Raw genomic sequence first — 55,888 nt, 5'->3', positions numbered from 1 at the left:
GGGCCAGATCCTTGTCGATCAGTTGCTGATCCACGGCGCAGACACCGCCTATTGCGTGCCCGGCGAAAGCTATCTCGAGGTGCTGGATGCGCTGCATGATGTGCAGGATCGCTTTACCCTGATCAATGCCCGCCACGAGGCAGGCGCCGCCACCATGGCCGAGGCCTATGGCAAGCTGACCGGGCGTCCCGGCATCTGCATGGTGACGCGCGGTCCGGGGGCGTGCCACGCGGCCATCGGCGTCCATATCGCGCAGCAGGACAGCACGCCGATGATCCTGCTGGTCGGCCAGATCGCCCGCGACACGACCGACCGCGAGGCGTTCCAGGAACTGGACTATCGCGCCATGTTCGGCCCCGTCGCGAAATGGGCGACCCAGATCGACGATGCGCGGCGGATCCCGGAATACATGGCGCGGGCCTTCCGCGTGGCGACCTCGGGGCGTCCCGGTCCGGTGGTGATCGCCTTGCCCGAGGACATGCTGACCGATGCCGTGGCCGTCGCCGATGCGCGGCCCTTCTGCCCGACCGGAGCGGAGATCGCCCCGGATCGGCTGGACGCCCTTGCGGACGAGTTGTCGCGTGCCGAACGCCCGCTGCTGCTGCTGGGCGGATCGGGGTGGTCGGATGCCTCGGCCGCCGCGATCCAGCGCTTTGCCGAAGGCAATCACCTGCCGGTGGCCTGCTCGTTCCGGCGGCAGGACATCGTGGACAACCTCTCGCCCGTCTATGCGGGCGATTTCGGAACCTCGACCGCGCCCAGCCTGTATCGGCGCCTGCAGGATGCCGACCTGCTGGTCGTGATCGGTGCCCGCCTGGGCGAGATGACGACGAAGACCTATACCACGCTGACCCCGCCGAACCCGGCGATCCGGCTGGTCCATATCCATCCCGACCCCGACGAGATCGGGCGCGTCTATTCCCCCGACCTTGGCATCGCCGCGACGCCGGACTCGGTCGCCCATGCGCTGGACGGGCGCGATCTGGGGCAGGGGGCGCGCTGGTCGGAATGGTGCGCGGGGCTGCATGCCGAATATCTGGCCGACAGCGAACCGCCCGCGCCTGATGGGGACTGGCCCTTGGACATGGGCGCGGCACTGGCGCAGATCCGCGACGGGCTGCCCGCCGACATGGTGGTGACGCTGGACGCCGGCAACCATACCGGCTGGGCGCAGCGTTTCCTGCGCTTCGGTCGTCCGGGCCGCGTGGTCGGATCGACCTGCGGGGCGATGGGCTATTCCGTGCCTGCCGCGGTCGCCGCATCGCTGGCCGACCCCGACCGTCTGGCCCTGTCCTTCGTCGGCGATGGCGGCTTCATGATGAGCGGGAACGAACTGGCCACCGCCGCGCAATATGGCGGGCGACCTGTCGTGCTGCTGTTCAACAACGGCACCTATGGCACGATCCGGATGCACCAGGAACGCGAACATCCGGGGCGCGTGTCGGGCACGACGCTGGTGAACCAGGACTTCGTCCGCATGGCCGAGGGCCTGGGCTGTCACGCCGAACGCGTCACCCGGACCGAGGATTTCGGCCCCGCCTTCGCCCGCGCCCGCGACAGTGGCAGGCCCGCCGTCATCGAACTGTTGACCGACCCCGAACAGATCTCGACCCGGACCACGATCGGCAGGCTGCGCGATGCGGCGCAGGGCCGTGGGTGATCCGATGCTGACCGCCCGACCCGATCTGCTGACCGCGCGACTGGAACAGGCGATCGGCGCGCAACATGTCACCACCGACCCCGCCCAGATGGGCGGGCGCCTGGCCGAGGATCGCGGCCTGTATCGTGGCGAGGCGCTGGCCCTGATCCGCCCCGGCAGCACCGCCGAGGTCGCCGAATGCGTCCGCATCTGTCGCGCGGCGGGCGCAGCCATCACCCCGCAGGGCGGCAATAGCGGGCTGGTCGGCGGTGGCGTTCCGCAGGGCGGCGTGATCCTTGCGACCGACCGGCTGAACCGCATCCGATCCGTCGATGCGCTGAACAGCACCATGACGGTCGAGGCGGGCTGCATCCTGCAGGTGGTGCAGGAAGCGGCGGCGCAGGCGGACCGGCTGTTCCCGATGTCGCTGGCCTCCGAGGGGTCGTGCCAGATCGGCGGCAACCTTGCCACGAATGCGGGCGGCACGGCGGTCCTGCGCTATGGCAACATGCGCGAGATGGTCCTGGGGTTGGAGGTGGTGCTGCCCGACGGGCAGGTACTGTCGGACCTGAACGGGCTGCGCAAGAACAACACCGGCTATGACCTGAAGCACCTGTTCGTGGGGTCCGAAGGCACGCTGGGGATCATCACCGCCGCCGTGCTGAAGCTGTTCCCGCGCCCCGTCACCCGCGCGACCGCGATGGTCGGGGTGAAGGGGCCGGAACAGGCGTTGACGCTGTATGACCGGCTGCGCGGGCAATGCGCGGATGCGCTGTCGACCTTCGAATATGTCGACCGCCTCGCCCTGCAGATGGCGCTGGATCACGGGCCGGGCTGCACCGATCCGATGACCGAACCCCATCCGGCCTATGCCCTGATCGAGCTGACCTCGGCCGATGCGCAGTCCGATCCGGACCAGCGGCTGGAGGGGCTGCTGGCCGCCGCATTCGAGGCCGACGAGATCCGCGACGCCGTCATCGGCGCCTCGGAAGCGCAGCGCGACGGGCTGTGGCGCCTGCGCGAATCCCTGTCCGAGGCGCAGAAGCCCGAAGGGGCCTCGATCAAGCATGACGTGTCGGTCCCGGTGTCGCGCGTGGCCGATTTCCTGACCCGCGCCACGGCGGCCTGCCACGCGCATATGCCCGATCTGCGCGTCTGCCCCTTCGGGCATTTCGGCGACGGGAACCTGCATTTCAACCTGTCGCGGCCAAAGGCGATGAAGGATGCGGATTTCCTTGCCGAGTACCCCGCCTTCAACCGCATCGTGCATGACATCGTGGCGGATATGGGCGGCAGCATCTCGGCCGAACACGGCATCGGGCTGGTCAAGCGGGCCGAGCTGCGCCGCTACAAGGACCCCGTCGCGCTGGCCGTGATGGAACGCATCAAATCCGCGCTGGACCCCGACGGGCTGATGAATCCCGGCAAGGTGCTGTGATCCGGCGCGCGACCACGACAGGAAGGAAAGACGATTTGACCGATCCCGTGAAGACCCCCTCCCAGCTGCGCTCGGCCCGCTGGTTCGCGCCGGACGACCTGCGCAGCTTCGGCCACCGGTCGCGCCTGATGCAGCTGGGCTATGGCGAGGAGGATTTCCGCGACAAGCCCGTCATCGGCATCCTGAACACCTGGTCCGAGCTGAACAGCTGTCACGCCCATTTCCGCGAACGCGCGCAGGACGTGCGGCGCGGCGTGCTGCAGGCGGGCGGCTTTCCTGTGGAACTGCCCGCGTTGTCGGTGGACGAAAGCTTCACCAAGCCGACCTCGATGCTGTATCGCAACATGCTGGCGATGGAGACCGAGGAGATGATCCGCAGCCACCCGCTGGACGGCGTGGTGCTGATGGGGGGCTGCGACAAGACCACGCCGGGGCTGGTCATGGGCGCGATCAGCGCGGGCGTTCCGATGATCTATCTGCCCGCCGGGCCGATGCTGCGGGGGCATTTCGCGGGGCGGACCCTGGGGTCGGGGTCAGATGCGTGGAAATACTGGGACGAGCGCCGCGCGGGGAACATCACCGACGACGAATGGCTGGGCGTGCAGGGCGGCATCGCGCGGTCGGCGGGCACCTGCATGACGATGGGCACGGCCAGCACGATGACCGCGATCACGGATGCGATGGGACTGACCCTGCCGGGCGCGTCCTCGATCCCGGCGGTGGATTCGGGGCATCAGCGCATGGGCGCGGAATGCGGCCGCCGCATCGTCGGCATGGTCTGGGAGGATCTGACCCCGGACCGCATCATCACCCCGGCTTCGGTCCGCAACGCGGCGATCGTGGCGATGGCGACGGGCTGTTCGACGAACGCGGTCGTCCACCTGATCGCGATGGCGCGTCGCGCGGGCGTCGCCCTGTCGCTGGACGATCTGGACGCGCTTGGCCGCGACACGCCGCTGATCGCGAATGTCCGCCCCTCGGGCAAGGACTACCTGATGGAGGATTTCTTTCAGGCGGGCGGCCTGCGCGCGCTGATGAAACAGATCGAGGACCGGCTGGACGGCAGCGCCCTGACCGTCACGGGCCGCAGCCTTGCGCAGAACCTGCAAGGGGCCGAGGTCTTCGACGACGACGTGATCCGCCCGCTGTCGAACCCGGTCTATCGCGAGGGATCTCTGGCGGTGCTGCGTGGCAACCTGTGCCCCGACGGCGCGATCATTAAGCCCGCCGCCTGCGATCCGAAATACCACCTGCACGAAGGACCGGCGCTGGTCTTCGACAGCTATCCCGACATGAAGAAGGCCGTCGACGACGAGGATCTGCAGATCACGCCCGACACGGTGATGGTGCTGCGCAACGCGGGGCCGCAGGGGGGGCCGGGCTTTCCCGAATGGGGGATGCTGCCCATCCCCAAGGCGCTGATCCGGCAGGGGCATCGCGACATGCTGCGCATCTCGGACGCGCGGATGTCGGGCACGTCCTACGGGGCCTGCGTGCTGCATGTCGCGCCCGAAAGCTTTGTCGGCGGTCCGCTGGCGCTGCTGCGCACGGGCGACATCATCCGCATGGACCTGAACGCGCGGCGGCTGGACATGCTGGTCCCCGACGACGAACTGGCCGCCCGCAAGGCCGCCTGGACCCCGCCGCAGCCGCGGTTCGAGCGTGGCTGGGGCTGGATGTTCGAACGTCACGTGACGCAGGCCGACCAGGGCTGCGACTTCGATTTCCTGCAAACCGATTTCGGCCGCGTCGCGGGCGAACCCGACATCTTCTGAATGGATAGACACATGGACCAGTCCGCCAAGGGACGACACGATCTGGACGCCGCATTGACCGGCATCTCGGGCATTCTCGTCACGCCCTATGACGACGCGGGCGAGATCGCGCCCGACCGCCTGCAGCCCATCATCGACCGCGCGCTTGGTGCGGGGATGCACATCCCGGTGGTGAACGGCAATACCGGCGAATTCTATGCCCTGACCACGGACGAGGCCTGCACCATGGCGCGCGAGGTCGCGGCCATGGTCGGTCCCCGCGCGCCGCTGCTGGCGGGCGTCGGGCGGGGCCCGCGCGATGCCTGCCGCCTTGCGCGGGCATCCGCGGATGCGGGGGCGGCGGCGCTGATGATCCACCAGCCGCCCGATCCCTTCGTCAGCCCGCGCGGCACGGTCGATTACATCCGCGCCATCAGCGATGCCAGCGGCGGGCTGCCGATGATGCTGTATCTGCGCAACGACGCCATCGGAACGGCGGCCATCGCGGATCTGTGCGCGCTGCCGGGCGTGCGCGGCGTCAAATGGGCGACCCCCAACCCGCTGAAGCTGGCCGAGGCCAAGGCCGCCTGCGACCCCGCCATCGTCTGGGTCGGCGGCCTGGCCGAGGTCTGGGCGCCCGCGCTCTATGCCGTGGGGGCGCGGGGCTTCACCTCGGGGCTGATCAACATCTGGCCGGAACGCTCGATGGCGATCCATGCCGCGCTGGAGGCGGGCGACTATCCCCGCGCCAACGCCCTGATCGCCGAGATGCGCGCCTTCGAGGATATCCGTGCCGAAGAGCTGAACGGCACCAACGTGACCGGCGTCAAGGCGGCGCTGCAGGCGACGGGCATGGATTGCGGCCCGACGCGCCCGCCCTCGGCCTGGCCGCTGACCGACGATCAGTCGGCGCGGATGATGGCCTTCCTGCGCAAGGCGGGCCTGGCATGAGCGGGACGATCATCGTCACCGGCGCATCCGCCGGCATCGGGCGCGCGACCGCGCGGGCGTTCCTCGATGACGGCTGGCGCGTGGGCCTGATCGGTCGGCGCGAGGATGCGCTGACCGAAGCCGCCGCCGGCCATGCGGGCGCGCTGATCCTGCCCTGCGACGTCACGGACGAGGGGCAGGTCGACGCCGCCTTCGACCGCGCCGCCCGCGAATGGGGCCGGATCGACGGTCTGTTCAACAATGCGGGCGTGGGGCTGAAATCCGTCGGCATCGACGAAATCGCGCTGGAGGATTGGCGCCGCGTCATCGACACGAACGTCACCGGGATGTTCCTGTGCGCGCGCGCCGCGTTCCGCCACATGCGGGCGCAGGACCCGCAGGGCGGGCGGATCGTCAACAACGGCTCGATCTCGGCGCATGTGCCGCGTCCGGGGTCGATCGCCTATACCGCGTCCAAGCACGCCGTCACGGGCATGACCCGCAGCCTGTCGCTGGACGGGCGGGCCTTCGGCATCGCCTGCGGCCAGATCGACATCGGCAATGCCCTGACCGAGATGTCGCAGCACCAGACCGAGGGCGTCCCCCAGGCCGACGGAGCGATCCGCCCCGAACCGATGATGGACGTGGCGCAGGTCGCGTCTTCGGTCCTGCACATGATGCGCATGCCCCCGCAGGCCAATGTCCAGTTCATGACCGTCATGGCCACGACCATGCCCTTCATCGGGCGCGGCTGAGCCGGCGAAAGGATCACAGCGATGAAAGACCAGACCTTCACCCCCCATGGCAAGCACCTGATCGCGGGCGAACGGATCGACGGCGACCAGCAGTTCCAGTCCTCGCCCGCGCATGGGCCGGCACATTCCTTCGCGGTCGGCACGCCCGATCTGGTGGATCGCGCCTGCCGCGCCGCCGAGGATGCCTTCGACGCGTTCGCCGCGACCTCTCGTGAGGATCGGGCGCGGCTGCTGAACGCCATCGCCGACCGGATCGAGGCGCGGGCCGATGCGATCACGCTGATCGGCACGCAGGAAACCGGCCTGCCCGAGGCGCGGCTTCAGGGCGAACGCGGCCGCACCACGGGGCAGCTGCGCCTGTTCGCGGATCACATCCTGAAGGGCGACTATCTCGACCGGCGCCATGACGCGGCGCTGCCGGAACGTCAGCCCCTGCCGCGCCCCGATCTGCGGATGATCCAGCGTCCCATCGGGCCGGTCGCGGTCTTCGGGGCCTCGAACTTTCCGCTGGCCTTCTCGACGGCGGGCGGGGACACGGCGGCGGCGCTGGCCGCGGGCTGTCCGGTCGTGGTCAAGGGCCACGGCGCCCATCCCGGCACCGCCGAGATCGTGGCCGACGCCGTCGCCGAGGCCATCCGCGACACCGGCATGCCCGCGGGCATCTTCAGCCTTGTCCAGGGGGGCAAGCGCGACGTGGGGCAGGCACTGGTCCAGCATCCGCTGATCAAGGCGGTGGGCTTTACCGGATCGCTGGCCGGGGGGCGCGCGCTGTTCGACCTGTGCGCGCAGCGCCCCGAGCCGATCCCGTTCTTCGGCGAGCTGGGCAGCGTGAACCCGATGTTCCTGCTGCCCACAGCACTGGCCGCACGCGGGGCCGATCTGGGCGCGGGCTGGGCCGCCAGCCTGACGATGGGCGCGGGGCAGTTCTGCACCAATCCCGGCATCGCCGTGGTGATCGAGGGCGCGGATGCCGATGCCTTCGCGCATTCGGCCGCGCAGGCGCTGTCGCAATCGGGCGCGCAGGTGATGCTGACCGACGGCATCGCCGATGCCTATCGCGATGGCGCGGGCCGCGTGGCGGGGCAGGCGGGCATCCGCGATCTTGTCACCTCGACCTGCGAGGGGCGCCAGGCGCGTCCCAACCTGTTCCGCGTCACCGCCGAGGATTGGATGGGCAACCACGCCCTGTCCGAAGAGGTGTTCGGCCCGCTAGGCGTGATCGTGACGGTCCGCGATGCCGACCAGATGCTGCAGGTGGCCCGCAGCTTCGACGGGCAGCTGACCGCGACGCTGCACCTGGACGACGCCGATGCCGATCTGGGCCGCCGCCTGCTGCCGGTCCTGGAACGCAAGGCCGGGCGCGTGCTGGCCAACGGCTTTCCGACCGGGGTCGAGGTGTCGGACACGATGGTCCATGGCGGCCCTTACCCCGCCAGCACGAATTTCGGCGCGACCAGCGTCGGCACCCTGTCGATCCGCCGCTTCCTGCGGCCGGTCTGTTTCCAGAATATCCCGGCGGCGATCCTGCCTGCCGACCTGAGCTGAGGGACTGCCCATGGATGAAACGATCCGCCAGAAGCTGATGGATGTCTCGGTCGCGACGCTGGCCACCGCGCTGTACAAGCGCGGCCTGCGCCAGCAGGTGATCCAGGGGGTCCACCCCATCGGCCACAAGGGCCGCAACATGGTCGGCCCGGCCTTCACCCTGCGCTACATGCCCGCCCGAGAGGACCGCAACCAGCTGTCCGAGTTCCGCAACCCCGAACACCCGCAGCGCGTCGCGATCGAGACATGCCCGCCGGGGCATGTGCTGGTCATGGACAGCCGCAAGGACGCGCGCGCGGCCACGGCGGGCGACATCCTGCTGACGCGGCTGATGATGCGCGGCGCGGCGGGCGCGGTCACCGATGGCGGGTTCCGCGATGCGGCGACCATCGCGGGGATCGACATGCCCGTCTATCACCAGCGGCCCTCCAGCCCGACGAACCTGACCCTGCACGAGGCGATCGAGATCGACGTGCCCATCGGCTGCGGCGACGCGCCGGTCTTTCCGGGCGACATCATCGTGGGCGACGGCGATTGCGTGATCGTCATCCCCGCCGATCTGGCCGCCGAGATCGCGGACGAGGCCGTCGAGATGACCGCCTACGAGGATTTCGTCATCGACCGGGTCAAGGACGGCGAGGCGATCATCGGGCTGTATCCTTGCACGCAGGACCGCCATCAGGCAGCCTTTGCCGAATGGCGCAAGGCCAATGGCAGGTAAGGGGGCAGAGGTGACCGGCAAACCCAGGGTGATGGTGATGACGACCCTGCGCCCCGCCGCGATGGAGCGGCTGGCGCGCGATCACGACCTGCAGCGATGGGACCTGACCGAGGATCGCGACGGGTTCCTGCGCGATCACGGGCCGGGCTGCCGCGTCCTCGTGACGAACGGGCATGTGCCGCTGACGCGTGCCATGCTTCAGGCGATGCCGGATCTGGAACTGGTGACCTGCTCGTCCGCCGGATACGACGCGTTCGACACGCGGGCGCTGGCGGAACGCGGGATCGCGCTGACCAACACCTCGCAGGCGCTGCGCGACGACGTGGCCGATACGGCGATCATGCTGATCCTTGCCGCGCGTCGCGGGCTGGTCCCCGCCGAGGCGCATGTCCGCAGCGGCGCATGGGGCCGCGACGGGGCCTTTCCGCTGCAGCGCAAGGTGTCGGGCACGCGGCTGGGCATCGTCGGCATGGGCACGATCGGCCATGCCATCGCGGAACGGGCCGAGGCCTTCGGCATGTCCGTCGCCTTCTGGAACCGCAGCCGCAAGGACCTGCGCTGGCCGCAGCAGGACGATCTGGTGCAATTGGCCCGCGACAGCGACCACCTTGTCGCCATCGTCGCGGGCGGCGAGGGCACGCGCGGCCTGATTTCAGAACAGGTGCTTCAGGCGCTTGGGCCGCAGGGGCTGTTCGTGAATGTCGCGCGCGGCACCGTCGTCGATCAGCACGCGCTGATCGCCACGCTTGGCGACGGGCGGCTGGGGGCCGCCGCGCTGGATGTCTACGAGGATGAGCCGAACCCCGATCCGCGCCTGACCCGGATGCCGAATGTCACCAACTATCCGCATCATGCTTCGGGGACGGTCGAGACGCGGGACGCGATGGCGCATCTGGCGGTCGACAACCTGCTGGCGTTCCTAGGTGGGCAGCCGCTGATCTCGCCCGTGGATCTGGGCGGGGCGCGCAAGGGGGCCGCATGACCAATCCGTTCAAGCAGGCGCTGGCCGCGCGCCGCCGCCTGCCGGGCTTCTGGCTGTCGCTGTGTTCGCCCACCGTGGTCGAGATCGCGGCCCATTCCGGCGCGGACTGGCTGCTGGTCGACATGGAGCACGCCCCCGCCGACCTGTCGCAGATCGCCGATCAGCTGCGCGCCGCGCGGGGCGGCCTGGCCGAGGTGGTCGTGCGTCCGCCCCAGTCCGAGCCTGTGATCACCAAGCGCCTGCTGGATATCGGGGCGCGGAACCTGATGTTCCCGATGATCCAAGATGCGCAGGATGCCGCGGATGCGGTGGCCTGGACCCGCTATCCCCCCCACGGCATGCGGGGGATCTCGGCCACGGTCAGGGCGAACGGTTACGGGCGACAGGGCGATTATCTGCAACGCTATGCCGACGAGCTGACGGTGATCGTGCAGGTCGAAACGCCCGAGGCCGTCGCGAATATCGCGCAGATCGCCGCCGTGCCGGGGGTCGATGCGATCTTCATCGGGCCGGGCGATCTTGCGGCCTCGATGGGGTTTGCCGGGCAAGGCACCGCGCCCGAGGTCCGCGCCAAGATCGCCGAGGCCGTCGCCGCGATCCATGCGGCGGGCCTGCCTGCGGGCATCCTGGGATACGGGCATGACCTTGCGCAGGGCTATTTCGATCAGGGTGTCGAATTCGTGGCCGTCGCGGGCGATGCCTGGCTGCTGGCGCGGCAGATGGACGGGATGATCGCCGCGCTGCGCTAGCGCGGCGATCGCTCAGGCGCGGCCCGCGATCAGGTCGCGCATCATCGCGGTCTCGACCTCGTCCAGATCGGTCAGGGGCGCGCGGACATGGCCCGCATTGAAGCCGCGCAGCCGCACGCCCGCCTTGATCGCTGACACGGCATAGCCCGTCTGCCGATCCCGGATGGCGGCGAAGGGATAGTAGAAATCCTTCAGCAGCCGTTCGCATCCGGCATCGTCACCCGCAAGGAACGCCTTGTGGAAGGCAAGCGCCGTTTCCGGCACGAAATTGAACACCGCCGAGGAATAGGTCGGCATCCCCGCCCCGCGATAGGCCTGTGCGAACAGCTCGTGCGTGGGCATGCCCCCGATATAGGACAGCCGGTCCCCCATCGTCGCCGTCACCCGGCGCACCGTGTCGATATCGCCGGTGCCGTCCTTGAAGCCGATCAGGTTCGGGCATTCCTCGCAGAGTTGCGCCAGCGTCTGGGCCGAGATCCGCGACTGCCCGCGATTGTAGAAGATCACCGCCATCTTCGTCGCGCGGCAGACGGCGCGGACGCGGTCGGCGACCCCTTCCTGCGGGGCCTCGGTCAGGTAATGGGGTAGCAGCAGGATGCCGTCGCCGCCCGCGGCCTCGATTTCCTGCGCCAGGTCGCAGGCCATGCGCACGCCATAGCCGCAGCCCGCTAGCACCGGCTGATCGCCCGCCACCTCGCGCGTGGCGCGCACGACCTCGACGATTTCCGACGGGGCAAGCGAGAACATCTCTCCGGTGCCGCCCGCGACGATCAGGCCCGCGACCGGATATTGCGACAGCCATTCCAGATGCGCCTGAAACGGCGCCTTGGCGAAACGGTCATCGGCGTCGAAGGGGGTGACGGGAAAGGACAGCAGGCCGTGGCGAATGATCTTTTGCAGGTCCTGTGGGTGCAGCATCATGTTCTCCCCAAAACGATACATGCACTAATATATCAGTTTGGCAGCTCGTTCAACGCCGGATGTGAAACGGGCGGCCAAAGCCGCCCGCAACCGCGATCTATGCCGCCAGTTGGTGGTCCCGCGCCCGCCGGTTCACCTTGACCGAGGACCACAGCGACAGGCCGATCAGCCCGGCACCGCCAAGCCCGGTGATCACCTCGGGGATATGAACCAGCGATTGCGCGAACATGATGATCGACAGCGCGATGATCGCCCAGAAGGCGCCATGTTCCAGATAGCGGTATTCGGCCAGCGTGCCCTTTTCGACCAGCATGATCGTCATCGAGCGCACATACATCGCGCCGATGCCCAGACCGATGGCGATGATGAACAGGTTCTGCGACAGCGCAAAGGCACCGATCACGCCATCAAAGCTGAAAGACGCGTCCAACACCTCCAGATACAGGAACGCGCCCAGCCCGCCTTGCGCGCCCGCCTTCAGGGCCTGTTGCGAACGATCCAGAAAGCCGCCCAGAACCTCGACCAGAAGGAAAGTCAGCAGGCCCCAGATCGCGGCGTTCATGAACACCTCGCGGTCGGCCTCGCCCAGAAGGCGCGAAAAGCCGATGACGGTCAGCAGGACAACGGCCACCTCGACGCCACGGATGCTGGAATATTCCTGCATCCGCTGTTCCAGCCAGCGCACCCAATGAATGTCCTTTTCCTGATCGAAGAAGAAGTTCAGCCCGACCATCATCAGGAAGGTGCCCCCGAATGCCGCGATCGGCAGATGGGCCTCGTGCATGATATGGGCGTATTCCGCTGGCTTTGTCGCGGCCAGCACCAGCGCCTGCCACGGCCCGATGCCGGCGGCGATGACCACGATCAGCAGCGGAAAGACGATCCGCATCCCGAAGACCGCGATCAGGATCCCCCAGGTCAGAAAGCGGCGCTGCCAGACCGGGGTCATGGTCTTCAGCTTGTTGGCGTTGACGATCGCATTGTCGAAGGACAGCGAGATTTCCAGCACCGCCAGAACCGCGCAGATGAAAAAGATGCTGGCCATGCCGCCGATGGTGCCGGTGGTCTGCCAGCCAAGGACCGCACCCAGTGCCAGACCCAGAAAGGTGACGATGAAGGCCCATTTGAAATATCCCAGAACGGGACGCGCGGGCGCGGAATTGTGGATCGTCATGACATGAAATGTCCTGCGGCGAGTCTCGAATTGGTGCCGACATCACGAATGTGCCGCCGCATTCGCCAGAGGGGCCCGGTCACCGGAGATATACGGCGGAATATGCGCCCAGGCTGGCCGGAAAACAAGCAGTCCACGGCGAAATCGCATCTGCCGTGGCCGCGCGGCATCATCGGCGGACAGGCATGGCTGGCACGGCGGGCAGGATTGGATTAGGCAGGGTCCCAGTGGCCGTGCGCGACCACGGGCCGCACCATGTCGCACGAAGGGAAACTGCCCGGAATGCCCACAGCATCCGACTATCCGCTGCGCGGGATCTTGTTGAAATGCGGCAGCGTGGCCGTGTTCACGGCGATGGCCGCGCTGGTCAAGGCCACATCGGGCCCCGAAATCGGCGTTCCGGCGGGCGAGCAGGTCTTCTTCCGGTCCTTCTTTGCGATCCCGGTGATCCTTGTCTGGCTGATCATGCGGGGTGAGTTGTCGATCGGGCTGCGCACCTTCCGTCCGATGGGGCATTTCTATCGCGGGCTGGTCGGCACGGCGGCGATGGCGCTGAATTTCTGGGGCCTGTCGCTGTTGAGCTTTCCCGAGGTCACCGCGATCGGCTATGCGGCGCCGCTGTTGGTGGTGATCTTCGCCGCGATGTTTCTGGGTGAAGAGGTGCGCCTGTTCCGGCTCAGCATGGTCGGGCTTGGGCTGCTGGGTGTGCTGGTCGTCCTGTCGCCGCAGCTGGGGCTGGGCCATGCGGTCGTGCCGGACCTGACCCGCAGCCTTGGCGCGGTGGTGACGCTTGGCGGTGCGACCTGCGCGGCGCTGGCGCAGATCTTCGTGCGCAAGCTGGTGCAGGACGAACGCACATCGGCGATCGTGTTCTGGTTTTCGGTGACGGCGACGGTGCTGAGCCTGATCAGCCTGCCCTTTGGCTGGGTCATGCCTGATGCGACCACCGCCGCCCTGCTGGTCACGATGGGGCTTCTGGGCGGTGTCGGGCAGATCCTGCTGACCTCGGCCTATCGCTTTGCCGATGCCTCGCTTGTGGCGCCGTTCGACTATACGTCGATGATCCTTGCGGTCGGTATCGGCTGGTTCATCTTTGGCGAGGCGCCCAGCCTTGTCGTGCTGATCGGGTCCGCGCTGGTGATCGTGGCGGGGCTGCTGATCATCTGGCGCGAGCGGCAACTGGGCCTGGAACGCAGCCGCCAGCGTCGGGCCATGACCCCGCAGGGCTGATCCGTAGTTCGCCCATTCGACCAAGATACGACAGATTTTCTGGCCCTGCCGTGTCATAGTTTCCCCAAGGGGAGGAATGGCACATGCAGGTTGGGGCACATGCACAGGAAATAGATCAGGTCCTGAACGGGGGGCTGACCGGGCGCGACGATGTGGTTCGCGACAGCTGGCGACGCTGTGTCGAGACCTGGGGGCTGGACCCGGCGCGACCCTCGCCCGTGCAGGTGCTGACCGAAACCGAGCTGCGCGTCCATCGCGAACAGTCCGAGCGTCTGATCGCCATTGCCCGGTCCGGTCTGGATCATCTGTTCCGGCAGGTGGCAGGCCAGAATTACGTCCTGCTGCTGGCCGATGCGGCGGGCGTGACGGTCGATTTCTTCGGCGACCGCCGGTTCGAGGATGAGTTGCGCGGCGCGGGCCTTTATATGGGCGCGAACTGGTCCGAAAAGCTGGCCGGAACCTGCGGCGTCGGGTCCTGCATCATTACGGGCGAGGCGGTGACGATCCATCAGACCGATCATTTCGACCTGCATCACACGCCATTGTCCTGCACCGCCGCGCCGATCTTTGACACGTCGGGGCATCTGTCGGCGGTGCTGGATCTGTCACTGCTGCGGTCGCCTCAGCCCAAGGCCAGCCAGAATCTGGCGATGTCGCTGGTCACGGCCGCCGCAAGGCGGGTCGAGATGGCGAATCTGATGGCGATGACCCGTCGCGAATGGGTGCTGCGTTTTTCCGCAAGCCCCGAATTTCTGGAGGTCGATCCCGAAGCCGCCGTGGCCGTCGATGATGGGGGCCAGATCATCGGCATGACCCATGCCGCACAACGCCTGCTGGGGCAGGGGGGCGATATTCTGGGGCAACGCATCGACCGGCTGACCGAAATCGGCATCGACGATCTGCCTGAACTGATGCGAGGTCGCCCGACCGAGGAACGGGTGATCCGGCTGTCGGATGGGCGCGCGCTGTTCGGTCATGCGATTGCCCCGCAGAACCCGCGACAGCCGCGCGTTTCGGGACAGTCTTTGCCCGGCGGGCTGTCCAGCCTTGCGGGGGGCGATCCCGGAATGCAACGGCTGCTGGGTCAGGCCGCGCGGCTTGCGCAGACGTCCGTGCCCCTGCTGATCGCGGGCGAGACCGGCACCGGCAAACAGAAACTGGCCCGCGCGATCCATATGTGCGGGACTGCCGAACGCGGTTTCGCGACGCTGGATTGCGCCGCGCTGGACCCGGCCTCGATCCTCGCATTGCAGGATCGCAAGGATCAGGCGGGCACGCTGTTTCTGCGTGGCATCGACGATCTGTCACCGGCCGGTCAGGCCGCGTTGCTGCGGCTGCTGCATGACAGCAAGCTGCGGGTGATCGCCTCTGCCCGTGCCGATCTGGCGGCCGGGGTTCAGGCAGGCGCGTTCCGCAGCGATCTGTATTTCCGGGTCGCGGGCGCGGTTCTGACACTGCCGCCGCTGCGCCTGCGCCGCGATTTCGACGGGCTTCTGGACCGGCTGTTGCGCCAAAGCAGCGCCGATGGCCTGCGCCTGTCGCCCGCTGCCCGCGCCGAATTACGGTCGCGCGAATGGCCCGGCAATCTGCGCGAACTGGGCAGCGCGTTGCAGGTCGCCGCCAGCCTTGCCGAAGGCCCGGTCATTGATGTCACCGACCTGCCCGCCCCCGTGCTGCGTCGGGACGAGGGCGGTGAAGATCTGGAAACGGTTCTGGAGGCCTGTGGCTGGAACATGGCGCAGGCGGCGCGGCGGATGGGGGTGAATCGCTCGACCGTTCTGCGCCGGGCACAGCGTCTGGGCCTGTCGCCGCGACAGTGATCCTGCTGCCCCGCAGCATATCCGGGCCAGACCGTTGCGCGCGATGTTGCACCCCGTTGCGCCTGCAACCGCGATGCACCGAAAGCGCCGCCGCAGCGCAGCATTCGCGCAAAATTCCTAGCCCGGTCTCGGCCCGCGCGGCACGCTGACCCCATCAAGACGCATGATGGGAGGAGATCAGATGCTTGATTCCACGCTTGCCGCGCAGGTGCAGAACCTGCTGGACCGTTTCGGTGCCGCGCTGGAGGCCGGCGATGCGCAGGCCGCCGCCGGGATGTTCGTGACCGATTGCTATTGGCGCGATCTGGTCAGCTTTACCTGGAACCTGCGCACGATGGAGGGCCGGGAGCAGATCGCCGACATGCTGACCGCGCAACTGCCCGCCGCGCGGCCCTCGGGCTGGCGGCTGGATCCCGATGAGATCCCGACCGAGGACGGCGGTGTCGTCACCGCCTGGATCACCTTTGAAACCGCGGTTGCGCGGGGCTACGGGCTGATCCGTATCCGCGACGGGCTGATCTGGACCCTTCTGACCACGATGCAGGAACTGAAGGGCCATGAAGAACCCAAGGGCCGCCGCCGCCCGCTTGGTGCCCAGCACGGCGCAGACAAGCGCCGCGTGACATGGAAGGAATCGCGCGAGGCCGAGGCCGCGCAACTGGGCTATGACCACCAACCCTATACGGTGATCGTCGGGGGCGGTCAGGGCGGTATCGCACTGGCGGCGCGGTTGCGGCAACTGGGCGTGCCGACCATCGTTCTGGACAGCCATGACCGTCCGGGCGATCAGTGGCGCAAGCGGTACAAGTCGCTTTGTCTGCATGATCCCGTCTGGTACGATCATCTGCCCTATATCAAGTTTCCGGACAACTGGCCTGTCTTTGCCCCCAAGGACAAGGTCGGCGACTGGCTGGAAATGTATACCAAGGTGATGGAGCTGAACTACTGGACGCGCAGCACCTGCAAGCGCGCCAGCTTCGATGAGGCGACGGGCGAATGGACGGTCGTGGTCGATCGCGACGGCCAGGAGGTCGTGCTGAAACCGCGGCAACTGGTTCTGGCGACCGGCATGTCGGGCAAGCCGAACGTGCCGAAATTCCCCGGCGCCGAGCGGTTCAAGGGCGAACAGCAGCATTCCTCGCATCATCCCGGTCCCGATGCCTATGCCGGAAAGAAGGTCGTCATCATCGGGTCCAACAACTCGGCCCATGATATCGCGGCGGCGCTGTGGGAACATGATGCCGATGTCACGATGGTTCAGCGGTCCTCGACCCATATCGTGAAATCCGACACGCTGATGGAGATCGGGCTTGGCGCGCTGTATTCCGAAGAGGCGGTCAGCAACGGCGTCACCACCGAAAAGGCCGACCTGATCTTTGCCTCGCTGCCCTACCGGATCATGCACGAGTTTCAGATCCCGCTTTATGACCAGATGCGGCAACGCGACAAGGAGTTCTATGACGGGCTGGAACGGGCCGGGTTCAAGCTGGACTGGGGCGATGATGGGTCGGGCCTGTTCATGAAATACCTGCGGCGCGGGTCGGGCTATTACATCGATGTCGGTGCCAGCCAACTGATCATCGACGGCGAGGTGAAACTGGCCAAGGGTCAGGTGACCGAGATCGTCGAGGATGGCGTGAAACTGGACAATGGCGAGGTGCTGCCCGCCGATCTGATCGTCTATGCGACCGGCTTCGGGTCGATGAACGGCTGGGCTGCGGACCTGATCGGGCAGGAAGTGGCCGACAAGGTCGGCAAGGTCTGGGGTCTTGGGTCGGATACCACCAAGGATCCCGGCCCCTGGGAAGGTGAACAGCGCAACATGTGGAAACCCACCCAACAGCAGGCGCTGTGGTTCCATGGCGGCAACCTGCATCAGTCGCGGCACTATTCGCTGTATCTGGCGTTGCAGCTGAAGGCCCGGATGGAGGGGATCGACACCCCCATCTATCGCGTCCAGGACGTTCATCACCTGTCCTGACATTTCTGCGGTGCTGAGGCCCGCCCGCGGCACCGCCCTTTCAGATACCGAATGACATAGGAGGAACCCATGAAGGCAGCACGCTGGCATGGTGCAAAGGATATTCGCGTCGAAGAGGTGGCCGAGCCGTCGGTCGGCCCCGGTCAGGTCAAGATCAAGGTGGCATGGACCGGAATTTGCGGCAGCGATCTGCACGAATATCTGGCCGGTCCGATCTTCGTGCCGGTGGAACAAGACCACCCGCTTAGCCATGACAAGGCCCCGATCACAATGGGCCACGAATATTGCGGCACGATCACCGAACTGGGCGACGGGGTGGCGGATCTGGCCGTTGGTGACCGGGTGGCGATCGAACCGATCTTTGCCTGCGGCACCTGCGCCGCCTGTCGCGCCGGGAAATACAATCTTTGCGACAGCCTTGGCTTTGTGGGGCTTTCGGGCGGGCATGGCGGTTTTGCGGCCTATTCAGTCGTGCCTGCGGGGATGGCACACAAGATGCCCGACAGCCTGTCGATGGAACAGGGGGCATTGGTCGAACCCGCCGCCGTGGCGCTGCATGCCGTCCGGCTGAGCCAGATCAAGGCCGGCGACAAGGCGGCCGTGTTCGGCGCCGGTCCCATCGGGCTTCTGGTGGTCGAGGCGCTGCGCGTCGCCGGTGCCTCGGAAATCCATGTCGTCGAACCCTCGCCCCAGCGGCGTGAACGGGCGCTGGCACTGGGCGCGACCTCGGCGGTCGATCCGATGGCACAGGATGCGGTGGCCGCCATTCGCGCGGCGACAGGGATCGGCGTCGATACCGCCTTCGAGGTGACGGGCGTGCCCGCGGTTCTGGCGCAATGCATCGATGCCACCAACTTCGAGGGGCAGGTTCTGATCGTCTCGATCTGGGAAAGCGAGGCAGCGTTTCAGCCCAATAGCGTCGTGCTGAAGGAACGGCAGCTGAAAGGCACCATCGCCTATCGCAATGTCTATCCCGCTGTCATGTCGCTGATGACACAGGGCTATTTCAGCGCTGAGCGGCTGGTCACCAAGCGCATCCAGCTAGACCAGATCGTCCAGCAGGGGTTCGAGGCGCTGGTGGCCGAGAAATCGCAGGTCAAGATCTTGGTCGAGGCCCCGGAATAGGCGCACGGTTCCGGCCCCGCACGACACGATGCCGGAACCTCAGGCCGCTTCCCTGCGGTCGCGGCGGGCAGGATATAGCGCCGCGACCAGATCCCGGACCGGATCTGGGCTGCGCTGGAACAGCAGCGGTCCGGGTTGGATGTTCAGCGAAATCAGCATCGCCGCCGTGGTGCCCGTTTCCGGCACATCTAGTGTCAGCAATCGGGATCAGCACACCACCGTTGACGAGTCTTACCCTACGCCTTCAGCGCCAGCTCCAACCAGTCGGCAACATCCTGCGCCTTCATCGTCGCGCATAGCTTTCAGGCGATGGCGTCGCGGCTGTGGTCATCGAACATGCTATCGAGACAGAACCAGACTCAGCCAATCGTCCTAAGATAGGTGAAGCAGGTCTACCAATGTTCGCGGCGCCGGGCGGTCTTGCCACGGAACATATAGGCCGCCCAGATCACCACATGGGCCGGCATAGAGAAAGGCGATATACGAAGGATTCAAGACGAAGTACCGCTGCTCATCGGTGTAATTCACCGCCAGCTCGCGCGGTGTCAGGTCTTCGTGCTTCAGCGCAAGGCCGGTGATACCCTCGCGGACATTGCGAGCGATGCGGTTTCAAAGCGATCCCGGCCTGAGAAGGTCGATCCATCAGGGCATCTGATCCGCTCTCTCCCCAACGGACGCAGCAGTCGGAACAGATTCTGCCTGGAATGCCGATCATGCTTGCTTTGGCACGCCGCCTGCTGGCTGATGTCGATATTCTGGTCAGTAATTTTAGCCGCGGCGCGCTGGCCAAGCTGGGCCTTGAGGCAACGGCGCCGAAGGATCCGAACCCGCGCCTGTTCGTGACCCGAATCAATAGCCATGGCCGCAGCGGACCCTCTGTCGATAGCCAGCCTTCGACTTCATCGCCCAGGCGATGAGTGGCTTCATGGGCGTTTACGGCGAGGCAGACGGCGCCCTGACCTGTGCCGCCGCCCCAGTCAGTGATCTGGTCGCGGTGGTCTGTGCCGAGCCGGGGATCCTGGCCTTGGTTATCGGCGCGACAAGACCAAGCTGGGCCAGGCGGTCGAGGTCGCAAGGGGGACCTCGCATGACCAGGTTCTGACACGGTTTGCGGAAACGCTGGAGCATGGCAGACCCGCGCCGCGACGCGAACCCCAAGCGGATGACCGCGCCCGAGGAACTTCGTGATCTGATCAGTGGCCTCATTGCCAGAAAAAATCGCGATCACTGGCCGACGGTTGCGAACAAGGCTGGCGTGCCTTGCGGTGTGGCACAAGGTCTGGCGCAGGTATTTTAAGTAAGATAAATCAACGTACAGGATATGGTTCTTAAAGCGCCGTGACAGGATCGTTCGACGCAACCGGTGCTGGGCTTTCCAGCGAAATTGCGCGGGACACCCTGTGCGCTGCGTCGGCCCGTCCACAACCGGGCGATGGGGCGGTCGATGTCTTGGCCGAGGCTGGCGACACTCAGGCCCAGATCCGGAAATTTATGGCAAAGGGAAGTGTCCAAGGCCGATGGGCGGGGTGCGACCGCACCGTGCCGGCCTTGCTGGCACGGTGCCTTCGGCCTGGCGGCAGCGAGCGGGGCGGGCTTTGCCCGCCCCGTCCCTCTTCAAGGTTCAGCCCGCTTTGCGATAGGTATTCGGCAGCGTCGGATAATCGGTATAGCCTTCCGCGCCGCCACCATAGAATGTCGCGGGGTCGGCATCGTTATAGGGTCCGTCCTGGGCGATGCGTTCCGGAAGGTCGGGATTGGCCAGATAGCTGCGGCCAAAGGCGATGGCATCGGCCCGGTGATCGCCGACCCACTCGGCCGCTTCGGCCGCCCCGAAATCGCCATTCGCGATGAACGGTCCGCCGAAGGCTGCCTTCATTTCGGCCATCAGCTGGGCCGCTTCGGTCTTGCCATTGCCGTCACTGGTAAAGTCGTTCGGGCGGATCACATGCAGATATGCCAACCCTTTGCCGGACAAGGCGCGCGCGGCCGCGACATAAAGGGTCCGGGGGTCGTCGTCATGACTGCCACCGGGGCCGCCTTGCGGAGACAGTCGAACGCCGACGCGGCCTGCACCCCAGACCGAGATCGCTGCATCCACCGCTTCGACCAGCAATCGGATCCGGTTCTCGACCGAGCCGCCATACTGATCGTCGCGGTTGTTGACCGATGAACGCAGGAATTGGTCGATAAGATAACCATTTGCGCCATGAACCTCGACCCCATCGAAGCCTGCGCGCTTGGCGCATTCGGCGGCGTGACGGTAATCCTCGATCAGGCGGGGGATTTCATCCAGACGCAGGGCGCGGGCTTGCGGATGCGGCAGGGTCGGCCCGTCGGGATGCAGGTCACCCACGAAAGCCTCGCCCTTCGGGGTCCAGGCGCTTGCCGACACCGGGGGCTGCCCGTCCTGAAAGACGTTATGGCTGATCGCACCGACATGCCACAACTGGCAGACGATCTTGCCGCCCGCGTCGTGAACGGCCTTGGTCACCGGCTGCCAGTGATCGATCTGGGCATCCGTGAAGATCCCCGGCGTCCAGGCATAGCCCTGGCCCTCATCGCTGATCTGGGTGGCCTCGCTGATCAGCAGACCGCCCGAAGCACGCTGTGCATAATAGGTTGCATGCAACGAAGTTTGCAGATTGTCACCCGGCGTGGAACGTGACCGCGTCAATGGGGCCATGACGATCCGGTTCGCGATCTGGATGTCACCGAATTTGCCGGGTTGAAACAGGGGGGCATGGGCCATGAGATGATCCTTGGTGGGCTGGTTTTGGCCAGACCAAACCCCTGACAATGTCTCGGGTTCCGCCCGGGGATCAACACCTCGGCGTGAGGATCGGGGTCGGGGGGGACGGCACGGGTAAAACCCGTGCCGGTCGCTGCCGCTAGGCCGGACGCGCCTTCGGCGCGGGGGCGGCGGCTCGACACCGGGGGCGATTTGAACCAGAAAGCCGGAAACGCATGGGGGATCGCGATGGACCTGACACGGGCCTTGGCAGAATTCACACCGGTCGCGGCACCGACGATCTCGGCCGAGGCTCATCTGGCCCGGCTTTCGGCGTTGCAGGTCCATATTCGCACTGTCGGTTTGGCGGGCATCTGGCTGGATGGCAGTACATCGCTGCGCTATTTCACCGGGCTGCGTCTGGGTCAGTCCGAACGTATCCACGGCGCCCTGATCACCGCCAGCGGACCGCCCGTCTATCTGACACCCGTCTTCGAAGCGCCCAAGCTGGACGGCATGCTGATCATCGCGGGCCCCAAGCTGATGTGGCAAGAGGATGAGGACCCATTCGCGCTGGTCGCCGATCATCTGGCCGGGCAGCCGGGCGCGGGGCTGGCGCTTGATCCCGCGACACCGTTCCGCTTTGCGGCGGGGTTCATGCGGGTGATGGCAGGACAGGTCAGCGATGCGGGGGCAATCATCGCCGGGCTGCGCCAGATCAAGTCAGAGGCCGAGATCGCCATCATCCAGACCGCGATGGACGCCAGCTGGCGCGTGCAGCGGGCGGTGCATGCCGGATTGCGCCCCGGCCTTACCACGACCGAGATCGGGCAGTTCATCGACGCCGCGCATCGGGCGTCGGGCCTGAAGCCCCTGTTCAATGCCGTCCAGTTCGGCGAGGCAACCGCCTATCCGCATGGCGTGCCCGATCCCCAGACCCTGCAGGACGGCGACATGGTTCTGGTCGATATGGGCGGCACGCTGAACGGCTATCAGTCCGACATCACCCGCACTTATGTCTTTGGCACGGCAACCCCGCGTCAGCGCCAACTGTGGCAGGTCGAGCGGGCCGCGCAGGCCGCAGCCTTTGCAGCCGCGCGCAACGGCGTCGCCTGCGAGGCCGTCGATGCGGCGGCGCGGGCGGTGATGGTTTCCGCGGGCTTCGGGCCGGGCTATGACGTGCCGGGCCTGCCCCATCGCACGGGGCACGGTCTGGGCATGGATATCCACGAAGAACCCTGGATCGTAAAGGGCAACCAGACCCCGCTGCAACCCGGCATGTGCTTTTCGATCGAGCCGATGCTGTGTGTCTATGGCGAATGTGGGGTCCGGCTGGAGGATATCGCCGTCATGACGAAGACCGGTCCGCGTTGGTTCTGCCCGCCTTCGCAGGATCTGGATCGACCATTTGGGTAAGCAGTCTTTACCTTACGTCGCACTTGCACCTTGTGCAGGAAAGCGGTCTGTCTCATGCGTTGGCAGTAGAACAACTGCCCCCGTCAGGTATATGCCTACAGAATAAGCATCGCGAATCCCCCGTGGAATGACAACGCGATCACAAGTTCAACAGAGAGCGAAAAGGATCATTCGCATGAAATATCTGTCCCGCAGCCTTCTGGCCGTGTCGGCGCTGGCGCTGACCACCGCCGTGGCCGAAGCAAAGACCTTTGTCTATTGCTCGGAAGCCTCGCCCGAGGGGTTCGACCCGTCGCCCTATACCGCCGGTACGACCTTCGATGCCTCGGCGCATCCGATCTATAACCGTCTGACCGAATTCAAGAAGGGCACCACCGAAGTCATGCCCGGCCTGGCCGAAAGCTGGGACGTGTCCGAGGACGGCACCGAATACACCTTTCACCTGCGCGAAGGTGTGAAATGGCAGTCGAATGACAGCTTTACCCCGACGCGCGATTTCAACGCCGATGACGTGATCTTCTCGTTCCAGCGTCAGGGCGATACCGAACATCCGTGGCACCAGTATATTCCGGGCATCACCTATGAATATTACACCGCCATGGACATGCCGAACCTGGTGAAATCGATCGAGAAGATCGACGACTACACCGTCAAGATCTCGCTGAACCAGCCCGAGGCACCGTTCCTGGCCAATATCGCCATGCCCTTCGCCTCGATCGTCAGCAAGGAATATGCCGACACGCTGGCCGAGGCCGGCACGATGGAAGACCTGAACAACCTGCCGATCGGCACCGGTCCGTTCAAATTCGTGGCCTATCAGAAGGATGCGGTGATCCGTTACCAGAAGAACGCCGATTACTGGGGCACCGCGCCCATGATCGATGATCTGGTCTTTGCGATCACGCCCGATTCCGCCGTGCGCCTGCAAAAGCTGAAGGCCGGCGAATGTCACCTGATGCCCTATCCCTCGCCCGCCGATCTGGAATCGATCAAGGGTGACGACAGCCTGAAGCTGGACGAACAGCCGGGCCTGAACGTGGGCTATCTGGCCTATAACACCACCATCGCGCCCTTCGACAATCCGAAGGTCCGCAAGGCGCTGAACATGGCGATCAACAAGGACGCCATCATCGACGCGGTGTTCCAGGGCGCGGCCGAACCGGCCAAGAACCCGCTGCCGCCGACCATGTGGTCCTATAACGACGCGGTCGAGGACGATGCCTATGATCCCGAAGCCGCCAAGGCCATGCTGGAGGAAGAGGGCGTCACCGATCTGTCGATGAACATCTGGGCGATGCCGGTGCAGCGTCCCTACATGCCCAATGCCCGCCGCACGGCCGAGCTGATGCAGGAAGATCTGTCCAAGGTCGGTGTCAGCGCGGAAATCGTGTCCTATGAATGGGGCGAATATCTGTCGAAATCGATGGAAGAGGGCCGCGACGGTGCGGTCATTCTGGGCTGGACCGGCGACAACGGCGATCCCGACAACTTCCTGTCGGTTCTGCTGTCCTGCGAATCCGCCAAGGAAGGCGGCGCGAACCGGGCGTTCTGGTGCAACGAGGAATTCTCGGATCTGCTGCAACAGGCCAAGGTGACCGCCGATCAGGCCGAACGCACCGCGCTGTATGAACAGGCGCAGGTGATCTTCAAGGAACAGGCGCCCTGGCTGACCATCGCACATTCGACCCAGTATGTGCCGATGTCGACCAAGGTGTCGGGCTTCAAGATGAGCCCGCTTGGCGATTTCACCTTCGAGGATGTGGATCTGGCCGAATAAGCCCTCCGCGTCACGTTTGTTGACATACGAACGCGCGGGGCCCAAAACCCCGCGCGTTCTTCAAGGAAAGAGGCGAATGGTCCGTTTCATCCTCTCAAAGCTGCTATATCTGGTCCCGACCTTTCTTGGGATCACCATCATTGCCTTTGGCTTCGTCCGCATCCTGCCGGGCGATCCGGTGCTGTTGATGGCGGGCGAGCGCGGCGTTTCGCCCGAACGCCACGCCGAACTCAGCGCGCAGCTGGGCTTCGACAAGCCCTTCATCATGCAGTATTTCGATTTTCTGGGGCGCCTTCTGCAGGGTGATTTCGGCAATTCGCTGGTCACCAAGAAACCCGTCCTGACCGAATTTCTTGCCCTGTTCCCGGCAACGGTCGAACTGGGCCTGTGCGCGATCATCATCGCCACACTGATCGGCGTGCCGGTCGGCGTTCTGGCCGCGATCAAGCGCGGCAGCTGGTTCGATCAGCTGTCCATGACCACCGCCCTTGTCGGCTTTTCGATGCCGATCTTCTGGTGGGGCCTGCTGCTGATCATCTTCTTTTCGGGCTTCCTAGGCTGGACCCCGGTGTCGGGCCGCATCAGCCTGATGTATTTCTTTCCGCAGGTCACCGGTTTCATGCTGATCGACAGCCTGTTGTCGGGGCAGGACGGGGCCTTCATCTCGGCCGTCAGCCACCTGATCCTGCCAAGCGTCGTTCTGGCCACAATCCCGCTGGCAGTGATCGCACGCCAGACACGGTCGGCCATGCTGGAAGTGATGGGCGAGGATTACGTCCGCACCGCCCGCGCCAAGGGCATGCCGTCGCGCCGGGTGATCGGCGTTCACGCGCTGCGCAATGCGATGATCCCGGTCGTCACCACCATCGGCCTGCAGATCGGCGTGCTGATGGCGGGGGCGATCCTGACCGAAACCATCTTCAGCTGGCCCGGCATCGGCAAATGGATGATCGATTCCATATCGCGCCGTGACTATCCGGTGGTGCAATCGGGGCTGCTGCTGATCGCGGGCATGGTCATGGTCGTGAACCTGCTGGTCGATCTGACCTATGGCCTCATCAACCCAAGGATCCGCGCGTCATGAGCAATTCCGCACAAATGTCGACCGCCGCGATCCGCCGCCAGATGCTGGCCGAGTTCTGGTTCTATTTCCGCCAGAACCGCGGTGCCGTGGTCGGGTTATTTGTCTTTATCCTGCTGGTCCTGACCGCGGTCTTCGCGCCGGTTCTGGCGCCCCATTCCCCCGCGACGCAATATCGCGACGCGCTGCTGCTGCCACCCTTCTGGCAGGAAGGTGGCCGGGCCGAGTTCCTTCTGGGCACCGATGCGGTCGGGCGGGACATGCTGTCGCGGCTGATCTATGGCGCGCAATATTCGCTGTTCATCGGCATCGTGGTCGTGTCCATCGCGCTGTTCGGCGGCATCTTCATCGGGCTGGTCGCGGGGTTCTTCCGGGGCTGGGTCGATGCCGTGATCATGCGGGTCATGGACATCATCCTGGCCTTCCCCTCGCTGCTGCTGGCGCTTGTGCTGGTCGCGGTTCTGGGGCCGGGCCTGACCAATGCGATGATCGCCATCGCCATCGTCTATCAGCCGCATTTCGCCCGCCTGACCCGCGCCGCCGTCATGAGCGAGATGAAGCGCGAATATGTCACCGCCGCCCGCGTGGCCGGTGCCGGCAACATGCGCCTGATGTTCAAGACGATCCTGCCGAACTGCCTTGCGCCGCTGATCGTTCAGGCCACGCTGTCGTTTTCGTCCGCCGTGCTGGATTCCGCCGCGCTTGGCTTTCTGGGCATGGGCGCACAGCCGCCTGCGCCGGAATGGGGCACCATGCTGGCCGAGGCGCGTGAATTCATCCTGCGCGCCTGGTGGGTCGTCACCTTCCCCGGTCTGGCCATCCTGACCTCGGTTCTGGCGATCAACATGATGGGCGACGGTCTTCGCGACGCGCTCGACCCGAAACTGAAGCGGAGCTGATGCCATGTCCCTGCTGACCATCCGCAACCTGACCGTCAAATTCGCGACCGCCACCGGCAGCTTCACCGCCGTGGACGGAATCGACGTGTCCGTCGATCGCAGCGAGGTTCTGGCCATCGTGGGCGAATCCGGGTCCGGTAAATCGGTCTCGATGCTGGCGGTGATGGGGCTTCTGCCCGACACCGCCACCGTCACCGCCGATGAAATGAGCTATGACGGCCAGAACCTGCTGACCATGTCCGCCAACCAGCGCCGCAAGCTGATCGGACGAGAGATCACGATGATCTTTCAGGAACCGATCGCCTCGCTGAACCCGTCTTTCACGGTCGGTTTCCAGATCGAGGAAGTACTGCGCATCAATCTGGGCCTGTCGGGCAAGGCGGCGCGTGCCCGCGCGGTCGAGCTGTTTCAGGCGGTGGGCATCCCCGAACCCGAAGAAAAGCTGAAGGCCTATCCGCATCAGATGTCGGGCGGGCAATGTCAGCGGGTGATGATCGCCATCGCCATCGCCAGCAATCCGCGCCTGCTGATAGCGGACGAACCGACGACGGCGCTGGATGTGACCATCCAGAAGCAGATCCTGGACCTGCTGATGAAGCTGCAAGAGGATTACGGCATGGGCCTGATCCTGATCACCCATGACATGGGGGTCGTGGCCGAAACCGCCGATCGCGTGGTGGTGCAGTACAAGGGCCGCAAGATGGAAGAGGCCGACGTCCTCAGCCTGTTCGAGGCCCCGCAAAGCGGCTATACACGCGCGCTGCTGGCGGCGCTGCCGGAACATGCGACGGGCGACCGCCTGCCCACCGTGTCCGACTTTTTCCAAGAGGAGGCCCCCCGATGACCCCAGTCGTCGAAGGACGCGCCATCGTTCAGAACTATCACGTGCCGGGCAGCATGCTGCGCAAGGCCAAGACCGTCCGCGCCGTGAAGGGCATCGATTTCAGCGTCCAGAAGGGCAAGACGCTGGCCATCGTGGGCGAATCCGGGTCCGGCAAATCGACGCTGGCGCGGATCGTCGCGCTGATCGACGCGCCCTCAGGCGGGCAGTTGCTGATCGACGGTCAGCCGGTCGATATCGCGGCGAAACGCCCCGGCCCCGAGATGCGGTCCAAGGTGCAGATGGTGTTCCAGAACCCCTATGGCAGCCTGAACCCGCGTCAGAAGATCGGCGATGTGCTGACCGAGCCGCTGGTCATCAACACCGATGTGCCTGCCGCCGAACGGCGCGACCGCGCCAAGGCGATGTTGCAGAAGGTCGGGCTGATGCCTGAACATTACAACCGCTATCCGCACATGTTTTCCGGTGGACAGCGGCAGCGGATCGCGATTGCGCGGGCGCTGATGCTGAACCCCTCGCTGCTGGTGCTGGACGAACCTGTCTCGGCGCTGGATCTGTCGGTGCAGGCGCAGGTGCTGAACCTGCTGGCCGATCTGCAGGACGAATTGGGGCTGACCTATGTCTTTGTCAGCCACGATCTGTCGGTGGTGCGCTATATCGCGGATGAGGTGATGGTGATTTCAAAAGGCGAGGCCGTCGAACAGGCCTCGCGCGATGAGATTTTTGCCAACCCCCGACACGCCTATACGCAGCAATTGTTCAACGCCACGCCGGTCACGGATATCGAAGCGATCCGCGCCCGCGTCGCCCGCCGCAAGGCCGCGCGTCAGGGCGCGGCCGTCTAGGGCGGTTCAGGCGAAGCTGACCGAAACCTCGGCCGATCCGGCCGAGGCGCGAACCTCGGTTGCGCCGTTCATCGGAAGGGGTCCGATCCGCGCGCCGGTGATCAGCACATCGCCTCGGCGCAGCGGCAGGCCCTGAGCTTCGGCGTGATCGGCAAGCCAGACCAGAAATTCGATCGCGCCCGACAGCGGTTGGGCAACTTCGGTCACCTCGACCGCCGTGCCGTCATAGGACAGGCGCAGATCCATCTTGCCTTCCAGGGTGCCGTCCCACTCCTCGATCTGGTCGCCCAGAACGATCCCGGCCGAGCTGAAATTATCGGCCATGCCGCTTAGCGGATTTGCGGCGGTGCGGTCGGCAAAGCGCGACGATACCAGTTCCAGTGCCAGACGCACCTCGGCCACGGCGGCGCGGGCGGCGGCGGCGTCCGAACCCGCGGGCAGGTCGGCGCCAAGGATCAGCGCGGTTTCAACCTCGACACAGGCATCCTTGGGCAGCGCGGGACGGGTTTCCCCCCACATGCTGATTTCGCTGCGCGGCATGACGCCGGTGTGGCGGTGACGACCCTCCAGCATCGCGATTTTCCATGCGCCACCCTGACCGAGCCCTGCGATCACCTCGCGCTGGACGGCATAGGCCGCGTCGGTATCGGGCGGGGTCTGGTCCAGATCGGCGGGCCGTTCGGCCCCGTTGCGAACGGCGAGGATGGTTGCAGCGGCGGCTGCGGGGTCGAACTGGCTCATGCTGGGTCCTTGCTGTTGGTCAGATCGGGCATGGCCTCGCGTGGGATGACCGCACCCGGATGCTGCACCACGGTACCCGCCAGCCTGGCGGCGCGTGCAATCGCATCCGCAGGCGTCATGCCACAGGCACGCGATGCGATCCAGCCGGCATTGAAGCTGTCACCCGCGCCGGTGGTATCGGTCGCCGCCACCTTTGGGGGCAGGGCATACTGATCGACCCGGTCCTGCCCGCCGGGGCGATGCAGCACGGCGTCGCCGCCCGTGGTCAACACGATTTCCGCCTTGGTCAGCGCGGTCAGACGGTTGATCGAGGCTTTCGCATCCGCGCAGCCGAAGGCCGCTTCCATATCGTCCTGCGACGGCAGGACAAGCGATGCCAGCGCCGCAGCGCGGCCCATGACCTGCGCCGCCGTGGTCGCGTCGGGCCACAGGATGGGGCGATAATTCGTATCCAGAACTGTCGCCAGACCGGCGCGATGCCGGTGCCGCAGCACGGCGAACATCTGGTCGCGGCTTTCGGGCAGCAGAACCGCCAGCGTGATCCCCGACAGAAAGACCGTTTCGGCACTGGACAGGATTTCGGCGGCGGTCGAACTGTCTTGCAACATGCGCCGGGCAGGGGCCTGATCGCGCCAATAGGTAAAGCTGCGTTCGCCCTGGGCGTCGGTGCTGATAAAGCTTAGCCCCGGTCGCGCGCCCTCCTGCGTTTCGCAGAAATCCTCGATGCCGTCATCGGCCATGACCTGCCGCAGCCACCGGCTCATGGCATCGTCACCCAGACGCGACAGATATCCGACCGAACCCGCCGGCATCAGCCGTGACAGGTAGATCGCACTGTTCAGCGTATCGCCTCCGGCACGACGGTGGAAAACCGACGGGCTATCCGCCCGTGAGGTGAATTCGGCCAGTGGTTCGCCAACGCCCAGAAAACGCATGATCCCTCTTTCATAACGCGGCATCCATCCGCATTTAGAACGATCTAAAACTCGGGCGAGGCGCTGTCAAATCCTACCCGTGCTGTCGCGGACGATCAGTTGGGTTGGCAGGATGCTGCGTCCGGGCCCGATGGACGGGTCGCGCAGACGCCTGCCAAGAAGGGCGGCGGCCTCGTTCCCGATCCTTCGCGGATGAACGGCCACGCTGGTCAGGGCAGGGTGCATCATGCGGGCCAGCGGCAGATCGTCCAGCCCGACGACCGAGATATCGCGCCCCGGCTTGGTCCCTGCCCGGCGCAGACCCAGTATCAGCCCCGCGGCCAGAACGTCGTTGAAGCACAGAACCGCGGTGGCGCGGGTTGCAAGGATTTCAGTGGCGGACTGCTCGGCCGCGTCCCAGGTCAGGTCGGCCTCGATGATCCCGGCATTGCGCGTCCCCGTTTGCGCCAAAGCCTGCGCAAAACCCACGCTGCGTTCCGTCCGGGCCGAGGTATCGGCGGTGACCGATAGGAATGCGATGTCGCGATGGCCCAGATTACGCAGATGCCGCAGCGCCTGAAGGATGCCGTCACGGTAATCGGCCCCCGCATAATCGCCGTGGCCCGGTCCGATTTCCCGCAGCGCCTGAACCAAGGGCAGGTTCCAAAGCCGCATCCGGGTCAGCAGGTCCGGATCGCTTGTCTGGGCGGGGCACAGGATCACGCCATCGACGCCATGCCCGCGAAATCGTTGCAGGATCGCGTCCTGCCGCAGCGGATCATCATGGCTGTCCGCCAGCAGGACAACGCGGTCCTGATCGCCCATGACCTGTTCGACGCCGGAAAGGAACTCGGTGAAAAAAGGGTTCACCAGATTGGGCACGATCAGGCCGATGGTGCGGCTGCTGTTGCTGCGCAGGCGGGCCGCACCGATGTCGCGGACGTAATCAAGCGCGGCCATCGTCCGCTGAACCTTCTCGCGCGTCTCGTCGGCGACAAGGGGCGAGTCGCGGACCACCAGCGACACGGTTGCCCGCGAAACGCCCGCCGCCTTTGCGACCTGTTCCAATGTGACCCGCTGTCGTGCCATCTGCGCCCCGTTCCCGCCTGCCTCTACGGGTTGGCGTTGCGGGGCGATATGTCAAGTCGCGTGGTCTAGTCGATCGACTTGATGCTGGTGTCGGCCTGCCCATTGACCCAGTACCCGGCGGCTTTCATGCAGTCGCGGGGATGATTCCGTTGGGTCAGGAAATATTCGCGCAGGGCTTTGGCGACGGCGGCCTCTGCGGCGATCCAGACAAAGCCGCGCCCCTCGGGGCAGGGCAGATCGGCCACCGCATCGACCGCCACGGCTGGGTCGGTCGGGTCGGCACGATGCAGCCAATGTCCCTGAAGTTCGGCGGCGGTCGTGAAGTTCTGTTCTTCGGCCCGGTCCTGCACCAGTCCCAGCGTGGTGACCTTGGTGCCCGCGCGCATCTCTTCGACCCAGCGGCCCATGGCGGGCAGGGCGGTTTCATCACCGATCAGCAGGTACCAGTCGAAATCCTGTGCGATCACGGCCGATCCGCGTGGGCCGGCAATCTTCAGGCTGTCACCAACCTGCGCGTCGATGGCCCATTGCGTCGCGGGCCCGGCCTGATGCACCGCGAAATCCAGCGTGATCGTCGCGGTATCAAGATCGAAGGCGCGCGGGGTATATTCGCGCATCATCGGCTCGGCCCCGTCCTGATCGAAGACAAGCTTGATGTGATCGTCGGGCGACAGGCTGTGGAATTCCTGCAGATGCGGACCCTGAAGAACAAGCCGGATCATCTTTGGCGTGACGTGGCTTTTCTCGATCACCGTCAGTTCCCGACGGTGGATGTCGAAACGATGGCGGGTGATGACCGGCTGATTCATGGATGCCCCCTGATCGCAGAAACGGTGTTTCACCGCTGATGACAGATCGCGGGCCAAAGCGAAAGCTAATTCCCGATTATTTTACTATGTTTCTTGCGCTGGGTGAGACGACCTCGACACGCCAGCCACCGATCGCGTTGATCTGAAGCCTGTAGGAACCGGCTGCTTCAACAAGATGTTGTCCGGCGCCCCTGCCGCCATGATGAAGGTTCTGGACGACCGCACCGTGACGGTCCAGCAGATAGGCCACGAACACCGCATCGTCGCTGTGAAACCGCAGCACGGACTGCGCCTCGGCGTGAAAGGCGGGCAGCGATTTGCTGCCACTGCCGCTAAAGACGATCCGGTCGTGATCGTCGGGCAGCGGCAGCGCATCATAACAGGCCAGCCGCGCAGGATCGGATGCCACCTTGCGGCACTCGGACAACCCGTCCGAAGCGGACGAAGGGCCTGCGCCCAGGGTTGCCGCCGCCAGCAAAGCTACCAATCGACCGGGCATCCGGTGCAGTTTTCCATATGCACGCCTTCCCAGATGGCAAAGCGGATGTTGTTTGACTCCATCACCGCCTCGGCCATGTCGGCGTTATAGAACTTGGCCTCGGACAGGTTGGCGGCCACGATCCTCGCGCCGACGAACTTGGCCTTGGGGGCCCATGATGCCTCCATGGAAATCGCGGTCAGGTTCGCCCCGCTGAGATCGGCCCCGGCAAGGCGGGTATAGTCCAGATCGGCCCCGGTCAGATCGGCCCCGCGTGCCTTCATGCCCTGAAGCTGGGTCTTTTCGAAATTGACGCCGCGCAGATCCGCGCCGGACAGATCGACCCCCTTCATCGTGGCATGCGACAGATCGGCCCGTGCCAGCTTGGCCCCGCGCAGGTTCGCGCCGCTCAGGTTCACGCCCGCCAGATCGGCATTGCGCAGGTCGATGCCGGGGCAATCCGCGCCGGGCTTCAATTCGCACCCGGCGATGATCGGCGGGCCATCGGGTTTGTCATCGGTATCCATGATGATCGGAAAGCTGCGATCTTCGCGCGTGACATGGGCCTGTTGGGCCGTGGCGGGCATCGCGCCGACCAGCAGGATCGCTGGCAGTAGGGCTTTCAGCATGGTCGCGGTCCTTGGATGTTGGGAATGGATGCGGCGGGCCACAGATGCGCCCCGCCGCCGGGTTTGCTTATTGCGCCATGGCCAGCAATTCATCCGGGATTTCAAACACCCAGAACGAGCCGCCCTGACTGACCTGCGTGGTCAGTTGCGCCATGTCGCCGCCCCACAGCGGCACCGCGCCGCCATAGCCCGAGGCGATGCCCAGATATTGCTTGCCATCCATCTCCCAGGTGATCGGGATCGACACGATCCCCGAACCGGTCTGGAATTTCCACAATTCCTCGCCATTCTCGGAATTGAACGCCTTCACGAACCCATCCGAGGTGCCGGTGAACACCAGATTGCCTGCGGTTGCCAGCGTCCCGGCCCACAGAGGAAACTCTTCCTTGTGTTCCCAGACCTTTTCTCCGGTGGCCGGGTCAAAGGCACGCAGTGCACCGATATGGTCGTCAAACAGCCGTTTGATGCGGAAGCCCTGTCCCAGATAGGCCGCACCGGCCTGATAGGTGACATTTTCGGTCCAGTAATCCTCGGTCCAGTCGTTTGAGGGGACATAGAACAGGCCGGTGTCACGCGAATAGGCCATCGGGTTCCAGTTCTTGCCGCCAAGGAAGGGCGGCGTGACCTGAATGGTGGCACCTTTGGTTTCCCCGTCGGCGGGCAGGGGCGGGCGCTGACCTTCGACCTCGATCGGGCGGCCTGTTTCCAGATCGATCCCCTCGGCCCAGGTGATGTCCTCGACAAAGGGAAAGGCGTTCAGCAGGGCGGTCGGCTTGTTGATCTGGGTGCCGCGTTCGCTGAGCGCGTCGATATCGGTCACATAGAAGAACCCGTTGCGGTCGGCATGGGCGCCGGCGCGATGGGTATTGCCGTCCTTGTCGGTATAGTCGAACAGGATGATCTCGTTATTGCCGGAAAAGTCCCAGGCGTCGTTGGGCGTGTGCTGGTAAAAGCCCACCACCTCGCCATCGGTCGGGTTCACATAGGCCTGACCCGAGGTGTAAAGACTGTCGTAATCCCAGTAATTTTCCCCCTGCGAGCGTTCCCAGGTGTTCCAGGGTGCCGGGTTCCCGGTGCCGACGATGATGGTGTTGGTTTCGGGATCGAAACTGGCCGATTGCCAAGGGGCACCGCCGCCATGGTGCCAAGCTTCGACCTTGCTGCCATCATCATTCACCGGCCAGCTGGGTGCCGACGCATCGCCGGTGACGGTGCTTTCCTCGCCGTTCAGATTGCCCTTGTGGCCTTCGACAAAGGGCCGCATCCAGATTTCTTCGCCGGTTTCGACATCGCGGGCATAAAGCTTGCCGACCACGCCGAATTCATCGCCCGAACTGCCATGGATCAGCATGACCCGGTCGGTTTCGCTGTCCTTCACGATGGTCGGCGCACCGGTCATGGTGTAGCCGACCTTGTGATCGGCGAATTTCTCGCGCCAGACGACCTTGCCGGTCTTCTTGTCCAGCGCATAGATGCTGGCATCCAGCGCGCCGAAAAAGATCTTGTCGCCATAGATCGCCGCGCCACGGTTGACCACATCACAGCAGGGCCGGATATCGTCGGGCAGGCGGGCTTCGAATTTCCACAGACGCTCGCCCGTCTTGGCGTCCAGCGCCCAGACCCGGCTGTAGGACCCGGTGATATAGATCACGCCATCCTGCACGATCGCCTGGGTTTCCTGACCGCGCTGCTTTTCGTCGCCAAAGGAAAAGGCCCAGGCGGGCCGCAGATGGGCCACGGTTTCGGCATTGATCTGGGTCAGCGTGGAAAAGCGTTGGGCGTTGTTGCCCATGCCATACATCAGAACGTCCTCGGTCGTTTCGTGGTCGTTCAGGATGTCCTCCCAGGTGACGTCCTTGGCGAATGCGCCGCCAAGGCCGCCCGCCACCATCAATGCAAGGGCGCTGACCGTGGGTAGTTTCAGATAGTGATGTGCCATGTCTTCCTCCTCCTCTGTCGCTATGCTGCGGCGGATGCCGCCGGGTCGTCAGGCGGTGCCACCGATCAGCGGCAGGGCCATGTCTTCGAAATCGCGCCAGCGTTGGACCACGGCGCGGTGATATTCCTCGGGGTTGGCGCCCAGCCCGGCGAATTCGGGCATCGGGCCCGCGGCCAGCGTTTCGGCCGGGGCAAGACCAAGATCCGCGGCGCGACCCAGGCGGTCCTGAAACGCGTCCAGATAGGCGCGCGTCTGGGCAAAGGCGCGGCTGTCGCGCATGAAAGGCCCGTGCCCCGGCACGATGCCCGAGGCCGGGATCGCGGCCAGCCGGTCCAGCGCCCCGCGCCATGCGTCCAGATCCGCGTCGGGAAAGCTGGGCGCACGATCCAGAAACAGCAGATCGCCCGCGATCAGCGTGCCGGTGGTCGGGTCCAGCAGCGCCAGATCGGCCTGGCTATGCCCCGACAGCGCCAGCAGGCGCAGTTCGCGCCCGCCGATGACCATGTTGCCGCCCGTCACGGCGGTCGCCGCAGGCAGCGGGACGGTGCCGCGCATCCAGCCGCCAAGAATGCGATACAGCCCCTCGCTCAGCGCCTGCGCGTTCTGCGCCTGCAGGCCCCGCGTCGCGGGCAAGGCAAGGATCGGGCGGTCGGCAAAGGCCTGATTGCCGAACCAGTGATCGGGGTGATGATGGGTGTTCAGTGTGGCGGCCACCCCGCCCAGCCGCTGATCGGCAAAATCCCGCAGCGCCGCCCCGTGCAGGGCGGTGCCGCCGCTGTCGATGACGACCGCGCCCTGATCGGTCCGCAGCATCACAATATTGCAGATCGCACCGCCATTCGCGGGCGCGAAACTGTCCTGCGCCCCTTCGATCAGCCAGACGCCATCGGCGATTTCAGCCGGTTTCAGGTGATAGCCGGGATCGGTCGCCCGCGCGGCCAGCGGCGTCAGCAGCGCGGCGGTTCCGGTCAGCAGCGCGGTGCGACGGGTGATCATGCGCGGACCTCGCCGGAAAAACGATAGCCGTTGCTGTCGCGGGCCTCGATCCGCACCGGGCCCAAGGCCAGATCCGGCGGCAGGGCGAAGGTCAGGGTGGGGTTCTCCTCGACCGGGTGGCGCAGCTCGATCCGGGCGATGGGCGCGCCTTGGGCATCCAGCAGCTGCAGATCGGTCAGATGATGGGCGGGAATGCCATCGGCCAGCCCGGTATCCATCGGATGGCGGATATTCACCCGCAAACGGCCACTGTCGGGAAACAGCCTGCCGCGCATCTCTCCGAAACCTTGCTGCCAATCGGGGCGGGTATGGGCGACGGCGGGTGCGCTGCAGCCCCCGCCCATCGCGTCGATGAAGGCCCCACCCATCCGCGCGGGCACCCCATCGGCCAGTGCGGTCGCGCGGATGGGCCCGGCGATTTCGTATTTCACGCCAAAGCCCAGCAGGGGCAGCGCACGGCCCGGATGAAAGATTAGTGCCAGTGGCAGGGGGCTGTAATCGATGGTGATGACGATCCGCGTCACCGGATCGGTCAAGCCCGTCGCATCGACCATGATGGGCACATGGCTGGCATCCTCGGCGTTGCGGGGCGTCAGCACGCGCATCCGGGGATCGGCCCGCCAGTCCGGCGGATCGCCCAGGTATTCCAGGCGATGCAATTCCCACATGCCGCTGTCGAACGGGTCGGAATCGGGCGCGGTGACGGGGGCGATGCCGCCGCCATATTGCGCCAGCGCCGCCGCGCCATTGGCCAATCGATCACACAGGAACGCCGACATCATCCGCCCCGATCAATCCGCCGCCGCCTGCAGCGTTTCCAGCGCCGCCGCGACATGCGGCGGGTCCGAGGCCAGCAGATGCGCCGCCTCGTCGAAGGGGGTGATCGCGCGGGGGGCACCGGACAGCGCCTCATAGCCCTGACCTGCCGCGGCCAGCTCATCGGCCATCGCGGTTGCCGCCGCGGGATCGTCCTGCAACCCGGCCAGCTTGTCGCGCAGACCGGCGATCTGGTCGCGGCTTTCGGCCATCTCCTGATCGTCGGGGCGGGTTTCGATATAGGTGCGGATCGCCCAGATCGCCTGCTGGTTCAGGATCCCTTCGAAGGGCGGCATCTTGACCGCGCCATTCTGTTCATAGCCATGCAGGATCCGGTCCAGATACCATTCATCGCCGTAATCATTCGCCTCGAGATAGCGCAGATCCGGGGCCAGTCCGCCCGAAATCGCCTCCAGCCCGTGGCAGCGCGCGCAATTGCTGTTGTAACCCTTGGCCCCGACATCGACCGCCTTGAACAACAGCGCGGGATCGGCTTCGCGCCAGGGGTTTTCGGATGCCATTTCCGGGGGCAGCTCGGGCAATCCGGCCGTGTCCACCGATTGCGGCACCGTGTCGCCATGCCCCAGGGCCGCGGCCGTTCCCAGGACGATGACAAGGCCCGCCCAGCCTGCTGAGTTGCGCAGCATCGATCTCTCCTCCGATAAGCTGGGTTCAGCGTGCCAAAGCGGGTGGCAGATCAGCAATTGTCCGATGGTCGAATGCGCCAACCCCCTGAATCGACACCAAGGTCGTATGGTCATTCCGAAGGATTCGGCCAATGATCGCGCGCCGCGCAGGCCAGTGTGATCACAGGGCGCGATCGCAGGGGGGCACGTCCCGCCCGCCAAAATTGCGACCTATTTACAGGTCGGCAGGTGGCACCCAAGGCTTCATAATAAGGCCAGCGCCAAGTTTTATCTGCCGGAAAGGGACAAGTCATGTCCGTGCCGCTTTACGCCAATCGGGACCGGGACGCCGTGTTTCGCACCGCCTTGATCATCGAGGATCATCCGCTGTTCGGCGACGCCTTGGCCATGACATTGCGATCGGTGTCGCAGATCCAGAATGTTACCCATGCCGAAAGCCTGGCACATGCACAGGGCCTGCTGCAGGACAAGACCGCCTTCGACATCATCCTGCTGGACCTGAACCTGCCCGATGTTGACGGTCTTGAAGGCCTGATCGCACTGCGCCGGACCGCACCGCAGATCCCGATCCTGCTGGTGACCTCGGTCGATGAAACGCGGGTGATCCGGGCCTCGCTGGCGGCGGGGGCGGCGGGCTTCGTGCCCAAGCATTCGCGCCGCGACATCTTTCGCGCCGCTTTTCAGGCCCTCGCCGCCGGAGAGGTCTATGCCCCCGACCTGCCGACCGAGGATGAACTTGAGGCGTTGCCACAATCGGGGCGCGATGCGGCCATTCGCAGCCTGTCGCAACTGACCCGGCAGCAGGCGAAGATCCTTGACCTGATCTGCGAAGGAAAGATGAATAAGCAGATCGCGTATGAACTGGCCATCGCCGAAACGACGGTCAAGGCGCATGTGACCGCGATCATGCGCAAGATGGGTGTGTCGTCGCGGACCCAGGCCGTGCTGATGGCCCGCGATGCCAATATGACGGGGCTGCTGAGCGATGGGCGAGATATCTCATGACTGGATACCGGACAGCGATCCTGCCGCGCTGATCCCGCGCAGCGCCTCGACGTCGATTTCTCAGGCCGATCCGATGGGGGCCATCGCCGCGCGGCTGGGCAGGGGGCCCTTCGCCGCCCTGACCCTGTTCGTCAGCATCAATGCCGACCTGCCCGCGATCCTGTCGCGGGCGCGACAGCTGTTCCCATCCTGTCAGGTGACCGGCTGCACCACCGGGGGCGAGATCAGCGCAGCCGGTTACGACGATGACCAGATCGTGGCCATCGCCTATCCGGTGTCGGGTTTCGCCGCCGAAACGGTGGTGATAGATCCGGTCGATGCCATCGACAGCCGCGTCGTCATCGGCCAGTTGCAGCGCGCCCGCCTGTCGCTGCAACAACGCGCCGGGGGCTTTCCGCATGAATTGGGCATCCTGCTGATCGACGGGCTTTCCGGCCGCGAAGAACATGTCGTGGCCTCGCTGGCCGGGGGGCTGGGACCGGTGCCGACGGTCGGCGGCTCGGCCGGGGATGGGCGCCGTTTCGAAAACACGCTGGTCTTTGCCGATGGCCGGATCCACCAGCGCACCGCGATCCTGACCCTTCTGCGTGCAAGGGCCGGTTTTCGCACCTTTTCCTATGACAGCACCCGCCCGTCGCAAACGCGCATGGTGGTCACCCATGCCGACCCTGCCGAACGCGCGATCCTGCGCATCAATGATGAACCGGCGGCGGGTGAATATGCGCGTCTGCTGGGCCGCCCGACAGACAGCCTTGGCCCACATGTCTTTGCGGTGCATCCGGTTCTGGTGCGGGCGGGCGGGCGCTATCACGTGCGCTCGATCAAGGCGGTGCGCGACGACGGGGCGCTGATCTTCTTTGGTGCCGTGGCCGAGGGCATGGTTCTGACACTGTCCGATGAAAGCGACCTGACCGGACATCTGCGCGAGGTGATGGCCGATCTGGGGCGCGACGAACGCCCCGGCATGATTCTTGGATTCGACTGCATCTTTCGCCGCATCGATGCCGAGGCGCGGCAGAAAACCGGCGAAATGTCCCAGATCCTGCGCGACAACCACGTCGCCGGGTTCTCGACCTTTGGCGAACAGTTCGGCGCGATGCATGTGAACCAGACCTTTACGGGCGTGGCCTTTTACGGCGCGGACGGTGCCCCATGACCAACGGACCCGTCGATATCGACCGGATGATGCTGCCCGATGATGACAGCGCGCGGCGGCATGAAAAGCTGGTGCGCATCACCCGTTCGCTAATCCGCCATATCGAAGATCTGCCCGAGGACAGCGCACAGGGCTATGCCCAGTTTCAGCGCGCCGCCGTCCTGGAGGACGAGGTGCGGGCCCGCACGCATGATCTGGAGCACGCGCTGGATCTGCTGAATGCGTCGAATGCGCGGCTGGCAGAGGCGTGGCGGGAAAAGGACATCGCCCGCCAGAACCTCGCCACCGCGATCGAGACTGTGCAAGAAGGCTTTGCCCTTTTCGATGCCGATGATGTGCTGGTCCTGTGCAATTCGCGGTTCAACGCGTTGCTGCCCGATATCGTGGACCGTCTGAAACCGGGCCTGCATTTCGACGATTACCTGCAGCTTGCCGCAGGGTCGCGCCATCTGGTGTTTCCGCAGGGCATGACGGCCGAAGGCTGGGTCCGGATGCGCCGCCAGCGTCACCATGAACATCATTTCAGCCTAACCCAGCAGATGGCCGAAGGGCGTTGGGTGCAGGTTTCGGAACAACGCGCGGCGGATGGCAGCACCGCGATCATCCAGACCGAGGTGACCGACCTGATCCGGTCCGAACGTCGGGAACGCGGTCGCCTGCTGGACGATCAGGCCCGCATTCTTCAGGCGACGTTGGACCATGTGCCGCTTGGGGTGTGCATTTTCGACGGGCGATTGCGCCTGCTGGGCTGGAACCCGAACCTGTCGGACATGCTGGCATTTCCGCGAACCAAGCTGCGGCAGGGGATGCATTTCGACGACCTGCTGCATCAGTTGCGCAGCCAGTTCGCCTTTCCGCTGCATCAGGGTGCGAACCTGTTGGCCGACTGGGTGCGGTCGGTGCGGCGCGGCGTCAGCTATACGGTCGATGTCACCGGCAAGGGCGGGGGGCGCAGCCTGTCGATCTTTGCGCAGGAAATCCCCGATGGTGGCTTCGTCATGTCGATCGACGATGTGACCGAACACAAGAACGCGCTGCTGGCGGTGCGCCGCGCCAATGAAACGCTTGAGGCGCGGGTCCGTGATCGCACGCTGGAACTGGAGGATGCGCTGGCCAGCGCCGAACGGGCCAATGCCTCGCGCGTGCGGTTCGTGGCGGCGGTCGGCCATGACCTGATGCAGCCCCTGTCCGCCGCGACCCTGTATGTCGGATCGTTGATCGAGGATGCGGGCGGCGGTGCGGAACGGGGCAAGCTGGAAAAGGTGCAGCGGTCGCTTGATTCCGTCAGCGGATTGTTGGGGGCGCTGCTGGATATTTCCCGGCTCGAGGCCGGGCAGGCGGCACTGACGATCGAACCCGTCTCGCTTGGTCCGATCTTCGACCAGTTGCGCGAAGAGTTCACCCCCGTGGCCGAGGCGAAGGGGCTGACCCTGATCATTCACGCCATCCAGGCGACGGTCGTTTCGGACCGGATCTACCTGCGGCGGATCCTTCAGAACCTGATTTCCAACGCGATCCGCTATACCGATCAGGGCCGCGTTCTGGTCGCCGCGCGCCCGCGGCGCGGGCGCATGCTGTTGCAGGTCCGCGACAGTGGGCGCGGCATCGCCGAGGGCGATCAACAGGTGATCTTCAGCGAATTCAAGCGGCTGGATGCCAAGGCTTCGGCGGCCGAGGGGCTGGGGCTGGGTCTTGCTATCGTGGATCGCGCGGCCGCGCTGTTAGGCCATCGCCTGACCCTGCGATCCGCGGCGGGCGCGGGCGCGACCTTTTCGGTGGAACTGGCAACCACCTGGAGCGCAGAGCCGCGCGGGCCGGTTTCGCCCGCGATGCCAAATCTGGATCAGGATCGCATCGGCGACAGGACCGCGCTGATCGTCGAAAACGACGCGCAGATCGTGGCGGCCCTGTCCGATCTTCTGGAACAATGGGGTGTCGAGGTGCTGGACGTCGCCTCGGGCGAGGATGCGATTGACCTGTTGCAGGAAACCGAACTGCAACCCGACCTGATGCTGGTCGATTATCAGCTTGGCAGCGGCATGGATGGGCTGGCCTTCCTGAAAAAGGTCGCAGCCGATTTCGACATCGCCGCCAGCAGCTGGCTGATCACGGCCGACCGTTCTCAACGGCTGGCCGAACAGGCGCGGCAGGCTGGGGTGCAGATGTTGCTCAAACCCCTGACCGCCGCCGCGCTTGCGCAGGCGCTGGCCTCGGTCCAGACGGGGCGCGCCGACTGGATCCGCGTCACCCCGGATCCTGCCGGCGCAAAGCCCGTCTAGCCCAGTTCGTGTTCTTCCAGCAGCGCGGCATATTGGGCGCCGTGCATGTCACGATCCGCCGCCGAGCCCTGGACGACCGGACGCGGGACGCTGAACTTGATGACGCGCAGATCCTCGATGTCGAACCGTTTCAGGATCTGTTCGGGCACCTTGTAAAGCCCCGCGACGGCGGCGTTGGACAGCCGGTCGCGCACCATCCGGTAGACATCGGGCTTGTCGCAGAAGATGTCGATGGTGACCCAGAACGGGCCTGCATTCTTGGATCTGACCTTCAGAACCGTATCGCCCAGTTTCATGCCGGAACCTTTGCGTCTGTCTGGCTGAGTTCAATGCGAAAGGCCGACATCGGGTCGTCCAGATGCAACACATGGTTCAGCGCGAATTCATAAAGCGCGCCACGATTGGTGGTCGCGGGCGAATAGGGAAAGGCGAAGGTCGGCAGTTCCTCGTCATCGGTCAGCGGGTAGTGCAACACGAAGGGATTGATCAGCTTGCCGATCTCGGCGGCTTCGTCCTGGCTGCGGGCGGTGATGATGCCCAGAACGCCGACCTCGACCGGATCGCCGCTGCGGTTTTCCAGATCGCCCAAGGCGCCATTTACCCCGATCAGCCGGAATTCCAGCGTGTAATCGGCGGTGGTCAGCCCCATGCGGCTTTCGATCTCGCCGGTCAGGAAACCGGTCAGCCGATCGACCCATGCCTGCGCATTCCTTGCGTAATGGGCGTTGCGCAGGATCGCCATGATCGTGGTCTGATAGCCGCCGATCCGCGCCCCCTCCAGCTTGACGGTATATGGGCCGGGAACCCAGCGCGACCCCTCGACCCGCACGCGGCGGGCGTCCAGCGCGGTATAGCGCGCGTCGGTCACGTCCAGATGCCCGCCCGGCTCATACAGGCGGAACGGGTCTGAATTTTCATACAGCATATGCGCGCTGACCGAATGGGGGGTGCAGGCGGCGGTTTCGGCCATCGGCTCGACCGTGAAGCCGTCGGCGTCGAAATCGACCATGATCACGCCCGAGGTCGGGTTCGTCGAACACAGCGCCCCGCATTCCGCGATCTTGGCGCCATGCCAGGCACCGCCCGCGGCATCGCCACGTGCCAGCGGCAAAGCGGCGATGGTGGCGGTGTCGGTGGTGCGACCGGCGATGACGATATCGGCACCGGTGTTCAGCGCGGCCTGAATATGTTCGGCCCCGGCAAGGGCGACGATGTTCGACAGGTTCGACAGATCCAGTTCCGGCGCGGGCGTCAGCGGCGTAACCTGCCCCTGTTGCACGGCGGTCGCGATCCGCGCGACCGGTTGGCTGCAATACAGCCGCGCGATCTTCAGCGACTGGCCCAGTTCCGCCGCCAGTTCGACCGTGATGTCATGCATCCAGTCGACGGTGCTGTCGGTTCCGCAGGTGCCGGCGGTGCCGATGACCAGCGGCACACCCAGTTCGGCGCGTGCCTGCATCAGGCTGCGCCATTCCGATTTGGTGGCGGCGCGGGAATATTTCGATTGTCCCGCCCCAAGGCTGAAGGGGCCACTGTCGGTGGACCCTCCGTCGATGCAGATGATGTCCGGGCGCATGGCCACACCGCGCGCCAGCGCGGTGCGGTCGAAGCCCAGTCCCAGGACGCCCGAAGGCACCAGAACGCGTGTTGGCATGTCAGTCCTCGATCGTTGTCGGGTCGTTGTCGGGCAGGGCGGGCTTTTTCAGCAGGCCCCGCAGGAAGATCGGGGCGACAAAGCCCAGACCGGCGGCGATCCACAGCCCCACCGCGATGGGCGAGCTGAACAGGAAGGTCCAGTCCCCGTTCGACAGAACCATGGCGCGGCGCAGGTTGTCCTCCATCGCGTTGCCCAGCAGGATGCCAAGGATCACCGGCACCGTCGGAATGTTGAGCTTGCGCATGATATAGCCCAGAACCCCGAAGCCCACCATCATCAGCATGTCAAAGCTGGACCCGGTCAGCGAATAGATCCCGACAAAGGCGATCATCGTGACGCCGGGCAGCAGGATCCAGGCGGGCACCGACAGGATATGCACAAAGACCTTGACCATCGGCACGTTCATCAACAGCAGCACGACATTGGCGATCAGCAGCGCCGCGATCAACGACCAGACCACCTCGGGGCGTTCGGTGAACAGCAGCGGTCCGGGCGTGATGTTCAGCGTCAGCAGCAGCGCCAGCAGAACCGCCGTGGTGCCCGATCCCGGCACACCCAGCGTCAGCATCGGCACCAGCGCTCCGCCCGCCGCCGCGTTGTTCCCGGCCTCGGGGGCGGCCACACCGCGCGGATTGCCCTTGCCGAAGCTGTCCTTGTCGCGGGCCGATGATTTTTCGGCCATATAGGCAAGGAACGACCCCAGAGAGGCCCCCGCACCCGGCAGCACACCCGCGACAAAGCCGATGCCGGTGCCGCGCGCCATGGCGCCGCTGGTCTGGCGCAGCATCTTCCACGGCACCAGGATCTTGCCCAGCTTGACGCCGATGGCGCTGTCCTTGCCATGTGTTTCGATGAAGAAGAACACCTCGGCCACGGCAAACAGGCCGACGATGGCCACAAGGAAATCGACACCGTCCATCAGATGCAGTTCGCCAAAGGTGAAACGCGGCATGCCGGTGGTCTTGTCCAGCCCGATCATCGCAATGGCCAGCCCGATCGCGGCGGCCAGCGCGGATTTTGCCTGATTGTTGGAGCCGATCCCGCCAAGCGTGCAGAAGGCCAGCATATACAGCGCGAAATACTCGGCCGGGCCGAATTTGAACGCCACGCCCGCCAGATAGGGGGCAAAGATCATCAGGCCGATGGTGGCGGCAAAGGCCCCCACGAATGAGGCGACGCCCGACACGACCAGCGCCTCGGCGGCGCGGCCCTGCTTGGCCATGGGATAGCCGTCCAGCGTCGTCATCATCGCGGGTTCGTCGCCCGGAATGTTCAGCAGGATCGAACTGATGCGACCGCCATACATCGCGCCGTAATAGACCGAGGTCAGCAGCACCAGCGCCGAGATCGCGTCCAGCCCCATCGAAAAGGAAATCGGGATCAGCAGGGCGACGCCGTTCGACGGCCCAAGCCCCGGCAACGCGCCGATGATCGTGCCGACGAAACAGCCGATCACCGCCAGCAGCAGCGTATAGGGCGATGCGGCGATTTCAAAGCCCATCGCAAGATTGGAAAGAATATCCATGTTTCAGAACCCCCAGCCCGCAGGCAGGCCGCGCAGACCCAGACCCAGGATCAGACGGAACAGAACCCAAAGCCCGACGCCCAGCCCGACCCCGGTCATGGCTGCGCGCAGCGGATGTCCGGCGATCTGCCAGCACAGGACGCCGGATGCGATCGCGGTCGGAATGATGAACCCCAGAGGAGAGATGGAATAGGCATAGCCGACCAGCACCGCGAATGCGATCGCCAGCTGCGCGACCATCGGACCGGCGGGCCAGTCGGCCTCGGGGTCGGGGCGCAGCACCATCACCAGCGAACACAGGATCATCACCACTGCGATCAGATAGGGAAAGACACGCGGGCCGACCGGGTCCGACATGAAGCTGGTCTCGATGCCACGCGCGCTGAGGATATACCCCAGCGCGATGACGATCATGACCGACCCGAAGATGCGGTCGCCACGGATCATTTCAGCAACCCGATCTCTTTCGAGACGTCCTGGATCTGGGCGATGTTGTCGGCCACGAAGGCCTCGAAATCGGCGCCGAAGATGTCATAGGGCGCCAGGCCGTTTTCGGCCATGACCTTCTGCCATTCGTCGCTTGCGCCGACCTGTTTCAACGCCTCGACCCACTCGTCGTAACGCTCGTCGCTGATGCCCTTGGGCACATAGACGCCGCGCCAGTTCATCGCGACGATATCGACACCCTGTTCCTTGGCGGTGGGCACGTCGTCAAAGCCCGCGACGCGGTCTTCCGCCAGAACGGCCAGCGGGCGCACGTCGCCCGATTTGATGAAGCCGGTGATTTCCGACAGATCGCCGGTCATGGCCTGTGCGAAACCGCCGACGGTCTGGGTGACGGCATCGGCTCCGCCATCAAGACCGATATACTTGACCTGACGCGCCTCGCCGAAACCGGCCTTGTCCAGCATCATCAGCACCTTCAGATGGTCGAACCCACCCACGGCAGAACCGCCCGCGAAGGCGACTTTCGACGGATCGGCCTTCACGGCCTCGACCAGATCGTTCAGGTTCTGGAACGGGCTGTCCTTGCCCACGACGATCACGCCGGGATCGCCGCCGATGGTGCCGACCCAGCGCACCTGATCTGCCGTCGCGCCTGCAAAGGCGTTCTGCGCAAGGCGCGTCGTCGTGGCCGAGCTTGCGGCGACAAAGACCTCGGGGTCGTCATTGCGGCTGCTGACCACCTGGGTATAGGCGACTCCGCCACCGGCACCGGCAAGGTTGGTGACCTGCACCAGATTGGGCGAAATGCCCAGATCGGTCATGATCCGGCCAATCTGACGGCAGGTGAAATCCCAGCCGCCGCCCGGGTTGGCGGGGGCGATGCATTCCTCGGCCATGGCGGGTGCGGCAACGGTCGTCATCAGCGCAGCGATCGCCGCGCGGGTCCAGTTCTTCATGGTTATCCTCCCTTGCGCCCGCGCGTTCGGCACGGGCTTGCGAGGGACAAGTTTTGGTGAAAAGCTGACACCAACCTGTCATGAACTGCCAAAAAGTTGGGCGGATGCGATTTCTTCTGGTCGAGGATACCGACGATCTGGCCGCCGCCGTGGCCTCTCGGCTGGCGATGGATGGGCATGGGGTTGACCGTGCAGCAACCCTGAAAGAAGCCAGAGAATTTCTGGATTCCGCGCCTTATGACCTGATATTGCTTGATATTTCATTGCCGGATGGCGATGGGCGCGACTTCCTTGCGCGTGAGCGGGCAGCCCGGCGGGACACCCCGGTGATCATGATGACGGCCAGCGCCTCGGTCGGGGATCGTGTCAGCACGCTTGATCAGGGTGCCGATGATTACATCACCAAACCTTTCGAATTTGCCGAATTGCAGGCCAGGTGCCGGGCGGTGCTGCGCCGTCATCAGGGCGTCGCCGACAGCCGACAGCATTTCGCGGGCTTCATCTTCGACGCGCTGGCCGCCAATGTCACCGTCAATGACGAAGTCCGCGAATTGCGTGCGCGTGAGCTGCGGCTGTTGGAAATTCTGCTGTCGCGGCCGGGTCAGACCTATTCCAAACCCCATCTGATCGACCGGTTGTTTTCCTTTGACGAAGAGGTCAGCGACAACGCGATCGAGGTTTATGTCGGACGCTTGCGACGCAAGCTGGACGGATCGGGTGCCAGGCTGGAAACGCTGCGCGGTGTCGGCTATCGGCTGATCCCGGAATGAGGCCGGGGCAGGCGCGCCCGGCGGGGTTTTCGCTGCGTCGTCGGCTGGTCTGGCAGTTCGTGGCGCTGTCCTTGCTGCTGGTCGTGGCACTGTTCTTTGCCGTCAGATTTGCCGCGGAACGCGCCTCGCGGGCCAGTCAGGATGCGGTTCTGGGCGCGGCGGTGATTTCCATCGGCGATGGCATCCGCGCCGTCGATGAGGGACTGGAACTGGATCTGCCCTACGCGACCTTTTCCATGCTGGGGGCAATGGGCGACGAACGGATCTTCTACAGCCTCATGATCGGGGAACGGCTGGTCACGGGCTATCAGGCCCTGCCGCAGCCGCAGCAGGTTCCCGGTGATCTGTCGCCGGTCTTTTACAGCGATGATTACAAGGGCAGCCGGTTGCGGCTGGCCGCGATCACCCGGCGGGTGCTGCTGGAAAACCGGATGCAGGAAATCACCGTGGTTCTGGGACAGACCCGCTATGGTCAGGCGGCGATTGCCCGCGACACCGCGCGTGGCGCGCTGTGGATCGGGGTGGTGTTCCTTGCCTTTGCCGTGCCGCTTGCGCTGTGGGCGACGCAGGTGGTGGTTCGGCCCGTCGATCGGCTGGCCGAGGCCGTGACACGTCGCGGCCCGCATGATCTGCGACCGGTGCGCCATCCCGCGCCGCGTGAACTGTTGCCATTGGTGGGGGCGCTGAACGGCTTTATTGCCCGTCTGCGCGGCGCGTTGAAACTGGCCGAGACCTTCATCTTCGAGGCCGCGCATCGTATTCGCACACCCCTGTCGCTGGTCAGGACCGAGGCTGAAATGGCCCTGGCGGAAACCACGGATGAGGCCGTGCGCGTCCGTCTGCGCCGCATGGTCCGGGCCATCGGTGAAAGCAGCCGTTCCGCCACGCAGATCCTTGACCACGCGATGGTTCTGTATCGCAGCGATCAGTTCTCGGCCGCGAAGATGGATCTGGCCACGCTGGCGCGGTCGGTGTTGCGCGCGGTCGATCCGCTGGCGGAATTGCGCGACATCCAGATTAAGGCCGATGGGCTGCACCATGCCTGCATGATCGACGGCGACGAACGCATGATCGAGGTCGCGCTGCGCAACATGCTGGACAATGCGCTGAAATATTCAAATGCCGAGGGCGCGATCCATGTCGCGCTGACACGGGACGGCGGCATGGCCCGGTTGTCGGTGACCGATCAGGGCCGCGGCCTGCCCGCGGGCGATACCGACCTGACCGCCCAGTTCCAGCGGGGCGACAATGTCGGCGATATCGTCGGTTCGGGCCTCGGGCTGACCATCGTGGCCGAGGTGGCGATGGCGCATGGTGGCCGTTTTCAGCTTTTACCGGGAAAGGAGAAGGGGGCATGCGCCATCTTGTATCTGCCGCTGTCGTGATCCTTGCGGCCTGCCTGATCGTCCGGCCCGTCGCGGCCTACGAGATCGAAGAACAGCGCACCTTCGGTGACGGCCCGCGCGAGGTCTCGGTCCTGTCCACCACCGATCTGGCGGCGATCGACAAGGTCATGCAGGATTTCGCGGCCACACGCCCCGATCTGCGCATCCGTTATGATCAGGCCGCCAGCGTCGAGGTGTTTCGCGCGATCCATGATGAGGGGGCGGCCTATGATCTGGTGATGTCCTCGGCGATGGATCTGCAGATGAAGCTGGCCAATGATGGCTTTGCGGCGTCGGTCCTGCCGCGCATGGGCAGATTGCCGTCATGGGCTCGCTGGCGCGACCAGCTGTATGGCGTCGCGCTGGAGCCGGTGGTGACGCTGGCCTCGCGTCGCGGGCTGGGCGATCTGCCGGTGCCGCGCACCCGGCGTGATCTGATCGCCATGATGCGCGAAAATCCGCAGGCGCTGGGTGGTCGGGTCGCCACCTATGATCCGCAGCAATCGGGAGTGGGCTATTTCCTGATCTCGCAGGACAGTCAGGAATCCGACGGGTTCTGGCGTCTGGCCGAGGTGATGGGCCGCCTGAATACCAGATTGTTCTGCTGTTCCGTCGATATGATCAACGAATTGCGGGCGGGCCGCATCACCATCGCCTATAATGTCGTGGCCAGCTATGCCGCACGGTTCACCCCCGACGATCCCGATCTGGTGCGCCTTGTGCTGGAGGATTACACCTTCGCGATCGTGCGCTCGGCCTTGGTGCCGGTGAATGCGCCCGACCGGCAGGGAGCGACGGATCTGTTGTCCTATCTGTTGTCGGATGCCGCGCAAACGCGGATCGCGGCCGATGCCGGGGTCGCGTTGGTTCCCGGCACCGGCCCCGATCCTAGCGTGCATCTGCGCCCGATCCGGCTGGATGCGGGGCTGCTGGTCTATGACGATCAGTTGCGCCGCGCGGGGCTTCTGGCGGAATGGAACGCCGCGATGGTTCAGCGCTAGGTCCCGTGCCGCAAGGGATCGTCGCGCCGCAGCAGATAGCTGTCCATGATCCACCCGTGGCGTGACCGGGCTCGTTCGCGCGTCTCCGCGATGGTGTCCCCGATCCCGGCAACCGGGCCGGACAGCAGGATTTCATCGGGACTGCCCAGATAGGCACCCCACCAGATCAGCAGGTCCTTCGGCGGCAGATGCCGAAAGCTGCATTCTGCGTCCAGCATCACGACCAGCGTTTCGGCCCCCTCGGGCCAGCCCTGATCGCGCAGGCGGCGGCCGGTGGTGATGGTCACGGTGCCGTTCACCGTGTTTAGCGGGATCGCGTGGGCCGCCGTCAGGGCCTGAATGGCGGTGATGCCGGGAACCACCCGCAACGCGGGTTTCGGGTCCAGCCGTGCGGCGATGCGCAATGTGCTGTCATACAGTGAAGGATCGCCCCAGACCAGCAAGGCCACGGGTCCGCTGTTGTCCTGGGCCGCCGCCGCCCACCGCAATGCGATTTCGTCATGCCAGTCCGAAACGCGTTGCAGATAGGGCGATGCCGGGTCGCGTTCGGGATAGTCGAAACAGGCGATCCGCGCCGTCGTGCCAGAGGCTGCGATGATCGTGCGCCGCAGATCGGCCAGTGCCGCCTTGTCCGCGCCTTTCAGGGGCAGCAGGATCAGCGACGCGTCGCGCAAGGCCTGCAAACCCTGCTGCGTGATATGGCCGGGATTTCCGGTGCCGATACCGATCAGCCATAGATCCGTGATCACGCGCATCTCCTGTCGAAAAGATCCGGGCGGGGTCGCCCGGATCGCTGGTGACGACCCTCAGGCCGCATATAGCCGGGCGTGGAACAGGCGGGACGCGCCGGTGTCACGCAGCGCCTTTGCACCCGCCAATGCCGCCAGATCGGCCAGCGGCTCGATCAGGATCACCATCAGATAGGCCGCGCCGAAGGTGGTGACGGCCTGGAAGGTTTCGGCGGTGACGCCCTGACCGTAGAAGGCCCAGAAGGCCACCCATGCCACGACGCCCGCCTGATAGGCCGCCGACAGTTTCAGCACATCCGCATAGCGCAGATCCACATAGGCGGTCCCGGCAGGCAGGACACGCCGCGCCAGCCCGGAAACCGCAAACAGCGGCACCAGCAATGTCGTGACATTGACGAAATACATCGGCAGGTCGCTGGGGGCAAAGAACATGCCCTGGATCAGCAGGCCTGCCGCAAGGCCGATCGCCGCAGGGGCCGCGCCCAGCAACAGGAACAGGGTCGAGCCCAAGATGAAATGCACCTCGGAAACGCCGACGGCGAAATGCGGCAGCACCTCGAAGAAGATGAAAACGCCGATGGCGGCCAACAGGCTGCGCAGCGCGACCGAGATCACGCTGCTGCGGTCGATCTCGGCCTTGGTCAGGGCCAGCGTATAGGCGCCGGCACCTGCCGCCGTGGCATAGGCAAAGGCCATCTTGGCGCCGTCGACGACGCCCGGTTCGATATGCATCATGCTTCCTTTCTGTCAGGGGCGGCGGGCCGCCATTCGGGGTGATTTCGTGTCATCGGGCCTCTTCCGGGGCCAGAAGGTGAAAGAAGGTTCCGGTGACATGACCAAGGGCCGATCCGGTCTGCGCGACGGTCGCGCCATCGGCATCAGCGATCAGGGCCAGGGCCGGGTCGGGTTGATCGAGGATGGTGGAATAGCGAAACTCGTGCCCGCGCAGGACCGCACCTGCCGCATGTCCGGGGATCGGGTGGTGCAGGGTCGCGCGCCGATAGCCCAGATGCAGCTTGCGCCTGTGATAGCTGGTCACAAGACCCAGAAGCCCGGCCATCTGATGCCGGTGCCCGTCCTTGTCGATCAGCGCGGTGCCAAGCGCCATGTAGCCGCCGCATTCGCCGTGAACTGGTTTAGTCGCCGCATGTCGGTGCAGCGCGTCGCGGAACCGGTCCGCCGCCGCCAAGGCCCCCGCATGCAGTTCGGGATATCCGCCGGGCAGCCAGACCAGATCGCAATCGGGATCGGGGGCCTCATCAGCCAGTGGCGAAAAGGGCAGGATCTCGGCCCCTGCGTCGTGCCAACCCTGAAGGATATGCGGATAGGTAAAGGAAAAGGCCGCATCCCGCGCCAAAGCGATGCGTTGGGCCGGGGGCGGGGTCAGCGGGGCGCGCGTCAGTGGATGATCGTTGCTGCGCGCGGCGGCCACGATGGCGGACAGATCGACATGCTGACGCAGGAAATCGGCGTAACCGGCGATGGCGCTATCCAGATCCGGATGTTCGACCGCCTGGATCAGGCCCAGATGCCGTTCTGGCAAGGTCAGGTCGCCGCGACGGGGCAGGACACCCAGAACCGGCAGCCCCGCCTGTTCCATCCCCAGACGCGCCAGTCGTTCATGGCGGGCCGAGGCGACGCGGTTCAGGATGACCCCGGCAAAGGGCAGGTCCGGCATGTAGCTGCGAAACCCCAGCGCGGTCGCGGCGGCCGACTGGGCCTGACCGCTGACATCCAGCACCAGAACCACCGGCCAGCCCATGCGCCTTGCGGTTTCGGCGCTGCTGCCAAAGCCCTGCTGGCCGCGCGTGGCGACACCGTCATACAGCCCCATCGAGCCCTCGCCGATGCACAGATCGGCCCCCGCCGCCTGCGCCGCGATGCCCTGCCACAACTGCGGGCCCATCGCCCACAGATCCAGGTTGAAACTGGCCCGCCCGCTGGCCGCGCGATGAAAGGCCGGGTCGATGTAATCGGGGCCGGATTTGAAGGGCTGCACGGTGATGCCATCATCCGACAAGGCCCGCAGCAGGCCCAGCATCACGGTCGTCTTGCCGGTCCCCGATGACGGGGCCGAGATCATCAGTCCGGGCGGATTAATCATGACGCGTCCCTTCCTGTTCGGGCGACCAGCCATGCCAGACGCTGGTGTCGCCCTGCGGACGATAGCGGCGGTCATATGCGGCGGCGTAAAGACAGCTGTCCTCGAAGCCCTCGCCCACAAGGGCCGGACCGACAAGGATCAGCGCGGTGCGCGTCACCGAACCGTCCATCCTGTCGCCGATGTCCCGCAGATGTCCGCGGATGATGCGCTGATCGGGCCAGCTGGCCCGATAGACAACCGCGACAGGGCAATCCGCGCCATAGTAGGGCAGTAATCGCCCAACCACGCCATTCAGATTCTGGATCGACAGATGGATCGCCAGCGTGGCACCGGTTCGGGCGAAATTCGCCAGATCCTCGCCCTCGGGCATGGCCGAGGCGCGGCCCGGCGTGCGTGTCAGCACCACCGATTGCGCAAGTCCGGGCAGGGTCAGTTCCGTCTGCAACGCGGCGGCGGCGGCGGCAAAGGCAGGCACGCCGGGGGTGACCGATACAGGGATGCCCAGATCGCGCAGGCGGCGCAGTTGTTCGCCCATCGCGGACCAGATCGACAGATCGCCCGAATGCAGCCGCGCGACATCCAGCCCCTGTGCATGGGCCTGAACGCATTCCTCGATGATCTGGTCCAGCGACAGGGGGGCGGTATTCACCACACGCGCGCCCTTCGGACAATGCGACAGGATATCCGCCGGCACCAGGGATCCGGCATAAAGGCAGATCGGGCTTGCAGCGATCAGGTCGCGGGCCCGCAGCGTCAGCAGGTCGGGCGCGCCGGGACCGGCGCCGATGAAGTGAACGGTCATGGCGTGCCTTTCCGGGCCAGGGCGCAACAGGCCATCCCGTCGCGGGACACATGACGCGCCCCGATCAGGCGGCCATCGGGATCGGTGGCGGCCAGCGCTGCGGCCTCGGCCACCGAGCCGGTGCCACGTCGGGCCGAAACCCTGGCCGAGCGGGTGACAGTGTCCTGCGTCACGATCCGGTCCGGGGCGATGGGATACAAACGCAGGCCCAACTGATCGGCCAGCCGGATCAAGGCCGGCGCGCTGGCCTTGTCCGCAACCGTTGCCAGCGCGTCGATCCGCAGATCGCCCGTCGCCCGCAACAAGGCCTCGCGCAGGCTGTCATCCGTGGCGTCACGGCGAAATCCGAACCCGGCGACGATCATAGAACATGGCTCCATTGGGTGATCGGATAGCTGGCTTTCCAGCCGCGACGCGATCCGATCGGCGTCGCGACAGCCATCTCGATGCGCAGCAGATCGCCGCCCAGCCGGATATGGGTCTGCGTCAACATCGCCTCGGATTCCAGGGTCACGGCATTGGCAACGATCCGGGTGCCGGGCGGCAGATGCGTGCCCAGCCAGTCCAACAGCGGGTCCGACAATCCGCCGCCGATAAACACCGCGTCGGGACGATCCAGATCACGCAGGACGGCGGGGGCGTGGCCGGTGACCACATGCAGTCGGTCCATCCCCAGCCGTGCGGCATTCGCCGCGATGCGGTCGGCGCGATCCGGGCGCGGCTCGATGCTGGTGGCCCGCAGCGAAGGATCGCTCATCAGCCACTCGATCGCGACCGAGCCCGATCCGCCGCCGATATCCCACAGATGCTGCCCTGCGCGCGGGGCCAGCGCCGACAGGGTCAGGGCGCGGATCGGGCGTTTCGTGATCTGGCCGTCATGGTCGAACCACGTGTCGTCGCGCCCCGATGCCAGGGGCAGCGACGCGCCGTCCCCCGCGACATGGATCGCGACGCAGACCGGGTGGCCGAAATCGCGATCCGGCAGCGTATCGGCCAGCGCGCGGATGACCGCCTGTGCCGGGCCGCCAAGTGCCTGCATCACCGTCAGCGCCGAGGTGCCGAAGCCCTGCATCCGCAGATAGGCCGCCAGATCGCGCACCGCCTGTCCGTCGCGCAGCAGGGCGATAATACGCTGGCCGGGCGACAGATGCGGGCGCAGGCGGGACAGGGGCGCGGCATGCAGGCCAAGACAGATCGTCGTTTCCAGCCCCCATCCCAGTTGCGCCGCCGCCAGCGAGAAGGTGGACCGCCCCGGCAACGCCCGCCATTCACCGACAGACAGCCGCGTTGCCAGAACCGTGCCCGCGCCGAACCAGAATGGATCGCCCGATGCCAGAACCGCGACCCGCCTGCCACGCAGATCCAGCAGCCGTTCGATCCCCTCGCTGAACGGCACCGGCCATGCGATCCGCGTGGCCGTTGCGTAGGGCAACAAGGCCAGATGCCGGGGCGGGCCCATGATGATTTCCGCCGATTCCAGCGCGGCGCGGCTTGCGGTCGAAAGCCCGTCCGGGCCATCTTCGCCCACGCCAATGATTGTCAGCCACGGATCTTCAGACATGCGACCAAACCTGTTGTTGCTGGGCGGCACGACCGAGGGAACGCGGCTGGGGCATCATCTGGATCAGGCCGGCATCGCGGGCACCGTGTCCTTGGCCGGGCGGGTGGCCGATCCGGCGCGGCAGGGCTTGCCGATGCGGGTCGGCGGTTTCGGCGGCGTGGCGGCGCTGGCCGACTACCTGCGCCAGAACGCGATCACCCATGTCGTCGACGCCACACATCCCTTTGCCGCGACGATCAGCGGCAACGCCGTCGCGGCCTGCCGACAGGTTGGGGTGCCGTTGATCGCGCTGACACGTCCGCCGTGGCAGGAACAGCCAGAAGATCGCTGGATCAAGGTGCCCGACATCGCCACAGCAGTTCAGGCGCTGGCGGGTCCGCCGCGCCGGGTCATGCTGGCGGTGGGGCGGATGCATCTGCCCGAATTTCAGCCGCAGTCGCAGCATTTCTACCTGCTGCGGCTGGTCGATCCGCCACGCCAAACGCCCGGCTTTCCCGATCACCATGCGATCATCGACCGTGGTCCCTTTACGGTCGAAGGCGATCTTGCCCTGTTGCGTCGGCACCGGATCGATCTGATCCTGTCCAAGAATTCGGGTGGGACCGGTGCCATGGCCAAGATCATCGCCGCGCGGCAACTGGGCCTGCCGGTCGTCATGATCCAGCGCCCCGCCATTCCGCAGCGGCCGCAGGTCGAAACGATTGCCGAAGTGATCGACTGGCTGGGTCATGGCCCCACCTTGCGGGGGGTATAGACAAGGGGCACACCCGCCCGCGCGATGACGCGCGTTGTCGATGACCCGACGATCACGACCGTCCGCATATCGGCCATCTCGGGGCGACATTGGGGCAGGGGGACGACGCTGATCCGTTCCTCGGGGGTTGACACGGCGCGGGCGAAGATCACCGGGCGATCATCGCCGCAGCATGCGGTCAGCACCTCCAAGGCGCGGGCAAAGCCCGCCGGGCGCGAGGTCGAGCGGGGGTTGTAGAAGGCCATCGCGAAATCGCCCTCGGCGGCCAGACGCAGGCGACGCTCGATCAGTGGCCAGGGCTTCAGGTTGTCCGACAGGTTGATCGCGC

The 55,888-nt window shown here is 65.5% G+C and carries 55 protein-coding genes (2 of these 55 cut by a window edge); 29 read left to right on the top strand and 26 right to left on the bottom strand.

The features are described 5' to 3' along the window. The 9 genes in view from BMX67_RS07560 to BMX67_RS07520 are tightly spaced (at most 47 nt apart) and all read left to right on the top strand, a layout consistent with a single transcriptional unit that may run on beyond the window. A protein-coding gene (locus tag BMX67_RS07560; RefSeq protein WP_090733786.1) for a thiamine pyrophosphate-binding protein crosses the window boundary here: on the top strand, positions 1-1,660 show its 3' portion. The gene continues 35 nt to the left of window position 1, outside the view; the window shows 1,660 of its 1,695 coding nt (coding positions 36-1,695); its start codon lies off the left edge, out of view; its stop codon occupies positions 1,658-1,660. Then, the gene (locus tag BMX67_RS07555; protein ID WP_217645809.1) at positions 1,638-3,077 is read left to right on the top strand and encodes an FAD-binding oxidoreductase; all 1,440 of its coding nucleotides are present in this window, start codon (positions 1,638-1,640) and stop codon (positions 3,075-3,077) included. Before BMX67_RS07560 ends, BMX67_RS07555 begins: the two co-directional genes overlap by 23 nt. A 47-nt stretch (positions 3,078-3,124) precedes the next feature. Continuing rightward, positions 3,125-4,852 carry an L-arabinonate dehydratase gene (araD, locus tag BMX67_RS07550; RefSeq protein ID WP_245739298.1) on the top strand — a complete coding sequence of 576 codons (1,728 nt, stop codon included), beginning with the start codon at positions 3,125-3,127 and terminating at the stop codon, positions 4,850-4,852. After that, a complete protein-coding gene (locus BMX67_RS07545; RefSeq protein ID WP_245739296.1) occupies positions 4,853-5,782 on the top strand; it encodes a dihydrodipicolinate synthase family protein in 930 nt (309 codons plus the stop codon). Then, positions 5,779-6,516, top strand: a complete 738-nt coding sequence (locus BMX67_RS07540; RefSeq protein WP_090733782.1) for an SDR family oxidoreductase — start codon at positions 5,779-5,781, stop codon at positions 6,514-6,516. Before BMX67_RS07545 ends, BMX67_RS07540 begins: the two co-directional genes overlap by 4 nt. A 21-nt stretch (positions 6,517-6,537) precedes the next feature. After that, the gene (locus tag BMX67_RS07535) at positions 6,538-8,061 is read left to right on the top strand and encodes an aldehyde dehydrogenase (NADP(+)) (protein ID WP_090733781.1); all 1,524 of its coding nucleotides are present in this window, start codon (positions 6,538-6,540) and stop codon (positions 8,059-8,061) included. 10 nt (positions 8,062-8,071) lie between these two features. Then, positions 8,072-8,782: a ribonuclease activity regulator RraA gene (locus BMX67_RS07530; protein WP_090733779.1), complete on the top strand. Its 711-nt coding sequence runs from the start codon at positions 8,072-8,074 to the stop codon at positions 8,780-8,782. After that, positions 8,772-9,764 carry a 2-hydroxyacid dehydrogenase gene (locus tag BMX67_RS07525; RefSeq protein ID WP_090733778.1) on the top strand — a complete coding sequence of 331 codons (993 nt, stop codon included), beginning with the start codon at positions 8,772-8,774 and terminating at the stop codon, positions 9,762-9,764. Before BMX67_RS07530 ends, BMX67_RS07525 begins: the two co-directional genes overlap by 11 nt. After that, positions 9,761-10,513, top strand: coding sequence for an HpcH/HpaI aldolase family protein (locus BMX67_RS07520; protein ID WP_090733776.1), 753 nt, complete (start codon positions 9,761-9,763; stop codon positions 10,511-10,513). The genes BMX67_RS07525 and BMX67_RS07520 overlap by 4 nt, the downstream gene beginning before the upstream one ends. 12 nt (positions 10,514-10,525) lie before the next feature. Here the strand turns inward: BMX67_RS07520 and BMX67_RS07515 are convergent, their stop codons facing one another. Next, positions 10,526-11,428: a 5-dehydro-4-deoxyglucarate dehydratase gene (locus tag BMX67_RS07515; protein ID WP_217645815.1), complete on the bottom strand. Its 903-nt coding sequence runs from the start codon at positions 11,426-11,428 to the stop codon at positions 10,526-10,528. A 103-nt stretch (positions 11,429-11,531) separates the two neighbouring features. After that, positions 11,532-12,608: a DUF475 domain-containing protein gene (locus tag BMX67_RS07510; protein ID WP_090733775.1), complete on the bottom strand. Its 1,077-nt coding sequence runs from the start codon at positions 12,606-12,608 to the stop codon at positions 11,532-11,534. Between the two features lie 282 nt (positions 12,609-12,890). Between BMX67_RS07510 and BMX67_RS07505 the strand changes: the two genes are divergently transcribed. The 4 genes from BMX67_RS07505 (at position 12,891) to BMX67_RS07490 (ending at position 18,764) form a co-directional block, all read left to right on the top strand. After that, positions 12,891-13,838, top strand: a complete 948-nt coding sequence (locus BMX67_RS07505) for a DMT family transporter (protein ID WP_090733774.1) — start codon at positions 12,891-12,893, stop codon at positions 13,836-13,838. An 83-nt stretch (positions 13,839-13,921) separates the two neighbouring features. Next, complete coding sequence (locus tag BMX67_RS07500; protein WP_090733773.1) at positions 13,922-15,658, top strand: sigma-54-dependent Fis family transcriptional regulator; 1,737 nt, start codon at positions 13,922-13,924, stop codon at positions 15,656-15,658. Between the two features lie 181 nt (positions 15,659-15,839). Further along, positions 15,840-17,639, top strand: coding sequence for an NAD(P)/FAD-dependent oxidoreductase (locus tag BMX67_RS07495; RefSeq protein WP_090733771.1), 1,800 nt, complete (start codon positions 15,840-15,842; stop codon positions 17,637-17,639). Positions 17,640-17,708: 69 nt separating this feature from the next. Continuing rightward, a complete protein-coding gene (locus BMX67_RS07490) occupies positions 17,709-18,764 on the top strand; it encodes a 2,3-butanediol dehydrogenase (RefSeq protein ID WP_090733770.1) in 1,056 nt (351 codons plus the stop codon). A 39-nt stretch (positions 18,765-18,803) separates the two neighbouring features. On the opposite strand, the gene BMX67_RS19550 is transcribed toward BMX67_RS07490, so the two are convergent. Further along, positions 18,804-18,965, bottom strand: coding sequence for a tripartite tricarboxylate transporter permease (locus BMX67_RS19550; protein WP_175479835.1), 162 nt, complete (start codon positions 18,963-18,965; stop codon positions 18,804-18,806). Positions 18,966-19,468: 503 nt separating this feature from the next. On the opposite strand from BMX67_RS19550, the gene BMX67_RS07485 reads away from it, so the two are divergent. The 3 genes from BMX67_RS07485 to BMX67_RS19545 are packed head-to-tail and all read left to right on the top strand — an operon-like array spanning position 19,469 to position 20,061. Continuing rightward, positions 19,469-19,681, top strand: a complete 213-nt coding sequence (locus tag BMX67_RS07485; protein ID WP_090733768.1) for a CoA transferase — start codon at positions 19,469-19,471, stop codon at positions 19,679-19,681. Beyond that, the gene (locus BMX67_RS20040) at positions 19,678-19,866 is read left to right on the top strand and encodes a hypothetical protein (protein ID WP_425438969.1); all 189 of its coding nucleotides are present in this window, start codon (positions 19,678-19,680) and stop codon (positions 19,864-19,866) included. Before BMX67_RS07485 ends, BMX67_RS20040 begins: the two co-directional genes overlap by 4 nt. Positions 19,867-19,890: 24 nt before the next feature. Next, positions 19,891-20,061, top strand: coding sequence for a CoA transferase (locus BMX67_RS19545; protein WP_175479842.1), 171 nt, complete (start codon positions 19,891-19,893; stop codon positions 20,059-20,061). Positions 20,062-20,385: 324 nt separating this feature from the next. Here the strand turns inward: BMX67_RS19545 and BMX67_RS07480 are convergent, their stop codons facing one another. Beyond that, positions 20,386-21,513: an alkene reductase gene (locus BMX67_RS07480; RefSeq protein WP_090733767.1), complete on the bottom strand. Its 1,128-nt coding sequence runs from the start codon at positions 21,511-21,513 to the stop codon at positions 20,386-20,388. Between the two features lie 228 nt (positions 21,514-21,741). On the opposite strand from BMX67_RS07480, the gene BMX67_RS07475 reads away from it, so the two are divergent. The 6 genes from BMX67_RS07475 to BMX67_RS07450 all read left to right on the top strand — a co-directional run bounded on the left by BMX67_RS07475 (position 21,742) and on the right by BMX67_RS07450 (position 28,351). Continuing rightward, complete coding sequence (locus tag BMX67_RS07475) at positions 21,742-22,908, top strand: M24 family metallopeptidase (RefSeq protein ID WP_090733765.1); 1,167 nt, start codon at positions 21,742-21,744, stop codon at positions 22,906-22,908. Positions 22,909-23,083: 175 nt separating this feature from the next. Then, positions 23,084-24,685, top strand: coding sequence for an ABC transporter substrate-binding protein (locus BMX67_RS07470; protein WP_090733764.1), 1,602 nt, complete (start codon positions 23,084-23,086; stop codon positions 24,683-24,685). 76 nt (positions 24,686-24,761) lie between these two features. Next, entirely contained in the window at positions 24,762-25,769 is a 1,008-nt protein-coding gene (locus BMX67_RS07465) for an ABC transporter permease subunit (RefSeq protein ID WP_090733762.1), read from the top strand. Then, on the top strand, positions 25,766-26,665 hold the full coding sequence (locus BMX67_RS07460; RefSeq protein ID WP_090733761.1) for an ABC transporter permease subunit: 900 nt from the start codon (positions 25,766-25,768) through the stop codon (positions 26,663-26,665). Before BMX67_RS07465 ends, BMX67_RS07460 begins: the two co-directional genes overlap by 4 nt. A gap of 4 nt (positions 26,666-26,669) precedes the next feature. Then, positions 26,670-27,509, top strand: coding sequence for an ABC transporter ATP-binding protein (locus BMX67_RS07455; RefSeq protein WP_090733759.1), 840 nt, complete (start codon positions 26,670-26,672; stop codon positions 27,507-27,509). Further along, positions 27,506-28,351: an ABC transporter ATP-binding protein gene (locus BMX67_RS07450; protein ID WP_090733758.1), complete on the top strand. Its 846-nt coding sequence runs from the start codon at positions 27,506-27,508 to the stop codon at positions 28,349-28,351. The genes BMX67_RS07455 and BMX67_RS07450 overlap by 4 nt, the downstream gene beginning before the upstream one ends. Before the next feature lie 6 nt (positions 28,352-28,357). Here the strand turns inward: BMX67_RS07450 and BMX67_RS07445 are convergent, their stop codons facing one another. From BMX67_RS07445 to pedF, 10 genes are all read right to left on the bottom strand, one after another. Then, the gene (locus tag BMX67_RS07445) at positions 28,358-29,092 is read right to left on the bottom strand and encodes a fumarylacetoacetate hydrolase family protein (RefSeq protein WP_090733757.1); all 735 of its coding nucleotides are present in this window, start codon (positions 29,090-29,092) and stop codon (positions 28,358-28,360) included. Next, on the bottom strand, positions 29,089-30,027 hold the full coding sequence (locus BMX67_RS07440) for a sugar kinase (protein WP_090733755.1): 939 nt from the start codon (positions 30,025-30,027) through the stop codon (positions 29,089-29,091). The genes BMX67_RS07445 and BMX67_RS07440 overlap by 4 nt, the downstream gene beginning before the upstream one ends. Before the next feature lie 66 nt (positions 30,028-30,093). Next, a complete protein-coding gene (locus tag BMX67_RS07435) occupies positions 30,094-31,095 on the bottom strand; it encodes a LacI family DNA-binding transcriptional regulator (protein WP_090733754.1) in 1,002 nt (333 codons plus the stop codon). A gap of 65 nt (positions 31,096-31,160) precedes the next feature. Next, entirely contained in the window at positions 31,161-31,904 is a 744-nt protein-coding gene (locus BMX67_RS07430) for a siderophore-interacting protein (protein ID WP_090734035.1), read from the bottom strand. 76 nt (positions 31,905-31,980) lie between these two features. Beyond that, the gene (locus BMX67_RS07425) at positions 31,981-32,313 is read right to left on the bottom strand and encodes a hypothetical protein (protein WP_175479841.1); all 333 of its coding nucleotides are present in this window, start codon (positions 32,311-32,313) and stop codon (positions 31,981-31,983) included. 71 nt (positions 32,314-32,384) lie between these two features. Beyond that, positions 32,385-33,011, bottom strand: a complete 627-nt coding sequence (locus BMX67_RS07420) for a pentapeptide repeat-containing protein (RefSeq protein ID WP_090733751.1) — start codon at positions 33,009-33,011, stop codon at positions 32,385-32,387. A gap of 67 nt (positions 33,012-33,078) precedes the next feature. Beyond that, entirely contained in the window at positions 33,079-34,950 is a 1,872-nt protein-coding gene (locus BMX67_RS07415; protein ID WP_090733750.1) for a PQQ-dependent methanol/ethanol family dehydrogenase, read from the bottom strand. Between the two features lie 48 nt (positions 34,951-34,998). After that, a complete protein-coding gene (locus BMX67_RS07410; protein ID WP_090733748.1) occupies positions 34,999-35,946 on the bottom strand; it encodes a quinoprotein relay system zinc metallohydrolase 1 in 948 nt (315 codons plus the stop codon). Further along, complete coding sequence (locus BMX67_RS07405; RefSeq protein WP_090734034.1) at positions 35,943-36,725, bottom strand: quinoprotein dehydrogenase-associated SoxYZ-like carrier; 783 nt, start codon at positions 36,723-36,725, stop codon at positions 35,943-35,945. The genes BMX67_RS07410 and BMX67_RS07405 overlap by 4 nt, the downstream gene beginning before the upstream one ends. A gap of 12 nt (positions 36,726-36,737) precedes the next feature. Further along, positions 36,738-37,409 (bottom strand): cytochrome c-550 PedF, encoded by a 672-nt coding sequence (gene pedF, locus BMX67_RS07400; RefSeq protein ID WP_090733747.1) that lies wholly within the window; start codon positions 37,407-37,409, stop codon positions 36,738-36,740. A gap of 291 nt (positions 37,410-37,700) precedes the next feature. Here pedF and BMX67_RS07395 point away from each other — a divergent pair, with 291 nt between their 5' ends. From BMX67_RS07395 to BMX67_RS07385, 3 genes are read left to right on the top strand one after another with little or no spacing between them, the layout of a single operon-like run. After that, positions 37,701-38,414, top strand: a complete 714-nt coding sequence (locus tag BMX67_RS07395; protein ID WP_090733745.1) for a LuxR C-terminal-related transcriptional regulator — start codon at positions 37,701-37,703, stop codon at positions 38,412-38,414. After that, entirely contained in the window at positions 38,395-39,570 is a 1,176-nt protein-coding gene (locus BMX67_RS07390) for an FIST signal transduction protein (RefSeq protein WP_090733744.1), read from the top strand. Before BMX67_RS07395 ends, BMX67_RS07390 begins: the two co-directional genes overlap by 20 nt. After that, entirely contained in the window at positions 39,567-41,849 is a 2,283-nt protein-coding gene (locus BMX67_RS07385) for a hybrid sensor histidine kinase/response regulator (protein ID WP_245739286.1), read from the top strand. The genes BMX67_RS07390 and BMX67_RS07385 overlap by 4 nt, the downstream gene beginning before the upstream one ends. Here the strand turns inward: BMX67_RS07385 and BMX67_RS07380 are convergent. From BMX67_RS07380 to BMX67_RS07360, 5 genes are read right to left on the bottom strand one after another with little or no spacing between them, the layout of a single operon-like run. Beyond that, entirely contained in the window at positions 41,846-42,145 is a 300-nt protein-coding gene (locus BMX67_RS07380) for a DUF4387 domain-containing protein (RefSeq protein WP_090733742.1), read from the bottom strand. The genes BMX67_RS07385 and BMX67_RS07380 overlap by 4 nt on opposite strands. Beyond that, a complete protein-coding gene (locus BMX67_RS07375) occupies positions 42,142-43,503 on the bottom strand; it encodes an acyclic terpene utilization AtuA family protein (protein WP_090733741.1) in 1,362 nt (453 codons plus the stop codon). The genes BMX67_RS07380 and BMX67_RS07375 overlap by 4 nt, the downstream gene beginning before the upstream one ends. Position 43,504: 1 nt before the next feature. Continuing rightward, on the bottom strand, positions 43,505-45,031 hold the full coding sequence (locus BMX67_RS07370) for a tripartite tricarboxylate transporter permease (protein WP_090733739.1): 1,527 nt from the start codon (positions 45,029-45,031) through the stop codon (positions 43,505-43,507). Positions 45,032-45,034: 3 nt separating this feature from the next. Further along, positions 45,035-45,478, bottom strand: coding sequence for a tripartite tricarboxylate transporter TctB family protein (locus BMX67_RS07365; protein WP_217645807.1), 444 nt, complete (start codon positions 45,476-45,478; stop codon positions 45,035-45,037). Beyond that, positions 45,475-46,434, bottom strand: coding sequence for a Bug family tripartite tricarboxylate transporter substrate binding protein (locus tag BMX67_RS07360; protein WP_090733738.1), 960 nt, complete (start codon positions 46,432-46,434; stop codon positions 45,475-45,477). The genes BMX67_RS07365 and BMX67_RS07360 overlap by 4 nt, the downstream gene beginning before the upstream one ends. A 104-nt stretch (positions 46,435-46,538) precedes the next feature. On the opposite strand from BMX67_RS07360, the gene BMX67_RS07355 reads away from it, so the two are divergent. The 3 genes from BMX67_RS07355 to BMX67_RS07345 are packed head-to-tail and all read left to right on the top strand — an operon-like array spanning position 46,539 to position 49,590. Then, a complete protein-coding gene (locus tag BMX67_RS07355; protein ID WP_090733736.1) occupies positions 46,539-47,204 on the top strand; it encodes a response regulator transcription factor in 666 nt (221 codons plus the stop codon). After that, the gene (locus BMX67_RS07350) at positions 47,201-48,589 is read left to right on the top strand and encodes a sensor histidine kinase (protein WP_090733735.1); all 1,389 of its coding nucleotides are present in this window, start codon (positions 47,201-47,203) and stop codon (positions 48,587-48,589) included. Before BMX67_RS07355 ends, BMX67_RS07350 begins: the two co-directional genes overlap by 4 nt. After that, positions 48,559-49,590, top strand: a complete 1,032-nt coding sequence (locus tag BMX67_RS07345) for an ABC transporter substrate-binding protein (protein ID WP_090733733.1) — start codon at positions 48,559-48,561, stop codon at positions 49,588-49,590. Before BMX67_RS07350 ends, BMX67_RS07345 begins: the two co-directional genes overlap by 31 nt. Here BMX67_RS07345 and cobF read toward each other — a convergent pair. From cobF to cbiE, 6 genes are read right to left on the bottom strand one after another with little or no spacing between them, the layout of a single operon-like run. Further along, positions 49,587-50,339 (bottom strand): precorrin-6A synthase (deacetylating), encoded by a 753-nt coding sequence (gene cobF, locus BMX67_RS07340; protein WP_090734030.1) that lies wholly within the window; start codon positions 50,337-50,339, stop codon positions 49,587-49,589. The two genes, BMX67_RS07345 and cobF, sit on opposite strands and share 4 nt — an antisense overlap. Positions 50,340-50,396: 57 nt before the next feature. After that, positions 50,397-51,071, bottom strand: coding sequence for an energy-coupling factor ABC transporter permease (locus BMX67_RS07335; protein WP_090733732.1), 675 nt, complete (start codon positions 51,069-51,071; stop codon positions 50,397-50,399). A 52-nt stretch (positions 51,072-51,123) separates the two neighbouring features. Continuing rightward, positions 51,124-52,443, bottom strand: coding sequence for a cobyrinic acid a,c-diamide synthase CobB (locus tag BMX67_RS07330; RefSeq protein WP_175479840.1), 1,320 nt, complete (start codon positions 52,441-52,443; stop codon positions 51,124-51,126). Continuing rightward, positions 52,436-53,245, bottom strand: a complete 810-nt coding sequence (gene cobM / locus BMX67_RS07325; protein ID WP_090733729.1) for a precorrin-4 C(11)-methyltransferase — start codon at positions 53,243-53,245, stop codon at positions 52,436-52,438. The genes BMX67_RS07330 and cobM overlap by 8 nt, the downstream gene beginning before the upstream one ends. Then, positions 53,242-53,610 (bottom strand): cobalamin biosynthesis protein, encoded by a 369-nt coding sequence (locus BMX67_RS07320; RefSeq protein WP_090733727.1) that lies wholly within the window; start codon positions 53,608-53,610, stop codon positions 53,242-53,244. The genes cobM and BMX67_RS07320 overlap by 4 nt, the downstream gene beginning before the upstream one ends. Next, positions 53,607-54,806: a precorrin-6y C5,15-methyltransferase (decarboxylating) subunit CbiE gene (gene cbiE / locus BMX67_RS07315; protein WP_090733726.1), complete on the bottom strand. Its 1,200-nt coding sequence runs from the start codon at positions 54,804-54,806 to the stop codon at positions 53,607-53,609. The genes BMX67_RS07320 and cbiE overlap by 4 nt, the downstream gene beginning before the upstream one ends. Between cbiE and BMX67_RS07310 the strand changes: the two genes are divergently transcribed. Continuing rightward, a complete protein-coding gene (locus BMX67_RS07310; RefSeq protein ID WP_090733725.1) occupies positions 54,805-55,560 on the top strand; it encodes a cobalt-precorrin-6A reductase in 756 nt (251 codons plus the stop codon). The genes cbiE and BMX67_RS07310 overlap by 2 nt on opposite strands. Here BMX67_RS07310 and cobJ read toward each other — a convergent pair. Then, positions 55,533-55,888 carry the final stretch of a precorrin-3B C(17)-methyltransferase gene (gene cobJ / locus BMX67_RS07305; protein WP_090733723.1) on the bottom strand. 397 nt of this gene lie beyond the right edge of the window, so 356 of the gene's 753 nt are visible here — the last part of the coding sequence; the start codon falls outside the window, past its right edge; the stop codon is at positions 55,533-55,535. The genes BMX67_RS07310 and cobJ overlap by 28 nt on opposite strands.

The sequence above is a fragment of the Paracoccus homiensis genome, from assembly GCF_900111675.1.
In the GTDB taxonomy this organism is placed as follows: domain Bacteria; phylum Pseudomonadota; class Alphaproteobacteria; order Rhodobacterales; family Rhodobacteraceae; genus Paracoccus; species Paracoccus homiensis.
Note: the sequence above shows the minus strand (reverse complement) of the source record. Positions and strands in the feature narration are given on the sequence as shown.

Excerpts from the sequence above, each read along its gene's own strand:
- BMX67_RS07430 (WP_090734035.1), bottom strand. The coding sequence starts at position 31,904 with ATGAATCAGCCGGTCATCACCCGCCATCGTTTCGACATCCACCGTCGG.
- BMX67_RS07465 (WP_090733762.1), top strand. The coding sequence starts at position 24,762 with ATGGTCCGTTTCATCCTCTCAAAGCTGCTATATCTGGTCCCGACCTTT.
- BMX67_RS07360 (WP_090733738.1), bottom strand. The coding sequence starts at position 46,434 with ATGAAGAACTGGACCCGCGCGGCGATCGCTGCGCTGATGACGACCGTT.
- BMX67_RS07490 (WP_090733770.1), top strand. The coding sequence starts at position 17,709 with ATGAAGGCAGCACGCTGGCATGGTGCAAAGGATATTCGCGTCGAAGAG.
- BMX67_RS07365 (WP_217645807.1), bottom strand. The coding sequence starts at position 45,478 with ATGATCCGTGGCGACCGCATCTTCGGGTCGGTCATGATCGTCATCGCG.
- BMX67_RS07510 (WP_090733775.1), bottom strand. The coding sequence starts at position 12,608 with ATGACGATCCACAATTCCGCGCCCGCGCGTCCCGTTCTGGGATATTTC.
- BMX67_RS07480 (WP_090733767.1), bottom strand. The coding sequence starts at position 21,513 with ATGGCCCATGCCCCCCTGTTTCAACCCGGCAAATTCGGTGACATCCAG.
- BMX67_RS07555 (WP_217645809.1), top strand. The coding sequence starts at position 1,638 with ATGCGGCGCAGGGCCGTGGGTGATCCGATGCTGACCGCCCGACCCGAT.
- BMX67_RS07455 (WP_090733759.1), top strand. The coding sequence starts at position 26,670 with ATGTCCCTGCTGACCATCCGCAACCTGACCGTCAAATTCGCGACCGCC.
- BMX67_RS19545 (WP_175479842.1), top strand. The coding sequence starts at position 19,891 with ATGGCAGACCCGCGCCGCGACGCGAACCCCAAGCGGATGACCGCGCCC.
- BMX67_RS07410 (WP_090733748.1), bottom strand. The coding sequence starts at position 35,946 with ATGATCACCCGTCGCACCGCGCTGCTGACCGGAACCGCCGCGCTGCTG.
- BMX67_RS07485 (WP_090733768.1), top strand. The coding sequence starts at position 19,469 with ATGCCGATCATGCTTGCTTTGGCACGCCGCCTGCTGGCTGATGTCGAT.
- cobM (WP_090733729.1), bottom strand. The coding sequence starts at position 53,245 with ATGACCGTTCACTTCATCGGCGCCGGTCCCGGCGCGCCCGACCTGCTG.
- BMX67_RS07380 (WP_090733742.1), bottom strand. The coding sequence starts at position 42,145 with ATGAAACTGGGCGATACGGTTCTGAAGGTCAGATCCAAGAATGCAGGC.
- BMX67_RS07495 (WP_090733771.1), top strand. The coding sequence starts at position 15,840 with ATGCTTGATTCCACGCTTGCCGCGCAGGTGCAGAACCTGCTGGACCGT.
- BMX67_RS07445 (WP_090733757.1), bottom strand. The coding sequence starts at position 29,092 with ATGAGCCAGTTCGACCCCGCAGCCGCCGCTGCAACCATCCTCGCCGTT.
- BMX67_RS07350 (WP_090733735.1), top strand. The coding sequence starts at position 47,201 with ATGAGGCCGGGGCAGGCGCGCCCGGCGGGGTTTTCGCTGCGTCGTCGG.
- BMX67_RS07475 (WP_090733765.1), top strand. The coding sequence starts at position 21,742 with ATGGACCTGACACGGGCCTTGGCAGAATTCACACCGGTCGCGGCACCG.
- BMX67_RS07460 (WP_090733761.1), top strand. The coding sequence starts at position 25,766 with ATGAGCAATTCCGCACAAATGTCGACCGCCGCGATCCGCCGCCAGATG.
- BMX67_RS07385 (WP_245739286.1), top strand. The coding sequence starts at position 39,567 with ATGACCAACGGACCCGTCGATATCGACCGGATGATGCTGCCCGATGAT.
- BMX67_RS07415 (WP_090733750.1), bottom strand. The coding sequence starts at position 34,950 with ATGGCACATCACTATCTGAAACTACCCACGGTCAGCGCCCTTGCATTG.
- BMX67_RS07330 (WP_175479840.1), bottom strand. The coding sequence starts at position 52,443 with ATGATTAATCCGCCCGGACTGATGATCTCGGCCCCGTCATCGGGGACC.
- BMX67_RS07470 (WP_090733764.1), top strand. The coding sequence starts at position 23,084 with ATGAAATATCTGTCCCGCAGCCTTCTGGCCGTGTCGGCGCTGGCGCTG.
- BMX67_RS07505 (WP_090733774.1), top strand. The coding sequence starts at position 12,891 with ATGCCCACAGCATCCGACTATCCGCTGCGCGGGATCTTGTTGAAATGC.
- BMX67_RS07420 (WP_090733751.1), bottom strand. The coding sequence starts at position 33,011 with ATGCTGAAAGCCCTACTGCCAGCGATCCTGCTGGTCGGCGCGATGCCC.
- BMX67_RS07345 (WP_090733733.1), top strand. The coding sequence starts at position 48,559 with ATGCGCCATCTTGTATCTGCCGCTGTCGTGATCCTTGCGGCCTGCCTG.
- BMX67_RS07530 (WP_090733779.1), top strand. The coding sequence starts at position 8,072 with ATGGATGAAACGATCCGCCAGAAGCTGATGGATGTCTCGGTCGCGACG.
- BMX67_RS07335 (WP_090733732.1), bottom strand. The coding sequence starts at position 51,071 with ATGCATATCGAACCGGGCGTCGTCGACGGCGCCAAGATGGCCTTTGCC.
- BMX67_RS07370 (WP_090733739.1), bottom strand. The coding sequence starts at position 45,031 with ATGGATATTCTTTCCAATCTTGCGATGGGCTTTGAAATCGCCGCATCG.
- BMX67_RS07375 (WP_090733741.1), bottom strand. The coding sequence starts at position 43,503 with ATGCCAACACGCGTTCTGGTGCCTTCGGGCGTCCTGGGACTGGGCTTC.
- BMX67_RS07310 (WP_090733725.1), top strand. The coding sequence starts at position 54,805 with ATGCGACCAAACCTGTTGTTGCTGGGCGGCACGACCGAGGGAACGCGG.
- BMX67_RS07520 (WP_090733776.1), top strand. The coding sequence starts at position 9,761 with ATGACCAATCCGTTCAAGCAGGCGCTGGCCGCGCGCCGCCGCCTGCCG.
- BMX67_RS07450 (WP_090733758.1), top strand. The coding sequence starts at position 27,506 with ATGACCCCAGTCGTCGAAGGACGCGCCATCGTTCAGAACTATCACGTG.
- BMX67_RS07540 (WP_090733782.1), top strand. The coding sequence starts at position 5,779 with ATGAGCGGGACGATCATCGTCACCGGCGCATCCGCCGGCATCGGGCGC.
- BMX67_RS07535 (WP_090733781.1), top strand. The coding sequence starts at position 6,538 with ATGAAAGACCAGACCTTCACCCCCCATGGCAAGCACCTGATCGCGGGC.
- BMX67_RS07500 (WP_090733773.1), top strand. The coding sequence starts at position 13,922 with ATGCAGGTTGGGGCACATGCACAGGAAATAGATCAGGTCCTGAACGGG.
- BMX67_RS07435 (WP_090733754.1), bottom strand. The coding sequence starts at position 31,095 with ATGGCACGACAGCGGGTCACATTGGAACAGGTCGCAAAGGCGGCGGGC.
- pedF (WP_090733747.1), bottom strand. The coding sequence starts at position 37,409 with ATGCTGCGCAACTCAGCAGGCTGGGCGGGCCTTGTCATCGTCCTGGGA.
- BMX67_RS07405 (WP_090734034.1), bottom strand. The coding sequence starts at position 36,725 with ATGTCGGCGTTCCTGTGTGATCGATTGGCCAATGGCGCGGCGGCGCTG.
- BMX67_RS20040 (WP_425438969.1), top strand. The coding sequence starts at position 19,678 with ATGAGTGGCTTCATGGGCGTTTACGGCGAGGCAGACGGCGCCCTGACC.
- BMX67_RS07545 (WP_245739296.1), top strand. The coding sequence starts at position 4,853 with ATGGATAGACACATGGACCAGTCCGCCAAGGGACGACACGATCTGGAC.
- cbiE (WP_090733726.1), bottom strand. The coding sequence starts at position 54,806 with ATGTCTGAAGATCCGTGGCTGACAATCATTGGCGTGGGCGAAGATGGC.
- BMX67_RS07440 (WP_090733755.1), bottom strand. The coding sequence starts at position 30,027 with ATGCGTTTTCTGGGCGTTGGCGAACCACTGGCCGAATTCACCTCACGG.
- BMX67_RS07525 (WP_090733778.1), top strand. The coding sequence starts at position 8,772 with ATGGCAGGTAAGGGGGCAGAGGTGACCGGCAAACCCAGGGTGATGGTG.
- BMX67_RS07390 (WP_090733744.1), top strand. The coding sequence starts at position 38,395 with ATGGGCGAGATATCTCATGACTGGATACCGGACAGCGATCCTGCCGCG.
- BMX67_RS07320 (WP_090733727.1), bottom strand. The coding sequence starts at position 53,610 with ATGATCGTCGCCGGGTTCGGATTTCGCCGTGACGCCACGGATGACAGC.
- BMX67_RS07355 (WP_090733736.1), top strand. The coding sequence starts at position 46,539 with ATGCGATTTCTTCTGGTCGAGGATACCGACGATCTGGCCGCCGCCGTG.
- BMX67_RS07395 (WP_090733745.1), top strand. The coding sequence starts at position 37,701 with ATGTCCGTGCCGCTTTACGCCAATCGGGACCGGGACGCCGTGTTTCGC.